Source organism: Aquibium sp. A9E412, assembly GCF_030398335.1.
Lineage (GTDB): Bacteria > Pseudomonadota > Alphaproteobacteria > Rhizobiales > Rhizobiaceae > A9E412.
Map to the genome: position 1 here is coordinate 1 of NZ_JAOAOP010000022.1, position 53688 is coordinate 53688.

Below are 53688 nucleotides of genomic sequence, written 5' to 3' on the forward strand. Positions count from 1 at the left end.
GGCGGCTGCGCGGCCGGCTCGGCGGCGGGCGGCGGCGCGGCGACGGAGCCGAGCGCGGCGCTGCCGAAATCGGGCAGCAGGTCGATCAGCCGCGCCGCGCCCATCAGACCGCCTCCGCCTCGGCATGCGCCCATTTGCGCAGGATGCTCGCGGTGCGCTCCTCATTGAGGTCGACCATGCGGGCGAGCCGCTCCTGCGGGCCGGGCCGCACCTTGAGGCGCAGGTCGCCGGCCTCGTCCGCCTCGTCCAGCCCGGGGCCGCCGGCCGCGCCCTCCTCGGCGGGCGGAAGCTGGCCCTGCGCGGCGCCCGGATTGGGGTTGGGCAGCGAGCGCGGCGCGGCCGCCTCCTCGTCCTCCGGCCGGCCGGCGAGCGCCTGGGTGAGCGGCCTGAGGCCGAACCAGGTGACGAGGAAGACGACGAGGACGAAGGCGCCGGCATTGATCATCGTGCCGGCGTGGCGCTGCAGCGCGTCGAGCGGGCCGGACCCGGCCGCCTCGGTGCCGTCGAGCCCGGCGACGAACTCGACCGCCGAGACGTTGATGACGTCGCCGCGGTCCGCGGTGAAGCCGGCGGCCGAGGCGACCAGGCGCTCGATCTCGGCAAGCCGCGCGTCGAACTGGTCGGGCGCGGCGCTGGCGCCGAGGATCTCGGCCAGCCGCTGGCGGTTGAGCACGACGGCGATCGACAGCTTGGAAACGCTGTAGCCGTTGCTCACGGTAGCGATGCGCTTGGAGCTGAGCTCGTAGTTGGTGGTCTCCTCGCGGCGCTCGCTCTCCTCCGACGAGCTCGGTCCCTCGCCGGCGGCGAGCGCCTCCTCGGGCAGGTTCTGCGTCACCGTGGCGGGGGCGGCGGCCGACTGCTCGCTGGCGTTGTCGGAGGAGCGCACGATCTGCACCGAGCGCTCGACGCGGCTGTCGGGGTCGTAGACCACCTCCTCGATCTGGCGCTGGTCGGTGTTGACCTCCGCGCGCACGCTGGCGCGGAAGTTCTCCGGCCCGAGATAGGGGGCGAGCGCGCGGCGGATGTTCTCCTCGATCTGGCCCTCGACCGTGCGTTCGACGCTGATCGAGCGGTTGGCGCTGTTGTTGGCCGGATCGTCGCCGGCGGCCAGCAGCGTGCCGCTGGAATCGAGCACCGTCACCTTGTCCGGGTTGAGGCCGGGCACCGCGGCGGCGACCAGGTAGCGGATCGACACGGCCTGGCGCTGGCCGTCGATGCCCGAGGCGCGGATGACGACGGAGGCCGACGGCTCCTGCTCCTCGCGGCGGAAGGTGGCGCGTTCCGACAGAACGATGTGCACGCGCGCCGCCTTGATGCCGCTGATCGACTGGATGGTGCGGGCGATCTCGCCCTCCAGCGCGCGCACCCGGGTGACCTCCTGCATGAAGGTGGTCAGGCCGAGCGAGCCGACATTGTCGAACAGCTCGTAGCCGGCGTTGGTGCTGGTCGGCAGGCCCTTCTCGGCAAGCAGCATGCGCGCCTGCGCCGTCCGGCCGGCCGGCACCAGCACGGCCGTGCCGTCGGAGACGACGTCGAAGCTGATGCCCGCCTCGCCGAGCACCAGGCCGATCTGGTTCACGTCGGAGCGCTCGAGCCCGACATAGAGCGTCTCGTAGGCCGGCCGGTTGAGATAGACCGCCGCCGTGGCGATCAGCGCCAGCACGAGCGCGGCCGCACCGGCCAGCATGGCGAGCCGGCGCGGACCGAGGCCGCGCAGATTCTCGGCGATGGTCTGTAGCTGGTCGGGCAAGGCCTGGTCGCTCCCACGCGTGAGGGTGGGACGAGCCTATGCCGCGAAGCTTGTGCGAAAATGAAACGGGGCCGCACCGGTCAGGGCGCGGCCCGCGTGGCCTTTGCGTCGAGGGGCTGGCGCTACTGGAAGAGCGACAGGATCGACTGGGCGTTCTGGTTGGCGATCGACAGCGACTGGATGCCGAGCTGCTGCTGCACCTGCAGCGCCTGGAGGCGGGTCGATTCCTCGTTCATGTCGGCGTCGACAAGCTGGCCGACGCCGCGGTCGATGGCGTCCATCAGGTTGGACACGAAATCGGCCTGCAGGTCGACGCGCTTCTTGTAGGCGCCGAGGTTGCTGGCCGAGGTGGTCAGGTCGCGCAGGGCGACGTCGACGTTGGCGATCATGTCGGAGATGTCGGTGTCGTCGACATTGGCCGCGGTGATGTCGAGCGTCGACACCGACTCGGTCACGGCGCCGGCGCCGGTCGTCGTGAAGGTCGAATCGAGGATGCCCGACTGGTCGGCGGCGTCGAACAGCTCCATCGTGGTGATGTCGATGTCGATGGTCGTCACCGAGACCGTGCCGTCGGACGCGCGGGTGAAGGAGGCGACGATCGACTTGGTGGCGGAGTAGCCGGCCGCGCCCGAATCCACCGACAGCCAGTTCTCGCCGGAGAAGGAGGCGGCGCCGGCGTTGCTGACGAGCTGCTCCTGCAGGGCGTCGATCTCGGACTGGATCTTGGTGCGGTCGACGCCCGGCTCGGAGGCGGCGACCAGCTTGGCCTTGATCTCGTCGACGACCTCGATCGCCTTGTTCATGGCGGTGTAGGCGACGTCGAGCTTGGCGGCGCCGAGGCCGAGCGCGTCCTGCACCGTCGACAGCGCCTTGTTGTCGGAGCGCATGGTGGTGGCGATCGACCAGTAGGCGGCGTTGTCGCTCGCCTCGGCGACGCGCAGACCGGTCGAGATGCGCGCCTGGGTGGTTTCGAGAGCCTTGTTCGTGGCGGCGAGCGACTTCAGCGCCGTCATCGCCGACGGATTTGTCATGATGCTTGCCACGGAACCGACCCCTCTTCCAAGCTGCCCACGGTACCCGGGTCCGCGCCGCGAACCCCTTGTTCTGCCGGCCGTTAGCCGACGGTTAACCATGAATAGCCCGACGTGGTTAATGCGAGGTTAAGGGCGCTGGGGCGGGACGGGGATGGGGCGGGACGGGGAGCGGGCGGCAAAGAAAACGGGCCGTCCCGAGGGACGGCCCGTGCGAAGGTCGGGTCCGGGGCGCGGCCCCGGGCGGTCCGCTTAGCGGAACAGCGACAGGATCGACTGCGCGTTCGAGTTGGCGATCGACATCGCCTGGATGCCGAGCTGCTGCTGCACCTGCAGCGCCTGCAGGCGGGTCGATTCCTTGTTCATGTCGGCATCGACGAGCTGGCCGACGCCGCGGTCGATGGCGTCCATCAGGCTCGACACGAAGTCCTTCTGCAGGTCGACGCGCTTCTTGGCCGAGCCGAGGTCGGCGGCCGCGGTGGCCATCGACTGCAGCGCCGCGTCGACGCCGTCGATCATCTCGCCTATGTCGGCGTCGACGACGCCGGCGCCGGTGATGTCGAGCGCATAGACCGAGGCGGTGGCCTGGTTGGTCGTGCCGAAGGCGGTGTCGAGCAGGCCGGCCGCGCCGTTCGCGTCGAACAGGTGGATGCCGGAGGTGTCGATGTCGACCGTGCCGACCGAGACCGAGTTGTCGGCGGCGCGGGTGAAGGAGGAGACGATCGACTTGGTGGCGGCGTAGTCCGTCGCCGAGGAGTCGACCGACAGCCAGTTCTCGCCGGAGAAGGCGGCCGCGGCGGCGTTGCTCGACAGCTGCTCCTGCAGGGCGTCGATCTCGGACTGGATCTTGGCGCGGTCGACGCCCGGCTCGGTCGCGGCGACCAGCTTGGACTTGATCTCGTCGACGACCTCGATCGCCTTGTTGATGCCGGTGTAGGCGACATCGATCTTGGCCGCACCGAGGCCGAGCGCGTCCTGCACGGTCGACAGCGCCTTGTTGTCGGAGCGCATGGTGGTGGCGATCGACCAGTAGGCGGCGTTGTCGCTCGCCTCGGCGACGCGAAGGCCGGTGGAGATGCGGGCCTGGGTGGTTTCGAGGGCACTGTTCGTCGAAGCCAGCGACTTGAGCGCCGTCATCGCCGAAACGTTCGTCATGATACTCGCCATAGGGACCTACCTTCGTAGATACGCGAACTCAACAGGCATACCGGGCTGTCCGGTATGGCGGAGCGGCATCATGCCCGTGACATCGCTTGCGAGGTCAGTCCGCCATGCATTCGATGCCGTTATGGCGGCAAAACACTACCAAATGGATAATCGCGGCGATGTCATTGAAGCGATTGCCGGGAAGCGATTGCCGGGAAGCGCGTGCCGCGCCCGGCGCGGCCGCCGGTAGCAAGTGCCGCGCCAGGCGCGGCCGGGCGGGGCTCAGGCGAAGGAGCGCACCAGGCTGCCCACCAGAAGGTTCCAGCCGTCGATCAGCACGAAGAACAGGATCTTGAAGGGCAGCGAGACCACGGTCGGCGGCAGCATCATCATGCCCATCGACATGGTGATGGTGGCGACGATCAGGTCGATCACCAGGAAGGGCAGCACGATCAGGAAGCCGATCTCGAAGCCGCGGCGGATCTCCGAGATCATGAAGGCGGGCACCAGCACCCTGAGGTCGGCGCTCTCGGCGCCGACGTCGACCGCGCCGCGCTCGCCGGCCAGGTCGGCGAACAGCGCGTAGTCCTTCTCGCGCACATTGTTGGCCATGAAGGCGCGGAACGGCTCGGCGATGCGCTCGAGCGCCACCGCCTCGCTGATCTCCTCGTTCATCAGCGGCTGCACGCCCTCGTTCCAGGCGCGGTCGAAGGCCGGCGCCATGACGTAGAAGGTCATGAACAGCGCCAGGCTGACGAGGATCAGGTTGGCCGGCGTCGTCGGCAGGCCCATGCCGGCGCGCAGGATGGAAAACGCGATGACGAAGCGCGTGAAGCTCGTCACCATGATGAGGATGCCGGGCGCCAGCGACAGCACCGTCAGCAGGCCGAAGAGCTGGATGATGTAGCCGATGGTGGTGCCGTCGGCCTCGCCGGCCAGCGCGCCGAGATCGAGCTGCTGGGCGCCGGCCCCGGTCGTGCCGGCGAGCAGGACGCCAACGGCGGCAAGGGCGGCGGGCGCGAACCTCATTCGAACAGCAGGGTCTTGATCAGCACGTTGGTGACGCGGCCGTCGCTGCGCACGCGGGCGCGCTCCTCGAGGTCCCATTTGAGGTGCTGGAAGCCCGACGCGCTCTCGATCTGGTGCAGCTTGACGGTGCGCAGATAGGCGAGCAGGTCCTGGTGCACCGTGTCGGCCAGCGCCAGATCCGGGTCGCCCTGGAAGACCAGCGCCAGCTCGAGCCGCGCCCACATCTCGCGCGGCAGCGCCAGATTGGTGGTGATCGGGGCGATCGACAGCACGTTGGGCCGCGCCGGCGGCGCCGTCTCCTCGATCTCCTCGGCGCTCAGCTTGAGCGCCTCCGGCACCTCGCCGGGCGCCTCCTCGACGTTGTGGCCGCCGAGCCGGCCGCCGGCGAGCCAGCCCATGCCGACGGCCAGCACGGTGAGACCGGCAAACAGGCCGAGCTGGACGACCAGCGACGGGCCCTTGCCCTCCTTGTCCGCCTCCTGGGTCTTTGCCACGGCGCGCTCCCCGCTCGTCAGAAGGGCAGGACGATGTCGAGGATCTGCTGGCCGTAGGGCGGCTGCTGCACCTCGGTCAGCCGGCCGCGGCCGCCATAGGACACGCGCGCCTCGGCGATGCGCTCGTAGGACACCGTGTTGTCGGGGCCGATGTCGGTCGGCCGCACGATGCCGGCGATCATCAGCACGCGCAGCTCGGCGTTGACGCGCACCTCCTGCGAGCCGCTGATGCGCAGATTGCCGTTGGGCAGCACGTCGGTGACCACGGCGGCGACCTGCAGCATGATCGATTCGGAGCGCTCGGTCGCGCCGCTGCCGGTGGTCGAGGTGCCCGAACCGATGTCGCCGTTGGCGCTCGCCGACGAGCCGGTCGCATCGAGGGTGAAGTCGCCGGCCAGGTTGAGGCGGCGGTTGGCGATGCGCGAGCGCTCCGACTCGTTCTTGAAGCGGGCGCGGTCGTTGATCTCGATCTCGACGGTCAGGATGTCGCCGACGGCGAGCGCGCGCGCATCGGTGAACAGATGGCTCTGCCGGTCGTCCCACAGCGAGAAGCGGGTGACCGGCTGCGAGGGCCGGTTGGGGTAGTGGGCGGCCGACAGCGCCGGCTCCTCGACACCGCTGCCGACCGGCGACAGCTTCGGTGGCACGCCGATCTCGTCGACGCGCGTGGTGCAGCCGGCAAGCGTCAGCGCCGCGGCGGCGCAGATCAGGGCACGCATCATGTCGGGTCCTCGCGGCGCGCCGCACTCGCCATGATGCCGGTCAGCATGGCGGCGGCCTTGCGCTCCATCTCGTTCAGAATGACGCCGGCCTTGCGCGGCTCGAGCTTCATCAGGATCGCGGCGGCGAGCTCGACGCGCAGCTCGGCCAGCCGCTCGGCGGCGGCCTCGGGGCGCATCGTGCCGTAGATCTCGACGATGCCGCCCTCCGCCTTTTCCAGGAAGTCCTCGCGCAGCTTGAGCCAGGTCTCGTACTCGGCGCGCTTCTCCTCCAGCGCGGCGATGCGGGCGTCGACCTCGCGGCGCAGCTCGGCGAGCTCCGCGGCCTGCAGCGCGTAGCGCCGGTCGCGCGCGGCGTCGGCGATGTTGGCGCAGAAGCGCTCGATCTCGTCGGCGTTCATCGTCTCGGTCTCGGCGGCGGCGGCCGGACCGGCAGGACCGGCCGGCAGCGCCAGCCAGGCGAGCGCGGCGAGCCCGGCAAGGGCGCGGTGCCAGCTGCGGTTGCGGCGGGGCGGCGGAGCGGGAAGCGGGGAAACGGGCATGGCCTTGCCTATTGCAGCACGAGTTCGCCCTGCAGGGCGCCGGCCGACTTGATGCCCTGCAGGATGGCGATGATGCCGTCGGGCTTGACGCCCAGGCGGTTGAGCCCGGAGACCAGCGTCTGCAGGTCGGGCCCGTCGAGCACGGCGACCCGGGCGTCGGGCTGCTCGGCCTCGATGGCGGTGTAGGGTTCGACCTCCGTCTCGCCGCGCGAGAAGGGCTCGGGCTGGACGACGCGCGGCATCTCGGTGATGCGCACCGTCAGCGCGCCGTGGCTGATCGCCACGCGCGAGATGCGCACGTCGTGGCCGATGACCACCGTGCCGGTGCGCTCGTCGACGACGACGCGGGCCGGCGCGTCGGGCTGCACCGGCAGGTTCTCGATCTCGGCGTAGAAGCGGGCGGTGGAGATGTCGTGCGGCCGGCGCACCGTCACGGTGCGCGAATCCTGCTCGGCGGCCAGCCGCTTGCCGAAGCGCCGGCCGGTGTAGTCGTTGATCGCGTCGGCGACGCGCACGGCGGTCGAGAAATCCGGGTTGCGCAGTTGCAGCGTCAGCGTGTCGATGGCGCCGAAGGAAACCTGGAGCTGGCGCTCGATGATGGCGCCGTTGGGCACCCGGCCGGCGGTCGGCACGCCGCGCGTCAGCGTCTCGGCCTCGCCCTCGGCGGAGAAGCCGGACACCACGACCGGGCCCTGCGCGACCGCGTAGATCTCGCCGTCGGCGGCGCGCAGCGGCGTCATCACCAGCGTTCCGCCCGACAGCGAGGTGGCGTCGCCGAGCGACGACACGCTGACGTCGATGCGCGCGCCCGACTGCACGAAGGGCGGCAGGTTGGCGGTGACGATGACGGCCGCCACGTTCTTGGCGCGCGCCCGGCCGCCCTCGCTGGCGATGCCGAGGTTCTGCAGCATGGCGCGGATCGACTGCTCGGTGAAGGGCGCGTTGCGCAGGCTGTCGCCGCTGCCCTGCAGGCCGATCACCAGGCCGTAGCCGACGAGCTGGTTGTCGCGCGCGGCCTGCAGCATGGCGACGTCCTTGATGCGCGATGCGCCCGCCGCCGGCAGCGCCGAGACGAGCGCCATCGCCAGGCCGAGCAGAAGGCCGGGCAGGGCGCGCATCACAGGGCGCCGACCCGCACCGTGCCGTCGGCCAGCACGACGCCCGAGAAGACGACGCCGCTGTCGGCGTTGCGCAGCTTGATGAAGTCGCCGGCCGCGCCCGGCTGCAGCGGCACGGCGGTCAGCGCGATGGTCAGCGCGCCCTCCACCAGGGTGACGGTGACCGGCGCGCCGGTCTCCACCAGATAGGGATCGCGCACCGAGCCCTGCGGGATCAGCCGGCCGGGCAGCAGCGTGCGCCGCGCCACCTTGCCGGTGATCTCTTCCGGCACCACGACGATGGCCGACACGCCGCGCGGCGGCCGGCGCAGGGTGACCACCTGCAGGGCGTCGGGCGTGACGGTCTGGCCGGGATAGATGACGCGGGTCGGCGTCACCGCCTGCTCCTGCGCGCGCGCCGCCGGCGACGCCGCTGCGAGGAGGGCGAGCGCGACCACGAGGCGCAGCGCCGCGGCGACGGGAAGCCGTGTCATCGCCTCACCGCATCGCCTGGGTGACGGTGGCGGCCATCTCGTCGGCCGCGCGGATCACCTTGGAGTTCATCTCGTAGGCGCGCTGCGCCGAGATCAGCTCGGTGATCTCCTTCACCGGGTCGACGTTGGAATCCTCCAGGTAGCTCTGCTGCACGGTGGCGAAGCCGGGATCGCCCGGCACGCCGACATTGGCCGGGCCGGAGGCGTCGGTCTCGCGGAACAGGTTGTCGCCGAGCGGCGCCAGGCCGGCCTCGTTGGCGAAGTTGGCCAGGGTGAGCTGGCCGAGCTCCTGCAGCTCGACCTGGTCGTCGAGGCGGGCGAAGACCTGGCCCGACTTGTTGACGATGATCTCCACCGCGTCCTGCGGCACGACGATGGCCGGCGTCACCGAGTAGCCGTCGACGGTGACGAGCTGGCCGGTGGCGTTGGTGTTGAAGGCGCCGGCGCGGGTGTAGAGCGGCTCGCCCTCCGCGCCCTCGACCTGGAACCAGCCCTTGCCGACCAGCGCCATGTCGAGCTCGTTGCCGGTGCTGGTGAGCGAGCCCTGCAGGTGCACGTTGCGCACGGCGGCCGTCTTGACGCCGAGGCCGACATTGGCGCCTTCCGGCACGATCGCCTGGTTGGCCCGGTTGGGCACGCCCTGCAGCCGCTCGGCCTGGTAGAGCAGGTCGGAGAACTCGGCGCGCGCGCGCTTGAAGCCGGTCGTGTTGATGTTGGCGATGTTGTTGGCGATGACCTCGAGATTGAGCTGCTGGGCGTTCATGCCCGTGGCGGCGATGGCCAGTGCTTTCATGTCTGGCGGTCTCCTCAGATGGCCATTCGGCTGATTTCGAGATAGGCGGTCACGATCTTGTCGCGCACGGCGATCGCCGCCTGCAGCGACTGCTCGGCGCTCATCACCGCGTCGACCACCTCGCGGGTGTCGGCCTCGCCCTGAAGGGCGCGCATCGACAGCGTCTCGGCCCGCTCGAGCCCGGAGACGGTGCCCTCGACGGCCTGCGCCAGCAGCGTCTCGAAGGAGGCGTCGGGGCCGGACGCAGCGCCGGTCGCGCCGGCGGTCGGCCGCGTCGTCTGGCTGGCGACGCCGGCCAGCGGGTCGAGAGCGTTGAGGCCGGGAATCATGACTGGTTCCTCATCAGCTGGATGGTCATGCTGATGAGCTCGCGGGCCTGCTTCATGACCTGGAGGTTGGCCTCGTAGCCGCGGTTGGCCTCGCGCATGTCGGCCATCTCGACCAGCATGTTGACGTTGGGCATCTTGACGTAGCCGCCTTCGTCGGCGGCCTCGTGGCCGGGCATGTACTCGATCTGGAACGGGCTTTCGTCGCGGCCGATCGCGGTGACCTCCACCAGGCTGCCGCCGGAGGCGCGGTCGAGCTCGGCGAGGAAGGAGACCGTCTTGCGCTGGTACGGGTCGCCGCCCGGCACGGTGCTGGTCGACTGGGCGTTGGCCATGTTCTCCGACACCACGCGCATGCGCGTCGACTGCGCGTCGAGACCGGAGGCGGCGACCTTGAGGGCGGTGAAGAGCGGGTCCATGGTCAGCCTCTCGAGGCCATCATCTTCATGCGGTGAAAGGCGGCCACGATCGCCGTGTTGAGCTCGAAGGCGCGGCGCACCTCGCCGGCCTTGACCAGCTCGTCCTCAAGCTTGACCGTGTTGTCCGACGGCATGGCGTCGGGCCGCTCCTGCTCGGAGACGGTGAAGCCGTCGCGCGTGGCGGCGACCGGCAGGTGATCGGGATGCGTGGTGCGCATCGCCACGCGGGTGTTGTCGAGCACCTGCTCGAAGGGCTCCACCTCGAGCGCGCGATAGCCCGGCGTGTTGATGTTGGCGACGTTGCTCGCCACCGTCGACTGGCGCACGGACAGCCACTGCGCCTGCTGCGTGGCGAGGGAGAAGAGACTGACGGGCTGCATCGGCGATTCCCCTGGGGCGATTCCCTTGGCATTCGCCGGCAGTCTAGGAAGCCAGTCTTGCGCGGGCCTTGCGGCGGGCCGGCGGCGGCCCCGCCGTCAGGGCGACAGCGTGACCACCTGGTTGCGCGAGGTGACGAGCGCCCAGGTGCCCTCGCGCTTCTCGATCGCGGCCACCCGGCTGCCGTCCGGCAGGCGTGCGCCGCGCTGCACGATCCAGAAGCCGTCGGCATCCTCGATCATCGCCCGGCCGGCGGTCACGTGGATCAGCCGGAACTCCGACGGCGGGCCGGGGAAGGGCTGCTCGTCGAGCGGCACTGCGCGGCTGCGGTCCTGCTCGACCGTGCCGACCGCCATCTGGTCGAGCTCGCCGACGCCCATCTCCTGGCGCAGGCTGCGCGGGCCGATCAGCGAGGGCTGGTAGGCCAGGCGCTCGGGCGGCAGCAGGCGGGCGCGCTGGCCCTCGAAGCGCAGCGGGCGGACGCCGAACTGCTCCTGGTTGAAGAAGATGTACCAGGGAAACAGCGCGCAGATCACGCCGAGCGCGATGCCCGAGGCGGCGATCAGCCAGTCGCCGCGCTCGCCGCGCGGCCGGTGCAGCCGCCAGCGGCGCCGGCCGCCGGCCGCCGGCGCTTCCGGCTTGCCGGTGGTGGCGGCGGGCGAACCGGCGAGCGGGCGCGGCTTTTCCACCGGCGTGCGGTCGGGCAGCACGAGGCCGGCCAGCCTATCGGCCATGCTGGGCCTCCCGCTGCGCCTCGCGCGCCTTGAGATGGCGCGCCAGGTCGGCGAAGGGGTCGGCCGACGCCGCGTCGCCGGGCGACTGGCGCAGCGCCTCGTAGATCGCCGGCACCTGACGCACCGCCTGGTCGAGCTCGGCGTCGGCGCCCGGCTGGTAGGCGCCGAGCAGGCGGATGTCGCGGGTGTCCTCGAAGCGCGCCATCATCGCCCGCAGCCGGCTGACGAGCAGGCGCTGCTCCTTCGACCAGGCGCGGTCGGCCAGCCGCGAGATCGAGGCGAGCGGGTTGACCGGCGGATAGCGACCCTGCTCGGCGATCGCGCGCTCGAGCACGACGTGGCCGTCGAGGATGCCGCGCACGGCATCGGCGACCGGATCGTTGTGGTCGTCGCCGTCGACCAGCACCGACAGGATCGCGGTGATCGAGCCGGCCCCGCCGGCGCCCGGCCCGGCGCGCTCGAGCAGCTTCGGCAGGTCGGTGAAGACCGAGGCCGGATAGCCGCGCGCCACCGGCGGCTCGCCGGTGCCGATCGCCACCTCGCGCAGGGCGTGCGCGTAGCGGGTGATGGAATCGAGGATCAGCAGCACCCGGTCGCCGCGGTCGCGGAAATGCTCGGCCACCCGCATCGCGGTGTCGCAGGCGCGCCGGCGCATCATCGGGCTCTCGTCGCTGGTCGCCACCACGGAGACGGTCTTGGCCATGCTCTCGGGGCCGAGCGTGTCCTCGAGGAACTCGCGCACCTCGCGACCGCGCTCGCCGATCAGCGCGACGACGACGGTGTCGAAGGCGTCGGCGCCGGCCAGCATGGCGAGCAGCGTCGACTTGCCGACGCCGGAGCCGGCGAACACGCCGAGGCGCTGGCCGTAGCACAGCGGCGTGAAGATATCGATCACCCGCACCCCGGTGTGAAACGGCGTGGCGACGCGCTGGCGGGCGAGCGCGCCGGGCGTCGCCGGGGCGGCGGCGGCCTCGCCGGCGCGGCGCGGCAGGGCGCCGGCGCCGTCGAGCGGCCGGGCGAGGGCGTCGATCACGCGGCCGCGCCAGCCGTCGTCGGCGACGATGGCGACCGGGCCGCGGTCGTAGACGGCCGCGTCGAGGCCGACATCCGCGCCGGTGTCGAACGGCGCCACCAGAACGTCGTTCGGCGCGATGCGCACGATCTCGCCGCGCCGCACCCCGCCGCGGCCGCGATACTCCACGACGTCGCCGAGGCGGGCGCTGCCCGACAGGCCGCGCACGCGGTAATGGGTGGCGGTGACCTCCGACACCCGGCCGCCGCGCCGCACCAGCCGCTCGTCGTCGGCGAAGCCGGCGAAGGCGCGCTCGAGCGCGGCCAGCGCGTTCGGCCGCCCCGGCGCCGGCGCGCCGCCGGTGGCGGCCGGCGGTGTCTGCGTGCCGGCCTCGGCCATCACGTGCTAAGCATCTTGAGCGCGTCCTTGAGCGCGGTGTCGCTGTCGCGCATCAGGGTGGTGACGTTCTCGAAGGCGCGCTGCACCTGGATCAGCCGCGTCATCTCGAGCATCGGATTGACGTTCGACTGCTCCAGGAAGCCCTGGACGACGCCGACGCCGGGCCGGTCGACGACGGGCAGCGGCGGCACCTCGGGCAGGAAGCCCGAATTGCCGTAGCGGGTGTGGTTCTCGCCGGGCTGATACTCGTAGAGGCCGATGGCGCCGACCAGGTTGCCGTTCTGGCGCAGCAGGCCGTCGGCGCCGGCCTCGGGCGGCCCGGCCAGCGGGTCGAGCAGCAGCGGCGCGCCGCCGGCGTCGAGCACCGGATGGCCTTCGAGCGTCACCAACTCGCCGGTGTCGAGCATGGTGAAGCGGCCGTCGCGCGTCATCACCTGGCCGGCCGGCGTGTCGATGGCGAACCACGCCTCGCCCTCGATGGCGAAGTCGAACGGGTTGCCGGTCTCGCGCAGCGAGCCCGACGCGGTCTCGATGTAGCTCTCGCCGGCCGAGGCGAAGGACACCGCGTCCGAGCCCAGCCCGTCGACCAGGTCCTCGAAGCGCACGCCGGTGGCGCGAAAGCCGACGGTGCCGGAATTGGCCACGTTGTCGGCGATGGTCGTCAGGCGCTTCTGCAGGGCGATCTGCGAGGAAAGCGCGACGTAGAGACCGTCCTGCACGGTTCAGGCCCTCATCGTGTTCGTCATCTCTTCATCTGCGCGATCGTCAGCAGCACGTCGGTCGACACGCCGAACTCGGCCGGCTGGCCGAACAGCGCCAGGATCGGCGACTGCGTGCCGGCGCTCGGGTTCGAGATCTCCCACAGGCTGGTGAAGCGGTTGAGAAGCTCGTCGACGGCCTCGGGGTCCTGGAAATCGGCGACGTCGAAGCGGTCCTGCATCAGCGCGACCTGCTTGTCGATGTCGGTCTGCGCGAAGGCGGGCGGGAAGCCGAGCGCGGTGCGCATGACCTGCGAGAGCGCCGGGTCGCCGAGCACCTCGTAGTAGCTGGTGATGTCGGCCGCCTTGCGGTCGAAGTAGAGCGCCAGCCGCACGCCCTCGTTCGTCTTGCCGGCATCCTCCTCCAGCGTCTGGCGCAGATACCTGTCGACGGTGCCCTGCTGCGTCTTCTCGAAGATGGTGGTGGCCTCGCCGTGGCGCGCGAAGTTGAAGGTGGCGACGAAGTCGCGGTAGCGCTTGTCGGTCAGCGAGTTGGCGAAGCTCTCGCGGTCGTCGATGCCGCCCTCCAGCGCCTTGACCATGAAGGCCTTGGCGTAGGCCATGTCGGCGAGCCCGTGCGCCTTCATCGCGTAGCGGAACAGCCGGTCGTCGCCGACCAGGTCGTCGATCGACTTCACGTTGCCGATGTTTTCCAGGTAGTAGGCGGTTTCGCGTTGGACCAGCGGCTGCGCCTCGATGCGGTCGATCGAGCGCGGCAGATCGCTGGCGATCAGCCGATAGCCGGTAAAGGTGTTGATCACGCGCCGCCTCCAGCCCTGGCATGGTCGCGGCGAGCCTAGCCGGGCTGCCTTGCGCGAGGCTGTCGCGCACGGCGCGGCGCGGACAAGCCTCGCACAAGCCACACGCGCTAGGTCGGATCAGGGACAAACTCGGCGAGGATTCCGGCCTTGGGCATTGTCATCGGACTGGTCGTCACGTTCGGCTGCGTGCTGGGCGGCTTCATGGCCATGGGCGGCCACCTCGACGTGCTGGTCCAGCCCTGGGAGCTGGTCATCATCGGCGGCTCGGCGCTCGGCACCTTCCTGGTCGCCAATCCGATGGCCACGGTGAAGGACACCGGAAAGGCCTGCATGGAGGCCTTCAAGCACGCGGTGCCCAAGGAGACCGAGTATCTCGAGACGCTCGGCGTGCTGCACAGCCTGATGCGCGAGCTGCGCACCAAGTCGCGCAGCGAGGTCGAGGCGCATATCGACAATCCGGAGGAATCGGCGATCTTCCAGGCCTATCCGACGGTGCTGTCGAACAACGACCTGACGCACTTCATCTGCGACTACTGCCGCATCATCATCATCGGCAACGCGCGGCCGTTCGAGATCGAGGCGCTGATGGACGAGGAGATCCAGACCATCAAGCGCGACAAGCTGAAGTCCTACCACGCGCTGGTCGCCATGTCGGAGGGCCTGCCGGCGCTCGGCATCGTCGCCGCCGTGCTCGGCGTCATCAAGGCGATGGGCGCGCTCGACCAGTCGCCCGAGGTGCTCGGCGCGCTGATCGGCGCGGCGCTGGTCGGCACCTTCCTCGGCATCTTCCTGTCCTATGCCGTGGTCGGGCCGATCGCCACCAAGATCAAGATCGTGCGCGAGAAGAAGAACCGGCTCTACGTCATCGTCAAGCAGACGCTGCTGGCCTACATGAACGGCTCGCTGCCGCAGGTGGCGCTCGAGTTCGGCCGCAAGACGATCTCCTCCTACGACCGGCCGACCATCGACGCCGTCGAGCAGAGCACGCTCAATCCCGGCGGCGCCGGCGGCGACGCCGAGAAGAAGGCGGCCTGAGCCATGCCGGCCCCGCACGCCAACGAAGCCGCCTGAGCGATGGCCGACGCCGCACGCCAGGACGCCAGCCGCCGCATCGTCGAGAGCCTGGTCGGCGCGACCGGCCATCCCGACCATGTGGTCGCGGCCGCGCGTGCCTGCGCGCTGCGCGCGCTCGAGGCGGTGGCCGACAGCCTCAACGACAAGCTCGCCTTTCCCGTGGCGCTCGAGGTCGAGACGGTCGAGGTGCGGCGGCTGGCGGAGGCCAAGCCCGCCGACGCCACCGGCGCGGCGATGATGGTGGCCGGCGCGGCCAACGCCAAGGACGCGCTCATCCTGGTGCTCGACGGCGCGACGCTGTCGCTGCTCGTCAACGCCTTCTTCGGCGGCGATGCGGACCAGGCGGCGCAGCCGATCGCGCGCGAGCCCTCGCCGATCGAGGCCGACGTGGCGGCGCTGGCGTTCGACAGCCTCGCCCGCGTCATCAACGGCGAGGGGCCGCGCGCCTTCGGGCTGCGCTTCCCGCTGCCGGCGCCGCTGACCGGCAAGGCGCTCGACAAGCAGGTGCTGCGCGACGGCCCGGGCGTGCGCGTGGTGTTCTCGCTCGCCACGCCGGGCGCGCGCGGCCAGCTCGAGATGTGGATGCCGCAGCGCGTGCTTCTGGAAAGCCGCGGCGACAACGCGCAGCCGGCGCCCGGGGACGAGAAGGCCGGGCGGCGCTGGCGCGAGCGCTTCAACGAGGAGGTGATGCGCTCGAAGGTGGGGCTCGAGGCGCGCGTGCCGCTCGATACCATGACGCTCGGCCAGGTCGCCGAGCTGGCCGTCGGCCAGGTGATCCCGCTGCCGGAGGGCGCGCAGGGCGAGACGCGGCTGGTGGCGCGCGGCAACACCGTCTTCGTGTGCGAGTTCGGCAAGCTCGGGCAGAACTACACCGTGCGCATCCGGCATCCCTTCGATGCCGGCAAGGAATTCATCGAGGGGCTGATGTCGGCCTGAGGGCCGGCGTCGGCACGCAAGGAGAGCATGATGGGCGAGCCTGAGGAAAAGCCCGGCGGGGCCGAGGAAGAGCAGCTCAACAAGGCGATCGAGGAGCTGCGCGACGCGCTGCACGAGGAAGGCGAGAGCAGCGCCGGCGAGGCGGCGCCGGCGGCCGCGCGCAACCGCAACGTCATCATGAACATTCCCGTCGAGGTGCAGATCATCCTGGGCAGCACCGAGATGCCGGTGTCGCAGCTCATGGCGCTGCAGAGCGGCTCGGTCGTCTCGCTCGACCGGCGCGTCGGCGAGCCGGTCGACGTGGTCGTCAACGGCCGGCGCATCGCCCGCGGCGAGATCACCGTGATGGAGAACGACGCCTCGCGCTTCGGCATCCGGCTGACGGAGATCGCCGGCGCCACGCCGCAGGGCGGCTGAGACCGGGCGCGGCGGCGAGAGGGGTGCAATGGCCGAGAAACTGACGCTGACCAGGCCGCAGAAGGCGGCGGCCATCCTGGTGGCGATGGGCAAGCCGGCCGCCGGGCGGCTTCTGAAGTTCTTCAAGCAGGACGAGCTCAAGGCGCTGATCGAGGCCGCCCGCGCGCTGCGCACGATCCCGCAGGCCGAGCTCGAGCGCATCGTCGGCGAGTTCGAGTCGGAGTTCGCCGAGGGCGCCGGCCTGCTCGATTCGGCCGACACCATGAACACGCTGCTCAACGAGGCGCTGCCGCCCGAGGAGGTCAACCTGCTGATGGGCCGCGGCGACGCCACGCTCGGCCAGGACAATGCCAAGCCGGTGTGGCCGGAGCTCGAGAAGCTCGACCCGGCGCGGCTCGCCGAGCTTCTGGCGCGCGAGCATCCGCAGACCATCGCGCTGATCCTCACCAAGCTCAGCTCGCAGCCCGCCGCCAACGTGCTGGTGGCGATGGGCAAGCCGCTGCGCGGCGAGGTGCTCAAGCGGATGATGACGGTCGGCCCGGTGGCGACCGCCGCGCGCCAGCTCATCGAGAGCCGCATGCGCGAGATCCTGCGCGCGGAGGCCGGCGGCAAGGACGTCTCGGCCGGCCAGACGCGCGTCGCCAACCTGCTCAACGAGCTGGAGAAGCAGCAGGTCGACGAGGTGATCCGCGATCTCGAGGAGGCCGGCTCGGACGACGTCGCGGCGATCCGGGCGCGGCTGTTCTCCTTCGAGGAGGTGCCGCTGCTCAGCCAGAAGGCGCGCGTGGCGCTGTTCGACGGCCAGGCGACCGACCAGGTGACGCTGGCGCTGCGCAACGCGCCGCCGGAGCTGGCCGAGGCGGTGCTCTCGGCGCTCGGCGCGCGCTCGCGGCGCATGATCGAGGCGGAGCTGGCCGGCGGCGCGGAGGGCGTGACGCCGGAAGACGTCAGCCGGGCGCGGCGCAGCATCGCGGCCGCCGCGGTGCGGCTCGCCCAGCAGGGCGTCTTCGAGCTGCCGGGCGCCCAGGCCGCCGCCTGAGCGCGGCGCGACGCGAAAGACCGTCATGTCCGAGGCACCCGACAAGGAAAGCAAGACAGAAGAGGCCACGGAGAAGAAGATCCGGGACACCATCGAGAAGGGCAAGCTGCCCTTCTCGAAGGAGCTGCCGGCCTTCGCCTCCTTCCTCGCGGCGCTCGCCTTCGCGCTGTTCTTCGCGCGCGAGAGCGTGATGCATCTGAGCGGCTTCCTGGCCATCTTCCTCGACCGGCCGGAGGCCTGGCCGCTGGAGACGCAGCACGACGCGATCGCGCTTTACCGCGTCGTCTTCATGGAGATCGCGCGCATCCTGCTCACGGTCATGGCGCTGCTCGTGCTGGCCGGCATCGTCGGCTCTTTGATGCAGAACACGCCGCGCTTCGTTCTCGACCGGGTGCAGCCGAAGCTGTCGCGCATCTCGCTCGGCCAGGGCTGGAAGCGGCTGTTCGGCGCGCAGGGCATGGTCGAGTTCGCCAAGTCGCTCGGCAAGCTGCTGGTCGTCGGCGGCTTCCTCGTCTTCGCGATGCGCGAGGCGCAGACGCGGCTGCTGGCCGGCATGGTCACGCCGCCGGCCGCCTTCACGCTGGTCATCCGCGACATCGCGGTCGAGATCCTGGTGGCGGTGACCTTCGTGATGGCGCTGATCGCGACGGCCGACTTCTTCTGGTCGCGCCATCACTGGCGCCAGGACCTGCGCATGACGCGCCAGGAGGTCAAGGACGAGCAGAAGCAGACCGACGGCGACCCGATCGTCAAGGCGAGGCTGCGCTCGCTGGCGCGCGACCGGGCGCGCAAGCGCATGATTTCGGCGGTGCCGCAGGCCACGCTGGTGATCGCCAACCCGACGCACTTCGCCATTGCGCTGCGCTACCGGCGCGACAAGGACGCCGCGCCCGTCGTCGTGGCCAAGGGGCAGGACCTGGTGGCGCTGCGCATCCGCGAGATCGCGCGGGCGCACAACGTGCCGGTGTTCGAGGAGCCGGTGCTCGCCCGCTCCATGTACAAACAAGTTTCGGTCGATAGCATGATCCCGCCTCAGTTCTACAAGGCGGTCGCCGAGCTCGTCCGCCTCGTCTACCGCGCGGGGGCGCAACCGTCAGGAGTCAGGGCCAGTTCATGATCCGGCAGCCGTATTCCGCCGCCCGCGAGGCGATCGTCGCCAACGCCATCCGCGAGGTGGCGAACGAGCTCAGGCTCGTCGACGTGGCCGACTATGTCGCCTTCATCAAGCTGGAGAGCATGGCCAGCATCGCCGACATCGTGGAATCGGCGGCCGAGCTCTACTTCATGCCCGGCACGCTGCGGCTCGGCCATGGCGGCGAGGCCGAGGTGCACTGGTCGGGCAGCCCGCGCATCGTGCTCGACCTCGAGCTGCGGCCGTCCGGCGCCACGGTCTACTTCACGCTCGCCCTGCAGGACCGGCACGCCTCCGTCGAGGTCAACTACGTCGCCTTCGACGAGCCGTCCGACGATCCGGAGGCGAACTCCGCGCTGCTCGAGCGGGCGCTGTTCGACGCGCGCATCCGCAAGTCGCTGCCGGCGGCGGCCGAATAGCGCGTCCGTTCCGGCCGGCTCAGTCGATCAGGCCGGCGCGCAGCGCCTTGGCCACGGCATGCACGCGGTTGACCGCGTTGAGCTTCTGCGTCGTGTTGGCGAGATACTGGTTGGCGGTGTGGACCGACAGGCCGAGGCGCTGGGCGATCTCCTCGCTGGTGTGGCCGTTGGCCGTCATCTTCAGGCATTCGCGCTCGCGCTTCGACATGTCGGGCGCGGCGCCGTCCTCGGCCGGGCGCAGCCCGGCGACGACGGCGAACAGCCCGTGGCAGGCGGCATGCAGGTCGAACAGCGCGTCGGGCGCAAGCCGCAGCGCCGCACCGCAGAACACGACGACGCCGGGCCGGCCGCGTTCTGTCGACAGCGGCAGCGCGAAGCCGGGCGTGGCGGCCGCCGTCTCGACCGTCTCGCTCCATCCCGCGAGCGCCGGCACGGCCGCCCGCGGCGCGGCGCCGGCCCAGGCGAGCGGCGTGCCGGCGAGGATCGCCTGCTGGCCGAAGCGCCGCGGCAGCCGCGCGGGCAGGGTGCGGCTCAGCTCGCTGAGGCCGGGATAGTCGGAATCCATCGCCGGCAGCAGCCGGCCGCCTTCGGCCAGCGGTCCGAGCAGGAACAGCGCGAACGCGTCCGCGCCGATGCCGGCGGCGAGCCGGCGGAACCGGCGGGCGATGTCGGGCAGCGTGTGGAAGCTCGGCGCCGCCGCATCGGCGGGCGCCGCGCCGGGCGGCTCGGAACGCTGCGTCACCGTCACACGATTCCGCGGCGGATGGCGCCGGCGATCGCCATCGCCCGGTTGCGCGCGGCGAGCTTGTGGATGGCGTGCGCCACGTAGCTGTTCACGGTGTTCGCCGAGACGGCGAGGATGACGGCGACCTCGGCCGTCGTCTTGCCCTCGGCCACCCAGAACAGGCATTCGCGCTCGCGCTCCGACAAAGGGTCGTCGTCGGGACCGGGCCGCGCGGCGGCGAGCCGGGCCAGCGCATAGCCGCAGGCGATCTGGCCGCGCGCCACCGCATCGACGTCGATCGCGCCGGCGCAGGGGGCCGACAGCAGCGCCAGGTGGCGCTGGCGCCCGGCGCGCACCTTGAGCGCGAAGACCTCGCCATGGCCGTGCTCGGCGAGCCGGCGCAGCGGCGCGTGGCCGGTCATCGCCGCCAGCGCCTGCGGCTGCCAGCCGCGCGGCCGGCTGCCGGGAAAGGTCGCCACCGGGCTGTCGGCGAGCCGCGCCAGCGCCTCGGTGCCGACGTCCTGGATGGTGTCGAAGGGCCAGTTGGAGACCACGATGCGCGGCGCCTCGCCGCCCTGGGCGGGCACGATGTCGAGCACCATGTGCCAGGCGGCGGCGGCGCGCGCGCAGACCGCGCGCATCAGCGCGGCGAAGTCGCGCCGGCTGGCGACCTGCGGCACGAGCGCGGCGTCGTCGCGGTCGATCGTGGTGGCGATCGTCATGGCTGTCGGTCCGCCGGTTGCGATGCGCGCTCCGCCGGCCGGCGGGCGCACACGCCCACCGTCCTGCCGCCGGCCGGGCCGGCGCGGGATCGCGCTTTCCGTTGTCTCGTCTACGCAAACACGCCGCCGCGCCCGGCCCGCCGAAGGGCTCGTCGCGGCGCATACCCGCGGCGGGAAAAGGCCCTCGAAACGATGCCGTCGGGCGGCACTGCCGCCCCTGTCTCCCCGTCCGCGATTCCATTGCTACGTAACCGATTGATTCGCGTCAAGAATCCTTGCGGGCTTCCAGCCCCGTCCGAGCGGCAGGAGCGCCGCCGGCGGCAGGCGGCCTGCCGGCCCGGGCGTGCGAAAGCGCCGGAAATCAGCGGCTTGCCGGATCTCGAGCGGTTCGGCTCCGCCGGAGGCGGCAGCGACGGGCGGGCGGAGCCGTGCGCCCGTTCCGCGGAATTGACGGTCCGCGGCCGGGCGACTATTCCGGCCTTCTTGTCGGAGGATTGACCGGGCCGGGCCGGAGCGACCCGGCCGTCCGGCGCAGGAAAGGTCCCGATTTGGCATCAGCGGTCCGCCGAGCGGCCATGCCCTATGTGCTTGCCGTCGACGGCGGCGGCACGGGCTGTCGTGCGCTGGTCGCCGCGGCGGCGGGCGGGCCGGCGCTCGGCCGCGGCGAGGGCGGGGCGGCGAACATCGTCACCGATCCCGACGGCGCGCTGGCGAGCATCGAGGCCGCGGCCCGCGCGGCGCTCGCGGCGGCCGGCCTGCCGCCGGCCACCCTTGCCGAGGCGGGCGCGGTGCTCGGCCTCGCCGGCGCCAACATCGCCGACCACGGCGCGCGGCTGGCGCGCCGGCTGCCCTTCGCCGCCGCGCAGGTGGAGACCGACGCCGCCGTGGCGCTTGCCGGCGCGCTCGGCGCGCATGACGGCGGCATCGCCATTCTCGGCACCGGCTCGGCCTTTCTGGCGCGCCGGCAGGGCCGGCTGCACGCCGTCGGCGGCTGGGGCTTCGTGGTCGGCGACCAGGGCAGCGGCGCGCGGCTCGGCCGCGCGCTCTTCGAGGAGACGCTGCTCGCCCATGACCGCGTGCGCGCCGGCTCGCCGCTGACCGAAGCGGTGCTGTCGGAATTCGGCGGCGATCCGCACGCGCTGGTCGACTTCGCGCAGGCCGCACGGCCGGGCGACTTCGCCCGCTATGCGCCGCGGCTGTTCGCGGCCGAAGCGGCGGGCGACCGGGTGGCGGCCGACCTTCTGGGCGAGGCGGTCGGGCGCATCGAGGCCGCGCTCGCCGCGCTGATGCCGGACGACGAGGGACGGCTTTGCCTGCTCGGCGGCCTGGCGCCACTCTATGCGCCGCGCCTGGGGGACACCTGGCGGGCCCGGCTGGCCGCACCGGCCGGCGACGCGCTCGACGGCGCCTTGGCGCTCGCCCGGCGGCGCTACGGGGGCGGCGGTGGCTGAGGCGGCCGTCGCGGGTGCCCGCGACGGCCCGGCGGGCTTGCGGCCGGGCGCGGGGCAAACCTTGCGGGAGGGGGAATGAGCGACCACGACGACAGCTTCATGCGGCGCGAGATCGACGCCATTCCGGGCGCCGTGGCGCGGCTGCTCGAGGAGGGGGCGGACGAGCTCGCCGCGGCCGGCCGTGCGCTGGCGGCGCGCGATCCCTCGGTGCTCGTCACCGTGGCGCGCGGCTCGTCCGACCACGCCGCCGCCTTCCTGAAATACGCCGTCGAGCTCGTCGCCGGCATCCCGGTCGCCTCGGTCGGGCCGTCGGTCGCCTCCGTCTACGGCGCGCGCATGCGGCTCGACGACGCCGCCTGTCTGGCGATCTCGCAGTCGGGCCGCAGCCCCGACATCGTCGACATGGCGCGGCTGGCGCGCGCCTCGGGCGCGCTGTCGCTGGCGCTGACCAACACGCCGGGCTCGCCGCTCGCGGCGGCCTGCGACCGCGCCATCGACATCCGCGCCGGCGCGGAGCGCAGCGTCGCGGCGACCAAGACCTTCGTCAATTCCGCGGTGGCCGGGCTGGCGCTGCTCGCCGCCTGGCGCAACGACGCGCGGCTGGCCGAGGCGCTCGACGCCCTGCCGGGACATCTGGAGCGCGCGCTCGATGCCGACTGGACGGCGCTCGCCGACGCGCTGGCCGGCGACGGCTCGGTGTTCATCCTCGGCCGCGGCCCCGCCTTCGCCATCGCCGAGGAGGCGGCGCTCAAGTTCAAGGAGACCTGCCAGCTGCACGCCGAGGCCTACAGCGCGGCCGAGGTGATGCACGGACCGGTCTCGCTGGTCGGCGCCGGCTTCCCGGTGCTGGTGCTGGCCGCGCGCGACGCGGCCGAGGCGGCGACCGTGGCGACCGCCGAGGCGCTGGCGGACAAGGGGGCGCGGGTCTTCGTCACCGCGGCTGGCGGCGGGCGGGCGAGGCGGCTCGGCTTCGCCGCCACCGGCCACCCGCTGACCGATCCGCTGGCGCTGATCGTCGCCTTCTACGGCTTCGTCGAGCGCTTCGCGCGGTCGACCGGCCACGACCCGGACCGGCCGGTGCATCTGAGAAAGGTGACCGAGACGCGATGACGGCCGATCTCGCCCTGACCGGCGCGCGCATCTTCGACGGCGCCGACTGGCACGTCGGGCACACGTTGCTCGTCGCCGGCGGCCGGATCGCGGCGCTGGTGCCCGACGGCGCGGTCGACGCGGCGACGCCGCGCAGCCGGCTCGACGGCGGCCTGCTGGTGCCGGGCTTCGTCGATCTGCAGGTCAATGGCGGCGGCGGCGTGCAGTTCAACCAGGAGCCGACCGGCGAGACGCTCGCCACGATCTGCCGCGCCCATGCCCGCCTCGGCACCACGGCGCTGCTGGCGACGCTGATCACCGACACGCCGGCCGTCGGGCAGGCCGCGCTCGCCGCCGGCCGGGCGGCCGCCGCGGCCGGCCTGCCGGGCTTCCTCGGGCTGCATCTGGAAGGCCCGCATCTGGCGGTGGCGCGCAAGGGCGCGCACGACGCCGCCCTCATCCGGCCGCTCGCCGCCGCCGACGCCGAGGCGCTGGCGGCCGCGCGCCGGGGGCTGCCGGCGCTGCTCGTCACCGTGGCACCGGAGGCCGCGCCGGCCGCCCTGATCGCACGGCTGGCAAAGGCCGGCGTGACCGTCAGCCTCGGCCATTCCGACGCCGACTACGCGGCGGCGGAAGCGGCCATCGCGGCCGGCGCGACGATGGTCACGCATCTCTTCAACGCGATGAGCCCGCTCGGCCACCGCGCGCCCGGCATGGTCGGCGCGGCGCTGGAGAGCGGCGCCGTCTCGGCCGGGCTGATCGCCGACGGCATCCATGTCGACCGCCACGCCATCGCCATCGCCGTGCGCGCAAAGCGCGGTCCGGGCCGGCTGTTCCTGGTCAGCGACGCGATGGCGACGCTCGGCACCGACCTTGCCGGCTTCACGCTCAACGGCCGCGCCGTGCGGCGCGCCGGCGGCCGGCTGACGCTGGCCGACGGCACGCTGGCCGGCGCCGACCTCGACCTGCTGTCGGCGGTGCGCTTCATGCATCGCGAGGTCGGGCTGGCGCTCGACGAGGCGCTGCGCATGGCCGCGCTCTATCCCGCTCAGGCGATCGGCCTGGCGCCGCGCCTCGGCCGGCTGGCACCCGGCTCGGCCGCCTCGATGGTGCATCTGTCGGACGACCTGGCGCTGCGCGCGGCGTGGGTGGCGGGCCGGCCGGTCGACTGAGCCGACGGCGCGCGGCCGCAATGCATGTCACCGATCTGGCGAGCGCGTCCGCCTTGCCGGCAGCGCTCAGCCGGCGTCGGCCTGCGCCTCGGGCGCGGCCTCGCGGAAGGCGGGCAGGTCGCGCGCCGCCGCGTCGATGCGCGTCAGCGTCGGATAGGCGTCGAGCGGGCAGTCGAAGCGGCGCGCATTGTAGAGCTGCGGCACCAGGAAGGCGTCGGCCAGCGTCGGCCGGTCGCCGCAGACATAGCGCCCGGCAAGGCCGGAGCGCGCGACATAACCTTCCAGCGCGGTCAGACCCTCGGCGATCCAGTGGCGGTACCAGGCGGTCCTGTCGGCCTCGCCATGGCCGAGCGGCCCGGTCAGATAGGCGAGCACGCGCAGATTGTTGAGCGGATGGATCTCGCAGGCGATGGTGGCCATCACCGCGCGCACATAGGCGCGCGCCAGCGGCGCGCCGGGCAGCAGCGGCGGCTCGCGATGGGCCTCCTCGAGATACTCGCAGATCGCCGTCGACTGGATCAGCACCGCGCCGTCGGTCTCCAGCGCCGGCACCAGGCCGTGCGGATTGACGGCGCGGTAGGCGGGCGCGTTCTGCTCGCCGCCGCCGCGCACCAGGTGCACCGGCACGGCCTGCCAGGCCAGGCCCTTCAGCGCCAGCACGATGCGCACGCGATAGGCGGCGGAGGAGCGGAAATAGGTGTGCAGCTTCATCGGCGGGCGTCCTCCGGTGTCGGCATCGCGGCGGTTCAGGCCGGGACGCGGTCGCCGGTCACCAGCATCTGGCGCGACAGCTCGCCGATCTCGGGGTCCTTGCCGGTGCTGCCGCGACGCGTCAGGCCGACCTGCCAGGCGCCGGGCTCGCCGACGATCTCGAACAGGTTGTAGTGCGCGGCCGGCTTCTTGCTGCCATGCGACTGGCCGGCCGCGGCGACGCCGACCACCGGCACGCTGGCGTCCTTGCCGTCGATCCAGTGCACGGTGGCACGGTGCGTGTGGCCGTGCAGCACGAGCTCGGCGCCGTGCGCGCGCAGCACGCGCTGGAAGCGGCCGATGCCGTAGAGCCGCTTGTGCGTGGCGGTGGCGCTGCGCACCGGCGGATGGTGGATCATCACGACGCGGAACAGGCCGCGCCGGCCGGCCTCGTCGAGCATGGCGGCGAGGCGGCGCGCCTGGCGCTCCTCGAAGAAGCCGCTCGCCATGAAGGGGCCGGTCGCGCGCGCCGACGACACGCCGATCAGCGCCAGCGGGCCGCGCTCGCGCAGGAAGGGAAAGCCGCGCCGGTCGACCGGGCCGTGCGCCCCGTCGCCGCGCATCCACGCGCCCCAGGCGCGGCACACCCGGTCGAGCGCGCCCGGTACATAGGCGTCGTGGTTGCCGGGCACCACCGAGACCGTGTCCGGCGTGCCGAGCCCTTCGAGCCACAGCCGCGCCATCTCGATCTCCGCCTTGAGCGCCAGGTTCACCAGGTCGCCGGTCAGCGCGATGTGGTCCGGATCGACCGCCAGCATGTCCTCGGTGATGCGGTCGATGATGCCGTGGTCGAGATGGACGCGGCGCGAGCGGTGCCAGTTGATGTAGCCGGTGATGCGCTTGGAGGCGAGATCGCGATAGGTTACATCGGGCAGCGGGCCGAGATGGATGTCTGAGAAATGGGCAAGCCGGAACATGGCTTTTTTGTAGGACACGCGCGCGCCCCTTTCCAGCCCCGGCGCATGCCATGAGCGGTGCGCAGGGCGGCGGGCCGCGGCTTCGCGTGCGGCTGTTCCACGCCTGGTTCCTGCTGCGCCGGCCGATGACGCTCGGCGCCCGCGCCGTCGTGCACGACACGCGCGCGAACGCCGTCTTCCTGGTGCGCCACACCTATGTGCCGGGCTGGCAGTTTCCCGGCGGCGGCGTCGAGCCCGGCGAGACGATGGCCGAGGCGCTCGAGCGCGAGCTGATGGAGGAGGGCAACATCGCCCTCACCGCGCCGCCGCGCCTCGTGTCGATGCATCTCAACCGCAATGCCAGCCGGCGCGATCACGTGGCGCTCTACCTCGCCACCGCCTTCCGCCAAAAGGCGCCGCGCGCGCCCGATGCCGAGATCGCCGAATGCGGCTTCTTCGCCCTCGACCGCCTGCCCGAGGGCACGACGCCGGCCACGCACCGGCGTCTCGCGGAGCTGTTTCACGGGGCGTCCGTCTCGCCCCACTGGTAGCCGCCGCTCAGGCCGCCTTGCGGAAACGGTCGCGGTCGTGCGGCGCGTCGTAGTCGAGCGCGGGGCCGAGCGGCACGATGCGCGTCGGGTTCACCGTCTCGTGGCTGCCGTAATAGTGCGCCTTGATGTGGTGCATGTTCACCGTCTCGGCGACGCCCGGCACCTGGTAGAGCTCGCGCAGATAGTTCGACAGGTTGGGGAAGTCGGCGATGCGCTGGCGGTTGCACTTGAAGTGGCCGTAATAGACCGGATCGAAGCGCACCAGCGTGGTGAACAGCCGCCAGTCGGCCTCCGTCAGCCGCTCGCCGACCAGATAGCGCTGCGCGTCGAGCCGCGCCTCGACTGTGTCGAGCGCGTCGAACAGCTCGCGGTAGGCCTCCTCGTAGGCCTCCTGGGTGGTGGCGAAGCCGGTGCGGTAGACACCGTTGTTGATCGCCGGATAGACCAGCGCGTTGATCGCGTCGATCTCCCCGCGCAGCGCTTGCGGGTAGAGGTCGAGGCCGGCGTCGCCCCAGGCGTCGAAGGCCTCGTTGAGCATGCGGACGATCTCGGCCGACTCGTTGGAGACGATCGTCTCGGTCTTGCGGTCCCACAGCACCGGCACCGTCACGCGGCCGGAATAGGACGGGTCGGCCCGGGTGTAGAGCTGGTGCAGGTACTGCAGGCCGTAGAGCTCGTCGCCGGTGGCGCCGTCCTCGGCCAGGAAGGTCCAGCCGTTCTCGCCCATGAAGTGGTGCACGACGGAGACCGAGATGACGTCCTCGAGCTTCTTGAGCTTGCGCAGGATCAGCGTGCGGTGCGCCCAGGGGCAGGCGAGCGAGACGTAGAGGTGGTAGCGTCCGGGCTCGGCCGGAAAGCCGGTCTGGCCGTCGGGTCCCGGCGCGCCGTCGCGGGTGATCCAGTTGCGGAACTGCGAGGCGGAGCGCTCGAAGCGTCCGCCGGATTTGTTCGTGTCGTACCACTTGTCGTGCCACACGCCGTCGACTAGCAGGCCCATCGTGCGCTCTCCTTGGTTGCGAGACTCCATGTAGGTCGGGCGCCGCGCAGGCCAAACGCCGCGGCCGGTGAACGGTGCGTCACGCCGACGGGCGGCGGCGCCACAAGCGGATGGACGGCAGCCGCGAATGGTGCTAGCGGAGACGGCAAGGAGACCGACTGCCATGCTCAAGAGGCTTTTCGCGCGACGACGACAGGGCTGACGGCGCCACAGGCGCCGCCGCGATGCGCCCGGGCCGCGCGCCCGTGCAGACCCCTTCGTCCCGCTGCGAGCGAGCCCACGACATGAGCCTGAACGAGATCGCCTTCCGGCCGGAAGACCCGGCGCACGACCCCGCCATCGAGATCATCAACGAAGAAGCCTTCGGGCCGGGCCGCTTCGCGCGCGCCGCCTACCGCATCCGCGAGGGCGGGCCGCACGAGCGGGCGCTGTCCTTCGTCGCGCTGGACGGCGCGGCGGTGATCGGCTCGGTGCGGCTGACGCGGGTGGCGGCCGGCGGCGGGCGGGCGCTCTTGCTCGGGCCGCTGGCGGTGCGGCCGGCCTACAAGAACCGCGGCATCGGCAAGAAGCTGGTGGCGATCGCCGTCGAGGCGGCCCGCCGGGCCGGCGCCGGCGTGGTGCTGCTCGTCGGCGATGCGCCGTATTATGGTCCGCTCGGCTTCCGCCAGGTGCCGCCCGGCCGGCTCGCCATGCCGCGGCCGGTCGATCCCGACCGTCTGCTGGCGGCCGAGCTGCGGGCCGGCGCGCTGGCGGCGCTGTCGGGCGCGGTCATGCATGCCGACCTCGCAGCAGCGGCCGCGCCGGCGAGCGCGCGAGAGGGCGAGGCTGAGGCGGCCGAGCCGCGCGTCGCGGCCGCACGCCGCTAGCGCCGTTCTGCGTTTCACGGAATCGCAGATCGGCTCTAACGCATTGTTTTCACGCGTTTGCGAACGGCGAACCGCCTCCCACTTCGCCTGGAAACGCTATGGAGCCGCCGCCGAAGCCGGTTGCCGCTTCGCCCGGAGCCGCTTCAGCGGCCCTCGCGGAACCAGGTGGAGCCGAGCGCCAGCAGCAGCAGGCCGAGGCCGAGGAAGCCGGCGAACAGCGGCACGCGGCGCACCGATTTCAGCACGCTGTCGTCGGTGCTCTTCAGGCCGATCCAGTCGCGCCCGGCCGCATCGCCGCCGCGCACCGGCACGATGCCGGGCAGGTCGAGGCCGCCGCCCTCGGCGACCCGCCGCACGCTGCCGCCGGACGCTTCGGCGACGCCGCGCAGCCGCTCGGTCGTCGAGACGGTGTCGGCGAACTCCGGCGCGTTGACCGGCCCGACATGGGCGAGCACCGACAGCTCGCCGTTGGCGACCTGGTAGAGGCCGATCTCGTCGGTCTCCACCGCGCCTTCGAAGATGCCCGGTTCGCTCTCGGCGAGCGGCACCTCGAAGCGCTCGCCCGACGGCGCGATGACGGTCGCCGGATCGGTCTCGTCGGCCATCGTCTGGCGGCGCACGGTGAGCGTCATGCCGCTGCCTTCCGCCGTCAGCCGCTCCTCCTCGAGGTCCGGCTCCTTCATCAGCCAGTGGGCGATGCGGCGGTAGAGCTGGACGTGCGGGCCGCCGCCCTCGTAGCCGCGCGCCCACAGCCAGCCCTGGTCGGACAGGAACATGCCGACGCGGCCCTCGCCCTGGCGCTTGAGCAGCAGCAGCGGCCGCTCGTCGGGCCCCTGCATGACGACCTGGCCGTCGGGCCGCTCGACGCCGATCAGCCGGAACCAGCGGCTCCAGCGCGGCGGCTCGCTGGCCGAGCCGTCGAGCCCGCGGGTCACCGGATGCCGCTCGCCGCGCTCGGTCAGGCGCGGGAAGAAGCCCTGCTCGAGCACGTCGCCGGTGGGCAGCGCCGGCAGCGCGCCGATCAGCGGCGTGTGGGCGATCGACTGGTTGCCGGCATATTCCGGCCCGGCGGCGACCAGAAGCGCGCCGCCGTTTTCCACATACTCGGCGATGTAGTCGTAATAGAGGATCGGCAGCACGTCGCGGTGCTGGTAGCGGTCGAAGATGATGAGGTCGAAATCGTCGATCTTCTCGACGAACAGCTCGCGCGTCGGGAAGGCGATCAGCGACAGCTCGTTGATCGGCGTGCCGTCCTGCTTTTCCGGCGGCCGCAGGATGGTGAAGTGGACGAGGTCGACGGAGGCGTCGGACTTCAGGAGGTTGCGCCAGGTGCGCTCGCCGGCATGCGGCTCGCCCGAGACGAGCAGCACGCGCAGGTTCTCGCGGATGCCGTCGACCAGCGCGATGGTGCGGTTGTTGGCGGTGGTCAGCTCGCCGTCCTCGGGCTCGATGGCGAGCTCGACGATGTTGCGTCCGGCATTGGGGATGACCACGTCGATCGGCATCTCGCGGCCGACCGGGACATCCTCCACCGAGACCGGCTCGCCGTTGACCGACAGGCGCACGGTGGCGCTGCCGCGCCGGTCGTCCTCGGCGAGCACGCGGTAGGTCATCTCCAGCGGCTTGCCGACGATGCCGAAGCGCGGCGCGCGCTCGAAGCGGATGCGCCGGTCGCGCTCGTCCTCCGCGCCGGTGACCAGCGCGTGCAGCGGCGCCGACAGGCCGGCGGCCGACTGCGGCACGTCGTGCACCTGGCCGTCGGTGACCATCACCGCGCCGCCGACGCGCGAGGGCGGCACGTCGCGGAAGGCGTTGTCGAGCGCGTCGAACAGCCGCGTCTCGGTGCGCTCGTCGGCGGCGTCGGCGGTGCCCGCCTCGATCACCCGTACGTCGAACTGCGGAAAGCGCTCGAGCCGCTGCTTCAGCGCCTCGAGCGCCCGGTCGGTCTCGGCCCGGCGCTCGCCGATCTCCTGGCTCTGGCTGCGGTCGGCGATCAGCGCCACGACGCTCTTCAGCGGCTCGCGCTCCTCGTCGAGCAGCACCGGGTTGGCGAGCGCGACGGCGAGGGCCGCCAGCGCCGCGATGCGCAGCAGCGCGCCGCGCCGGCGCAGCCACAGGCCGGCCAGCGCCAGCAGGAGCACCGGCACCAGCAACAGGCCGAGCAGCGGCCAGGCGATCAGCGGCTCGAAGCTCAGCGACCAGTTCATCTCACTGCCCCAGCCGCTCGAGCAGGACCGGCACGTGCACCTGGTCCGATTTGTAGTTGCCGGTCAGCATGTACATCATGATGTTGACGCCGGCGCGGAAGGCGTAGACGCGCTGCAGCGGATCGGCCGGCACCGTCGGCAGCAGCGCACCGCCGTCGCTGTCGATCGCCCAGGCGCCGGCCAGGTCGTTGCCGGTGATCATGATCGGCGACACGCCGTCGCCGGTGCGCACCGGCCGGTCGGCGCGGCTTTCGGCGTCGAGCGCGGCCTCGACCCACAGCGGGCTGCCGCGGTAGCGGCCGGGAAACTCCGACAGGATGTAGAACGCCTTGGTCAGCACGTGGTCGTCGGGCACCGGCTCCAGGGCGGGCACGTTGAGGCCGGACAGGATGTCGCGCAGGCGCTGCGTGCCGGGGCTGACGGCGCCGCCGTCGCGGAAGCCGCCGGAGAACTGGTCGCGCGTGTCGAACAGCACCGTGCCGCCCTGGCGCATGTAGGCGTCGACGCGGGCGATCGCCGCCTCCGACGGCATCGCCGCGTCCGGCGCCATCGGCCAGTAGATCAGCGGGTAGAAGGCGAGCTCGTCGCTGTCGATGTCGACGCCGGCCGGCTCGCCCGGCTCGAAGGCGGTCTTCTGCGCCAGGAAGCGCGACAGGCCGGCGATGCCGGCGCGGCTCACCGAATCGATCGCCGAATCGCCGGTCAGCACATAGCCGATGCGCGTCTCGCTGATCGCCTCGATCACCGCCTGGTCGTCGGGCTGCTGGTCCGGCCGGGCGTCCTGCGCGGCGGCCGGATCGGCCGGCCACAGGCCAGCGGCGAGCACGAGAGCGAGCGCCGGCGCGGCGGCGGTGCGCGCCGCGCCGGGGCGGCGCCGCAGGCCGGCAAACAGGCCGCCGAGCCACAGGACGGCGAGCGCGTCGAGCGCCAGCAGGCCGAGGGAAGCGGCGAGCAGCGGCCCCTTGAGGTCGCGCGACTGGTCGAAGGCGTAGGAGGCGTCGGTCACCGGCAGCGCGGTGTCGGGCCGGGCGAGGGGGGCGAGCGTCGCCTTGGCGCCGAACAGGTTGTGCGCCACCACGCCGGCCTCGCTGCCGTAGAGGCCGGGCGGGTTGGCCAGCGTGACGGCACGCGGACCAGCGGCCGGCAGCGGCTCGGCCTGCGGCGGCGGCGGCACCAGCGTGCCGTCGGCGCCGATCATGCGGTAGGGGGCGAGCGTGCCGGTGCCGCCGTCGGCGGCCGCATCGATGCGGCCCTGGTTGCGCGAGAGCTGCACCACGCGGCGCAGCATCTCGACGAAGCTGCCGGAGATCGGCAGGTTCGACCAGGTCGCCTCCGGCGTGACGTGGAACAGCACCACCATGCCGTCGCCGCGCTGCGCGCCGGTGACGAGCGGCGTGCCGTCGGCGAGGTTGGCCCAGGTGCGCTCGACGATCTCGGCCGACGGCTCGGCCAGCACCTGCCGGCGCACCGTCACGTCGCGCGGCGGGGCGAGGTCGGCGAACGGCCCGGCCGGCGGAAACTCCGTCACCGGCTGCGGCTCGGTCCACGACAGCGTGCCGCCGAGCGAGCGCTCGCCGAGCCGCAGACGCACCGGCAGCAGCTCGGGATCGTTCTCGGCGACGGCGAGCCGCGGTCCGGCGAAGCGCACCAGCGTGCCGCCGCCGCGCACCCACTCGACGAGCCTTTCGCGCGCCGCCTCGGGCAGCGTGCCGACATCGGCCATGACGATGATCGCCGGGCCGCGCTCGATCAGCTCGGGGATCGCCTCGGTCGCTTCCAGCCGGCTCGGCTCGACGAGGTCGGCGTAGGGCGCCAGGGCGCGGCGGATGTAGTAGAGCGGCGACAGCAGCGGCTGCGCCTGGTCGGCCTCGACGGGCGACAGCAGCCCGACGCGGCGGCGCCGCGCGTTCTCGTCGAGCACGTGCAGGCCGCCGGCATGGCGCTCGCCCTCCAGGGCGACGGCGGCGAAGTCGTTGCGCAGCTCGAAGGGCACGGCCATGTCGGCGAAGGCGCTGGTCTCGCCGGGGCCGAAGGCGAGCGCGGCCTCGGCGATGCGCCGGCCCTTGTCGTCGGAGGCGAAGACGGCGAGCCGGCGCGGCGCGGCGTCGCCCGGCGCCCGGACGGCCGAGACGCGGAAGGCCTCCGGCCGGTTTTCGGCGGCCGTCACCACGGCCGTCGACAGGCCGTCGGGCGAAAACCACAGGACGCGCGCCGCGCCGGCGGCGAACAGCGTCTCGAAGGCCGCCTCGTCGCCCTCGGCCGCCAGCCCGTCGGCGAGCACGGCGATGGCGGCGCCCGGCAGGTCGGCGAGGGCGTCGGCGACGCGGGCATAGGTGCCGGGCCGGTCGGTCGGCACGGGCTGCGGCGCGGCCGCGTTGAGCCGCTCGAGCGCGGCGTCGGCGCCGAACGGGCCGATCTCGGCATTGGCCGGCTCGGCGGTCATCGCCAGCACCACCGGCACGCCGCCGTCGCGCGCGTCGGCGATCAGCCGTTCGGCGGTGGCGGCGCGGCGGTCCCAGTCCGGCGCGCTCGCCCAGCCGTTGTCGACGACGAGCGCCAGCGCCCGGCCCTCGGCGGCCAGCCGCTCGCGCGGGTTGAGCACCGGATCGGCGAGCGCCAGGATGACGAGCGCGGCGATCGCCAGGCGCAGCAGCGTCAGCCACCACGGGCTTTGATGCGGCGTCTCCTCCGTCTTCAGCACCCGGGCGAGGATGCGCAGCGGCGGGAAGACCTCCGTCTGCGGCCGCGGCGGCGTGAGCCGGAGCAGCCACCAGATGACCGGCAGCGCCACCAGGCCCCACAGCACGAGCGGCTGCGCGAAGGACAGCGCCAGCGCGTTCATGCGCGCGTTCCCGCGCGGTAGCCGGCGTCCTCCGACATCGCCTGGTGCACCTTGACCAGCGCCTCCGAGGCGAGCCGGTCGGTGTGGTTGACCGTCAGGCTCCAGCCGAGCCGCTTGCACCAGGCGGAAAGCTCGGCGCGGCGCGCGAGATAGAGCCGGCGGTACTCCTCGCCGAGCGCCTCGGCGCGGCCGGCCGTCAGCCGGGCGCCGGTCTCGGGATCGCGGAACTCGGTGCGGCCGGAATAGGGAAACACCTCCTCGGCCGGGTCGGCGACCTCGATCAGATGGGCGCGCGCGCCGCGCTGGGCGAGCGGCTCGAGCCAGGCGACGGTGTCCTCGACCGGGTCGAGGAAGTCGCTGACGAGCACGACGTCGCTGAAGCGGCGCACGGCGCCGAGGTCCGGCCGCGCCGGCGGCGCCTTGGCCTGGGCGAGCTGCGCGGCCAGCCGCTCGGCGCCGTGGCGCGAGACGAAGGGGTCGGTCAGTCCCGGCCAGGCGATGCGCTCGCCGCTGCGCGACAGAAGCTCGGCCAGCGCCAGCGCCAGCACCAGGGCGCGCGAATCCTTCGCCACAGCGGCGCTGGCCGACTTGTAGAGCATGGAGGGCGAGGCGTCGGCCCACAGCCAGATGGTGTGCGAGGCCTCCCACTCGCGGTCGCGCACGTAGAGCTGGTCGTCGCGCGCCGAGCGGCGCCAGTCGATGCGGGCGATCGCCTCGCCCTCGACATAGGGGCGGAACTGCCAGAAATTCTCGCCGATGCCGCGCTTGCGCCGGCCGTGCCAGCCGGCGATCACGTTGTTGGCGACGCGGCGGGCCTCGACCAGCAGGTCGGGCACCATCGAGGCGCGCATGCGCGCCCGCGCCAGCGCATCGGGCAGCCCGACGGAGGAGGTGGCTTCGCCGACGCGCGCCATCAGCCGCCCATGCGCCGGCGGCCGGTCATCGGCGTGCGGCCTCGACGAGACGCGCGATCACGTCGCGCACGCTGGTGCCCTCGGCGCGGGCGGCGAAGGTGAGCGCCATGCGGTGCTGCAGCACCGGCTCGGCGAGCGCGTAGACGTCGTCGACCGACGGCGCCAGGCGGCCGTCATAGAGCGCGCGGGCGCGCGCGCACAGGGTCAGCGCCTGGCTGGCGCGCGGGCCGGGTCCCCAGGCGACGTGCGCGTCGGTCTCGGCATTGCCGAGGCCGGGCCGGGCCGAACGCACCAGCCTGAGAATCGCCTCGACGACGCTCTCGGGCACCGGCATGCGGCGAATCAGCATCTGGATTTCCTTCAGCCGGACGTCGGCCAGCACGTTCTCGGCCTTCGCCTCCTCCATGCCGGTCGTCTCCAGCAGGATGCGCCGCTCCGCCTCGATCTCGGGATAGAGGATGTCGATCTGCATCAGGAAGCGGTCGAGCTGCGCCTCGGGCAGGGGATAGGTGCCCTCCTGCTCGAGCGGGTTCTGCGTCGCCAGCACGTGGAACGGCGCCGGCAGGTCGTGGCGGTGGCCGGCGACCGTGACGTGGTACTCCTGCATCGACTGCAGCAGCGCCGACTGGGTGCGCGGGCTGGCGCGGTTGATCTCGTCGGCCATCAGGAGCTGGGCGAAGATCGGCCCCGGCAGGAAGCGGAAGGAACGGCGGCCGCCTTCGCCCTCTTCCATAACCTCGGAGCCGAGAATGTCGGAGGGCATCAGGTCGGGCGTGAACTGGATGCGCCGCGAATCGAGGCCGAGCACGGTGCCGAGCGTGTCGACCAGCTTGGTCTTGGCGAGCCCCGGCACGCCGACCAGCAGCGCGTGGCCGCCGGCGAGGATCGCCACCAGGGCGCGCTCGACCACCGCCTCCTGGCCGTAGATCACGCGGCCGACGGCCTCGCGCACGCGGCCGATGTCGCCGAGCGCGCGCTCGGCCTCGGCGATCATTTGCTTTTCGGACGGCTTGTCGTCCTTGACGGCGATGCTCATGCGGCCGGCTCCCTGACCCACGCGCCGGATGGCGCGAACCCGCCGCGGCGGCGACGTTCGGCGGGCGAGTCGGACCGGCGCCACGGCATGGGGTGAACTTAAAACACTGTCCAAGGCTGACAAGCGGAAGAAGAGTGACTATTTCGTGACCATGAGCGAATCCGACGACATGCCGCAGGGCATCGCGAAGGCCGGCGATGCGGGCGCGCTGGAGGCGCTGGTCGGGCGCGCGGCGCGCGCCGGCAAGGGACCGCCGCCGGTCGAGCGCTGGGACCCGCCGTTCTGCGGCGATCTCGACATGGAAATCCGCGCCGACGGCACCTGGTTCTATCTCGGCACGCCGATCGGCCGCCTGCCGCTGGTGCAGCTCTTCTCCTCGGTGCTGCGCAAGGACGCGGACGGCCGCACCTATCTGGTGACGCCGGTGGAAAAGGTCGGCATCCGCGTCGAGGACGCGCCCTTCGTCGCCGTCGAGATGGCGGTGGCGGGCGCCGGCGCGGAGCAGGTGCTCACCTTCCGCACCAATGTCGGCGACGTGGTCGAGGCCGGGCCGGAGCATCCGCTGCGCTTCGTCGACGAGCCCGAGACGGGCGGGCTGAAGCCCTATGTCCACGTGCGCGGACGGCTCGAGGCGCTGGTCGCGCGGCCGGTGCTCTACGAGCTCGCCGAGATCGGCGAGGAGGTCGAGATCGACGGCCGGGCGATGTTCGCCGTGCGCTCGCACGGCGCGCTGTTCCCGGTCATGCCGGTCGAGCGCCTGAGGGCGCTGTCGGCGTGAGCGCGCAGCCGGACATCGCCGGGTCGCTGTCGGCGGCGGATTTCCGTGCGCGCGCGGCGCGCCAGACGGGTCCGTGGGCGCGCGACGCCTATGGCGACCACAGCCTCAACCCGGACCTGGCGCCGCTGATCCTGAGGCCCGACCTGCGCGACGCGGCCGTGCTGGTGCCGGTCGTCGACCGGCCGGACGGCGCCACCGTCATCCTGACCAAGCGCACCGCCGCGCTGCGCAGCCATTCCGGCCAGATCGCGCTGCCCGGCGGGCGCATCGACGACACCGACGCCTCGCCCGAGCATGCCGCGCTGCGCGAGGCGGAGGAGGAGATCGGCCTGAAGCCGGCCGAGATCGAGCTCGTCGGCCGCATGCCCGACTACGTGACGGGCAGCGGCTACCGCATCGCGCCGGTGCTCTCGGTCGTGCGGCCGGGCTTCACGCTGGCGATCAACCCGCACGAGGTGGACGACGCCTTCGAGGTGCCGCTCGGCTTCCTGATGGACCCGGCCAACCACCGGCGCGAAAGCCGCGTGTGGCAGGAGCGCGAGCGCTATTACTACACGATGCCGTTCGGCGGCCGTTTCATCTGGGGCGTGACGGCGGGCATCCTGCGCACGCTCTACGAGAGGCTCTACGCATCGTGAGCCCGTCGATCGCAGAGCGCGCGCCGTGGCTCGCCGAGCCGGCGCTGCAGCGCCTGCTCGCGGCGCTGTCGGACGGCGGCGAGGAGGCGCGCATCGCCGGCGGCGCGGTGCGCAACACGCTGCTCGGCGAGCCGGTCACCGACATCGACATCGCCACCACGACGCCGCCCGACGAGACGATGGCGCGCGTCGCGGCGGCCGGCTTCCGCGCCGTGCCGACCGGCTACGAGCACGGCACGGTGACGGCCGTCGTCGAGGGGCGCGGCTACGAGGTGACGACGCTGCGCGCCGACGTCGAGACGCATGGCCGCCATGCCACCGTGCGCTTCGGCCGCGACTGGAAGCAGGACGCCGAGCGGCGCGACTTCACCATCAACGCGCTCTACGCGGCGGCCGACGGCACGGTGATCGACCTGGTCGGCGGGCTCGCCGACCTGGAGCGCCGCACGCTGCGCTTCATCGGCAGCGCCGAGGCGCGCATCCGCGAGGACTATCTGCGCATCCTGCGCTTCTTCCGCTTCTTCGCCTGGTACGGCGACGGCCGGCCGGACGCCGAAGGGCTGAAGGCATGCGCGCGGCTGAAGGACGGTCTTGCCGGGCTGTCGGCCGAACGCGTGTGGAGCGAGCTGCGCCGGCTGCTCGGCGCGCCCGATCCGTCGCGCGCGCTGCTGTGGATGCGCCAGACCGGGGTGCTGACGGCGGTGCTGCCGGAAAGCGAGAAATGGGGCATCGACGCGATCCACCCGCTGGTCGAGGCCGAGCGGGCGCTCGGCTGGGCGGTCGATCCGATGCTGCGCCTCGAAGCGGTGGTGCCGCCCGACGCGGCCCGCATGGAGGCGCTGGCGCGGCGCCTGAAGATGGCGCGCGCGGAGGCCGACCGGCTGACGCGCTGGGCGATGGCCGACACGCCGACCCCGGCGCTGTCGACCGCCGCGCTGCGCCGGCTCGCCTATCGCGGCGACCGCCAGGCGCTCGCCGACCGGCTGCGGCTGGCCGCCGCCGCCGCGCGCGGCCGCGCGGCCGACGACGGTGCCGCGCTCGAGGCGGCGGCCGGCCATCTGCGCCAGCTCGACGCGCTCGCCGGCTGGCAGCCGCCGCGCTTTCCCGTCACCGGCAAGGATCTCGCCGGCCTCGGCGTGCCGCCGGGTCCCGGCATGGGCGCGCTCCTGGCGGAGCTGGAAGGCGCGTGGCTCGACTCCGACTTCACGCTCGACCGCGCAGCGCTGCTTGCCCGCGCGGCCGAGACGGCCGGCGGGAGCGACTGAGGCCGCCGTCCCGCGCGCCGTTCCGCCTGTCGCGGACCGGCAGACCGGCTCCAGGCTATAGCGTTTCGAGGCGAAGTGGACGCCGGTTCGCCGTCCGGAAACGCGTCACGACAACGGGTTAGAGCCGGTTTCCGGTCTGCCGGGAAACGCTCTTCGCCGCGCGGCCGGCGTCAGGCTGCGTCCTTGGAATCGGTGATGCGCGAGCGGATCGCCTCGATCATCGTCTCGCGGATGACGGTCTCGCCATGCGTCTCGCGCATGTGCGCGACGGCGCGGCGCATCACCTCGGCCTCTTCCTCGTGCCTCGTGTGCCAGTCGCAGCCGGGCACCAGTTCGCCGCAATGGAACGTCTTCATGGCCGTTTCCTCCTCTGCGTCGTCCGCTTCGGGTCAACGCGTCCAGCATAGCACGAAATGCGGCACGAGATTGAACGCCGCGCAGCGCCGCGCCGCGGCGTCGACCGCGCGCTACTCGGCGGCCAGCCGGTCGCCGAGAAAGCCGCCCGACTGGCGCTTCCAGAGCTGCGCGTAGAGCCCGCCGGCGGCGATCAGCTCGTCATGCGTGCCCTGCTCGACGATGCGGCCCGCGTCGATGACGATCAGCCGGTCGAGCGCGGCGATGGTCGACAGCCGGTGCGCTACGGCGATCACCGTCTTGTTCTCCATCAGCCGGTAGAGATTGTCCTGGATCGCCGCCTCGATGTCGGAATCGAGCGCCGAGGTGGCCTCGTCGAGGATCAGGATCGGCGCGTCCTTGAGCATCATGCGGGCGATCGCGATGCGCTGGCGCTGGCCGCCCGACAGCTTGACGCCGCGCTCGCCGACATGCGCCTCGTAGCCCTTGCGGCCGCGCTGGTCCTCGATGCCCTGGATGAAGTCGTGCGCGGCGGCGCGCCGGGCGGCGGCGACGATCTCGTCCTGCGAGGCGCCGGGCCGACCGTAGGCGATGTTGTCGCGGATCGAGCGGTGCATCAGCATCGGCTCCTGGCTGACGACGCCGAACTGGTCGCGCAGCGAGGCCTGGGTGACGGCGCGGATGTCGCGCCCGTCGACCAGGATGCGGCCGGATTCCACGTCGAACAGCCGCAGCATCAGGTTGACGACCGTCGTCTTGCCGGCGCCCGACGGGCCGACCAGCGCGACGCGCTCGCCCGGCCGGATGTGCAGGTCGAGCCCCTCGATGATGCCGCCCGACTTGCCGTAGTGGAAGGAGACGGCCTCGAAGCGGATGTCGCCGCGCGCGCGCGGCATGACCTCGGCATCGGCCGCGTCGCGGATGGCCGGCTCGACCGAGATCACCGTGGTGGCGTCCTGCACCGTGGCGTAGGCGCGGATCAGGCCGTTCATGTTCATCATCATGTAGCCGGACATCTGGTTGAGCCGGAACACCAGGCCCATGGCCGCGGCGATGGCGCCGGTGGTGGCGCTGCCGGCCATCCACGCGTTGAGGGCGATCAGGAAGACCGCCGTCATCATGATGCCGTTGAGGATGGCGATCGAGCCGCGCACGCTGGTGATCGCCCGCGTCAGCCCCTTCACCGCCTCGACATACCGCGCCATGCCGTCGTGCACGAAGGCGTGCTCGCGGCGGCCGCTGTCGAACAGCTTGACGGCCATGATGTTGGTGAAGGCGTCGACCAGCCGGCCGTTGAGCACCGAGCGCTCGTCGGCGGTGCGCCGGCCGGCGCGGCGCAGCGGCGGCAGCAGCAGCCAGGCGAGCGTCAGATAGGCGGCGAGCCACAGGCCGAGCACAAGGCCCATCGCCGGATCGAGCACGGTGAGGATGGTGCCGGCCAGCACCAGGAAGGTGAGAAAGCTCCACAGCGTCTGCAGCGAGGAGACGATGAAGTCGCCGGTCGATTCGCCGCCCTGCAGGATCTTGGTGGCGATGCGGCCGGCGAAGTCGTTCTGGTAGAACTCGTAGGGCTGCTCGATGACGCGCCGGAACGACTGCCAGCGCACGAGCTGGTAGAAGTTGGGCACGATCATCTGCTGCTCGACCAGCGCGTTGGCGATCATCACCGCCGCGCGCACCACCAAGACGAGCGCGACGAAGCCGGCCAGCGCCGGCCAGTGGTCCTGCAGCAGGGTGGCCGGCGAGGCGGCGTCGAGCAGGTCGATCAGCCAGCCGAGCGACCAGTAGAGCGCGGCGTCGACCGCACCGTTCAGCCCGCCGACGACGAGCAGCAGCACGAAGGGCCACTTCGCCTGGGCGGCGAAGAAGCGGATGAAGGCGAAGGCGCCGCGCGGCAGCACCTCGCGGTCGGTGTCGGCGAAGGGGTCGACGACCCCTTCGGGAATGCGCCACAGGCGCTCGCGCAGCGACGGACGGTCCACTATTCGGCGGCCTCCGCCCGGTCGTCGTCGTCCGCCGGCGCCTCGCCGACGTCGAGGAAACCGCCCGACTGGTGCTGCCAGAGCTGGGCGTAGAGCCCGCCGGCGGCGACCAGCTCGTCATGCGTGCCCTGCTCGACGACGCGCCCCTTGTCGAGCACGATCAGCCGGTCGAGCGCGGCGATGGTCGACAGGCGGTGCGCGATGGCGATCACGGTCTTGCCCTCCATCAGGCGGTAGAGGTTCTTCTGGATCGCCGCCTCGACCTCCGAATCGAGCGCCGAGGTCGCCTCGTCGAGCACCAGGATCGGCGCGTCCTTGAGCATCAGCCGGGCGATGGCGATGCGCTGGCGCTGGCCGCCCGACAGCTTGACGCCGCGCTCGCCGACATGCGCGTCGAGCCCCGTGCGGCCCTCCGAATCGACGAGCTCGGCGATGAAGTCGTCGGCCTCGGCGCGTGCGGCGGCCGCCCACACCGCCGCGTCGTCGGCGCCGGGATGGCCGTAGGCGATGTTGTCGCGCACCGAGCGGTGCAGCAGCGCGGTGTCCTGGCTGACGACGCCGATGTGGCTGCGCAAGCTGTCCTGCGTCACGCCGGCGATGTCCTGGCCGTCGATCAGGATGCGCCCGCCCTCCAAATCGTAGAGGCGCAGCAGCACGTTGATGAGCGTCGACTTGCCGGCGCCGGAGCGCCCGACGACGCCGACCTTCTCGCCCGGCTCGACGGTCAGCGTCAGGTCCTCGATCACGCCGCGCTCCTTGCCGTAGTGGAATCGGATGCTGCTGAAGTCGATGCGGCCCTCCGGCACGGCGAGGTCGCGCGCCTTCGGCCGGTCCAGGACCGCGCGCGGGCGCGCGATGGTGTTCATGCCGTCCTGCGCCATCCCGACATTCTCGAAGACGGCGGCCAGTTCCCACATAATCCAGTGGCTCATGCCTTCAAGACGCATCACCAGGCCGATGGCCACGGCGATGGCGCCGACGCTCGCCGTGCCGGTCGTCCACGACCAGATGCCGACGCCGGCGACGGCGAACAGAAGCAGCGCGTTCGACAGCGTCAGCCCGAAGTTGAGCTTGGTCACGTAGCGCATCTGCGGATGCACCGTGTCGAGGAACTGCGCCATCGCCTGGCGGGCATAGCCTTCCTCGCGGCCGGCATGGGCGAACAGCTTGACCGTCATGATGTTGGTGTAGCTGTCGACGACGCGTCCCGTCATCGCCGCGCGCGCGTCGGCCTGGCGGCTGGAGACGTCGCGCAGCCGCGGCAGGTAGTGGCGCAGCAGCACCGAGTAGAAGGCCAGCCAGGCGAGGAAGGGCACCATCATCCACAGGTCGAAGCTCGCCACCAGCACCAGCGCGGCGCCGAAATAGACCGCGACGTAGACGAAGACGTCGAGCGCCTTGGTGACCATCTCGCGCACGCCGAGCGCGCCCTGCATCACCTTGGTGGCGATGCGGCCGGCGAACTCGTCCTGGTAGAAGCCGAGGCTCTGGCCGAGCAGGTAGCGGTGCGCCTGCCAGCGGATGATCATCGGATAGTTGCCGAAGATCGTCTGGTGCATCAGCAGGCTGTGCATGAGCGCCAGCACCGGCAGCACGACGAGCACCAGCACGCCCATCAGGGCGAGGCTCAGCGCCTCGTCGCGCAGGAACGTGCCGCGGTCGGCGCCCGACAGCCAGTCGACGATGTCGCCGACGAAGCTGAACACGACGACCTGCAGCATGGCATAGACGGCGGTCAGCACGGCGACGGCGGCCAGCCACGGCCAGATGTCGCGCGAATAATGCCAGGCGAAGGCGAACAGGCCGCGCGGCGGTTGCTCCGGCGTCTGCGGCGGGAAGGGGTTCACTCGGGTCTCGAACCAGCGGAACATGGCGTGTGCTTTCATCGTATCGGGCGTCGGGCGCGGCGCTGTCGGTCGCTGTCGACCGGCGCTGCGGAGAGGATCGGCATCGAGGCGGCGGGTGGCCGTGCGCCGGCGCCAGGGTGCCGGGCCGCCGCACGGACGGCGCGCAGCGCGCGGGGCGCCGGGCATGGCGCGTTCGCGGCGACGGCGTGTCGGGGCTTGCGGCCCCCGGGCGTGTCGTCAGGCATGCGGCGAATCCCTGTTGTCCGGATCGGGGTCCGGCGGGATTCGCTCGTGCGGTGCGTCAGCTTGCGGGTGGGCGCGGGGGAACGAAAACCGCCGTCAGGCGCGGGCCTCTCGGCGCGGCGTGCGCGGGAGGGCCGGGAATGCGACGATCGTGATGTCCATGTCGGCCTCCGACGGTTTGCGTTGACAAGCGCAGGCTTATAGCCGGATTGGGCGGGGCTGGCCATAGCCGGCCGGCCGCCACCGCGCCGCGGCGCGGGAGGTGTTGCCGAACTGCAACGAGAAGGCTTCGCCGCATGCAACCGCAACCAGGCCTTGCGCTGGCGCTCTACCAGCCCGACATCGCCGGCAACACGGGGGCCGTGCTGCGTCTGGGCGCCTGCCTCGGGCTCGCCGTCGAGATCGTCGAGCCGGCCGGCTTCGACCTGTCGGATCGGGCGCTGCGCCGGGCCGGCATGGACTATGCGGCGCGGGCGCGGCTGACGCGGCATGTCGCCTGGGAGGCCTTCGAGGGCTGGCGTCGCGGCGCCGGCCGCCGCCTCGTCGCCTTCACCACGGCGGCCGAAACGGCCTACACCGGTTTCGCCTTCCGCGCCGACGACGTGCTGCTGTTCGGCCGCGAGTCGGCCGGCCTGCCGGCGCATGTGCACGCGGCGGCCGAGGCCAGGCTGCTGATCCCCATGCAGCCGGGCGCGCGCAGCCTGAACGTCGCGATGGCCGCGGCGATGGCCGCCGGCGAGGCGTTGCGCCAGCTCGCATGAGGGGCTGCGGTCGTGCGCTGCAGGCATGGGGCGGTCGGTCCTTTGCCGGGCGCGCCGGCCGCTGTCGGCTGCGCGCGTCGGCACGGAGATAGGTCCTCAACCATGGTTGAGGTCAAGGGTCGGCCGCGGCGCGGCCGCGCGAAGCGCCGCCGCGCCCTGCCAAACCGCGTCGTTCCGCGCGAGCAGCAGGCGGCGCAGAAGCCGTTCGAGGCGGCCGGAGATCCTGGCGAAGGAGCCGCAGGCCATGCAACTGCGCTATCTGAGCTCGCTCAACTTCATCGCCGGCTAGAAGAACTCGACCATCATCTTCCCGTTCCCGACGGAGCTGGCGAGCCTGCTGCCGGTCTCGCAACGCAGGTCGGCGGGCGCGTGAGGCGAGGGCGCGTCAGTCGGCGGTGGGCAGGCGGCGCATGGTGAACTCGATGACGTCGCCGGGCCGCACCGACCAGCTCTCGATCTCGGTCCAGTAGGCCTGCTTGGGCCAGCGGTCGAACCACTCGCGCGCCTTGGCGCGCGCGTCGGAGCGCGGCAGCAGGAAGGTCTCGCGCACGAAGCCGTCGCGCGGCAGGCGCTTGCCATCGGCGCGCGTCTTGTCGAGACTGCGCTTCAGGCTGTCGAGGGGCGGCTTGGCCGGGACGCGCACCAACTGGTCTCCTTGACCCTCCCGCCCAGAAGATTAGGCAAGTGGCGGGCCGATGGCGAGTCCTTTGTCCCCGCGCCGGGCGGGGCGGGGCGGCATCGGCCGCAGCGGCGGCGAGGGAGCACGCAATGGAAAGACCGCAGATGCCGACCGGCCTGCCGGAGGGGATCGAGGACAAGAAGGCGGCGGCCAGGGCCTGGTTCGAGACGCTGCGCGACCGCATCTGCGCCGCCTTCGAGCGGCTCGAGGACGAGCTGTCGGGGCCGCTGTCGGACCGTCCGGCCGGCCGCTTCGAGCGCACGCCGTGGCAGCGCGAGGGGGGCGCGGGCGGCGGCGGCGTGATGTCGCTGATGCACGGCCGCGTGTTCGAGAAGGTCGGCGTGCACACCTCCACCGTGCACGGCGAGTTCTCGCCGGAGTTCCGCAAGCAGATCCCCGGCGCGGAGGACGATCCGCGGTTCTGGGCGTCCGGCATCTCGCTGATCGCGCATCCGCAGAACCCGCGCGTGCCGGCCGTGCACATGAACACGCGCATGGTCGTGACGACGCGACAGTGGTTCGGCGGCGGCGCCGACCTGACGCCGGTGCTGGAGCGCCGGCGCAGCCAGGACGACCCCGACGCGGTCGCCTTCCACGAGGCGATGAAGCTCGTCTGCGACAAGCACGCGGTGGCCGACCATGCGCGCTTCAAGGCGTGGTGCGACGAGTACTTCTTCCTGCCGCATCGCGGCGAGCCGCGCGGCATCGGCGGCATCTTCTACGACTGGCTGAAATCGCCGGACGAGCTCGGCGGCTGGGACGCCGACTTCGCCTTCACCCAGGACGTCGGGCGCGCCTTCGTGATCGTCTACGACCATCTCGTGCGGCGTCACTTCAACGACGCCTGGAGCGAGGAGGAGCGCGAGGAGCAGCTCGTGCGGCGCGGCCGCTACGTCGAGTTCAACCTGCTCTACGACCGCGGCACCATCTTCGGGCTGAAGACCGGCGGTCACGTGCCGGCGATCCTGTCGAGCATGCCGCCGCTCGTGCGCTGGCCGTAGCCGTGCCGCCGGCCGCCGGCTGTTGACGCGGGGCGGCCGCGCCGCCAGATTCGGCGGCACGGGCGTCCGCGGGCGGCGCTGCAAGCGATGACGAGGTGCCATGTCCGGTGCAAGCGACAACCAGCGCCACGCCGCGCTCGCCGCGGCGATCAGCGACCGCGGCCCGCTCGACCACGAGATCCTCGGCGAGAAGGCGGCGGCGCTCGGCCGCGCCGGCGAGCAGGCGGAAAAGACCCTGCGCCGGCTGCGCGAGGCCGAGGCGCAAGGCACCGCCGACGGCGAGGAGCGCGCGCGCCTGCAGAAGGCGGCGGCGCGCGCCGTCTATGCCTATTTCGTGCAGCGCGAGCTGTGCGGCCTGCGCCGGCACGACGAGATCGTGCGGCGGCTGGCCATCCCGCGTGCCGTGCTGGTGCGGCTCGGCGCCGTGTGAGCCGGGCGCGGCTGCCGCTCAGCCGGCGCGCGGCCGGTCGTCGAGGGCGGCGACGACGCGCTCGAGGTCGGCGAGGAAGCGCGCCCGCTCGGCCGGCTGCAGCCCGGACAGCGCCAGCGCATTGACCTCGGCGGCCGCCGCCATCACCGTGGCGGCCTTGGCTTCGGCGGCCGGCGTCAGCCGGATCAGGCTCTTGCGGCGGTCGTCCGGGTCGGGCTCGCGGGCGATCAGGCCGTCGCGCTCCATGCGCGTCAGCGTGGCGGCCATGGTCGGCTGTTCGATCGCCGCGCTCAACGCCAGCTCCTTCTGGGTCATCGTCGTTCCGCCGGCGAGCGCGAAGAAAACCGGCATGTGGCCGGAGGACAGGCCGTGCGGCGCCAGCCGCCGGTCGATGGCGCGCGCGAACAGCCGCGCCGCCCAGTTGGTCATGTAGCCGGCCGAGGCGCGGCGCGGGTCGTTCGGGAATGACACCATCGTCCACCTGTATCGCATGCTATGGATGCTGCACAGCCCCTTGCCGGCGCGGCCTGCAGGCCCCTGTGCAAGGCTTGCGACAAACTGCCGTCGACGCCACGCGACGTCTGGACAAGCGCAAGCGCGGCGCATAGAACCCTTCGCCAAATGCGGGGGGCCGAAGCCGGGTCGAGCCGGACCGTCGTCGTGGGGGACGATGGACGCGCCGGAGGCAGCGCTCCGGCATCGCTGGCTTTCCGGCAGTTTCGACGAAAGAGGATCACCGTCCCGTGAGCGCTACCGATTCGACCGAACACACCCGCCGCGACTTCCTCTACGTGGCCACCGGCATGGCCGGCGTCGTCGGCGCCGCCGCGGTCGCCTGGCCGTTCATCGACCAGATGCGGCCGGACGCCTCGACGCGGGCGCTGGCCTCGATCCAGGTCGACATCTCGGCCGTCGAGCCGGGCATGTCGCTGACCGTCAAGTGGCGCGGCAAGCCGGTGTTCATCCGCAACCGCACCGAGGAGGAAGTCCTGGCGGCGCGGGATGTTCCCCTCGACGATCTCAAGGATCCGCTGGCCCGCAACGCCAACCTGACCGGCCAGGAGCCGGCGACCGACGCGGCCCGTTCGGCCGGGGAGGGCCGCGAGAACTGGCTCGTGATGATCGGCGTGTGCACGCATCTGGGCTGCGTGCCGCTCGGCCAGGCCGGCGATTTCGGCGGCTGGTTCTGCCCGTGCCACGGCTCGCACTACGACACGGCCGGGCGCATCCGCAGGGGGCCGGCGCCGGAGAACCTGTACATTCCGACCTTCGAATTCGTTTCCGACTCGGTCGTTCAGATCGGCTAAGGCGCAAGGGGAATCACGATCATGAGCGGTGCACAGTCGACCTACACGCCGAAGACGGGAATTGGACGCTGGGTGGATGCCCGCATGCCGCTGCCGCGGCTGATGCACGATTCCTTCGTCGCCTATCCGGTCCCGCGCAACCTCAACTACGCCTACACCTTCGGCGGCATCCTCTCGATCATGCTGGTCGTGCAGATCCTGACCGGCGTCGTCCTGGCCATGCACTATGCGGCCAACACCGAGATCGCCTTCGGCTCGGTCGAGAAGATCATGCGCGACGTGAACTCGGGCTGGCTGCTGCGCTACCTGCACGCCAACGGCGCGTCCTTCTTCTTCGTCGCCGTCTATGTGCACATCTTCCGCGGCCTCTACTACGGCTCCTACAAGGCGCCGCGCGAGCTCCTGTGGATCCTCGGCTGCATCATCTATCTCTTGATGATGGCGACCGCCTTCATGGGCTACGTGCTGCCGTGGGGCCAGATGAGCTTCTGGGGCGCGACGGTCATCACCGGCTTCTTCACCGCCATCCCGCTGGTCGGCGAGTGGATCCAGCAGCTCCTGCTCGGCGGCTTCGCGGTCGACAACCCGACGCTCAACCGCTTCTACTCGCTGCACTACCTGCTGCCGTTCATGATCGCCGGCGTGGTGGTGCTGCACGTGTGGGCGCTGCACGTGACGGGGCAGACCAACCCGACCGGCATCGAGGTCAAGTCGAAGACCGACACGCTGCCGTTCACGCCGTATGCGACCGTCAAGGACGGCTTCGCGATGGTGCTGTTCCTCATCGTGTTCGCCTATTTCGTCTTCTACATCCCGAACTTCCTCGGCCATCCCGACAACTACATCGAGGCCGACCCGCTGAAGACGCCGGCGCACATCGTGCCCGAATGGTACTTCCTGCCGTTCTACGCCATCCTGCGCGCCGTCACCTTCGACATCGGCCCGATCAACTCCAAGCTGGGCGGCGTGCTCGCCATGTTCGGCTCGATCGCGGTGCTGTTCGTCGTGCCGTGGCTCGACACCTCGAAGGTGCGCTCAGCCGTCTACCGGCCCTGGTTCAAGCTGTTCTTCTGGCTGTTCTTGGTCAACGCCGTCTTCCTCGGCTGGCTCGGCTCGCGCCCGGCGGAAGGCATCTACGTGACGCTGATGCAGCTCGGCACGCTCTACTACTTCGCCTTCTTCCTCATCATCATGCCGCTGCTCGGGCTGATCGAGACGCCGCGCCGGCTGCCCAACTCCATCACCGAGGCGGTGCTGGACAAGAACAAGGGCGGCTCGGGCTCGCCGGCCGGTGCGACCGCGGCGCCGGAAGGCCGCGGCTGAGCGACGGCACGCTGAAAAGGGACTTTGCCATGAAGACGATTTTCCGCGGAGCCATCACGCTCGGCCTCGTTCTCGCCACCGCGCTGGCCGCCGGGGCGGCCGAAGAGGAGGGCGGCACGCCGCACTACCCGATCAAGAAGCCGACGGAGGAGAACTGGTCCTTCGAGGGGCCGTTCGGCACCTACGACAAGGGCCAGCTGCAGCGCGGCTTCAAGGTCTATCGCGAGGTCTGCGCGGTCTGCCATTCGCTCGACTACGTCGCCTTCCGCAACCTGGAGGACCTCGGCTACTCCGAGGCGCAGGTGCGCGCGATCGCCAGCGAGTACGAGGTCGAGGACGGCCCCGACAGCTTCGGCGACATGTTCATGCGCCCGGCCAAGCCGTCGGACACCTTCCCGCCGCCGTTCGCCAATCCCGAGCAGGCCGCCGCCGCCAACAACGGCGCGGTGCCGCCGGACTTCTCGCTGATCGCCAAGGCGCGCGCGGTCGAGCGCGGCTTCCCGACCTTCGTGTTCGACGTCTTCACGCAGTATGCCGAAAGCGGCGTCGACTACATCCACGCGCTGCTGACCGGCTACCAGGACCCGCCGGAGGGCGTGGAGGTTCCCGAGGGCACCTACTACAACCCGTACTTCCTGTCGGGCTCCTCGCTCGCCATGGCGCAGCCGCTGTTCGACGGTCTCGTCACCTATGACGACGGCGCGCCGGAGACCGTCGACCAGTATGCCCGCGACGTCTCGGCCTTCCTGATGTGGGCCGCCGAGCCGCATCTGGAGGAGCGCAAGCGCACCGGCTTCAACGTCATGGTGTTCCTGGTGCTGTTCGGCGCGCTGGTCTACCTGACGAAGCGCAAGGTCTGGTCGACCACCGAGCACTGAGCGCCGGCAAGGCGCGCGACGAGGGGCGCCCCGGCCGGGCGCCCTTTTCTTTGGCCGCGCGAGGCGGCATGAATGGTGGCGAACGGGGTCCTGCCATGCAAACCAGCCTGCAAGACACGCTGCTCGCGGCCATCCGCACGATCCCCGACTATCCCAAGCCGGGCATCCGGTTCCGCGACATCACCACGCTGCTCGGCGACGCGCGCGCCTTCCGCCGCGCCGTCGACGAGCTCGTGCATCCCTATGCCGGCTCCAAGATCGACAAGATCGCCGGCATCGAGGCGCGCGGCTTCATCCTGGGCGGCGCCATCGCGCACCAGCTGTCCTCCGGCTTCGTGCCGATCCGCAAGAAGGGCAAGCTGCCGCACGAGACCGTGCGGGTGGCCTACAGCCTGGAATACGGCATCGACGAGATGGAGATGCACAAGGACGCGGTGGCCGCCGGCCACAAGGTGATCCTGGTCGACGACCTGATCGCCACCGGCGGCACCGCCGAGGGCGCGGTCAGGCTGCTGCGCCAGATGGGGGCGGAGATCGTCGCGGCCTGCTTCGTCATCGACCTGCCCGACCTCGGCGGCCGCGCCAGGCTGGAGGCGCTCGACGTGCCGGTGCGCACGCTGGTCTCCTTCGCCGGCGATTGAGGTCTCAGCCCGCCTTCACCAGCACCGCGTTCTCGAAGAACAGCACCGGCGCGCCGTCCTGGTTGACGCCGCCGGCCTCCACGGTGGCGATGTGCCAGCCCGGACGCGAGGCGAGCGGCCGGTGGCCGGTCACCGTGCGCGTGTAGGTGATGGTGTCGCCGGCATAGACGGGCTTCAGCCAGCGCAGATTGGAGAAGCCGGGCGAGGGGCCGAAGGTCGGTCCGTCCGTCTCGCCGCCCGTCTCGCCGCCGTCCTCGCGGGTGGCGAGGTTGTAGCGCATCCACATGGCGCAGGTGTGCCAGCCCGAGGCGCACAGCCGGCCGAAGACGCTGTGGCGCGCGGCCTCCTCGTCGACATGGAAGCGCTGCGGGTCGTACTGCGCCGCGAAGCGCTTGATCTCGTCGGCGCCGAAGGTGTGGCTGCCGAGCGTCACGGTCTCGCCGACGCGCAGGAAGCTGTCGAGCGTCACTGGCCGTCTCCGGGGTTGCGCAGCAGGAACATGCCGACATTCTCCAGTTCGAGCACGGTCTCGCCGCGCTGGTTGACGAGCGTGTGGCGGCAGGTGACGTAGCCGAGGTTCGGCCGGCGCGCGCGCCGCCGGCCGGTGACGACGCTGGTGCCGCTCAGCGTGTCGCCGGCCAGCACCGGCTTGCGCCAGCGCGCCTGCTCGACGCCGGGGGCGCCCTGCGAGGTGGAATCGAGCAGGAAGGCGTCGCACAGCATGCGCATGAACATCGCGCAGGTGTGCCAGCCGGATGCCGACAGCCCGCCGAGCACGCTCGCCTTGCCCGCCGCCTCGTCGAGATGCATCGGCTGGGCGTCGAACTGCGAGGCGAACGCGATGATCTCCTCCGCGCTCACCGTCTTCGTGCCGAGGTCGAAGGTGCGGCCCTCGACGAGATCTTCATAGGCCCAGGTCGGGTCGGTCATCGGCGATTCCGTTCAAGCTTCAACGGTCGGGACAATGTCTTCAACCGGGCGGCGGTGCAAGCCGTCGCTCACATCTGGTGGCCGGGGATGGACAGCACGAAGTAGAGCGGCACGGCGGCATACATGGCGATCGCCAGCCCGGCCAGGCCGCGCACCAGGAGGTGGCGGAAGCGACGCCAGACGACGACGGCGCAGGCGATGCCGAGCAGCGCCTCGGCGGCGCTCCACCAGGTGCCGAAATGCGCCGGGTCCCAGTAGGAGACGGGCGAGGCGAAGGTCCAGCGCGACAGCGGCCAGAACTGCATGTGCGCGTCGTCGCGGTGCAGCAGGAAGTCGCTGGCGGCGTGCAGCAGCGCGGCGAGGGCGAAGACCGTCAGCGCCGCGCCGGGCGTGTCGGCGTTCGCGCGGCCGCCGCTCGCGGCGGCCCGGCGACGCCACAGCAGACCGCCGGCCAGCAGCAGGCCGAGGAGCACGAAGGAGTGGCTGGCGCCGAGCAGCGTCGGCATCGGCTCGCGCCAGTAGAGCACGTCGAACACGGCGGCGTTGTCGTAGCCGGCGGTGCGGGCGCCGACGAAGAAGGCATAGAGCGGCAGATCGGGCGCCAGGCCGCCGGCGACGGCGGCCAGGCTCTGCGCCGGCAGGCCGGCCCGGGCGAACAGGGCGGCGCCGAGGAGGACGTGGGTCTGCGTGTTCATGCGTGCGGTCTGGCCTGTGCCGGGATCGGCGCCGCGCCGGGCGGCGCCTGCCGCATGGCGCGGCCGGGCGGTCCCGCCCGACGGCGCAGGCATGCGGCGCCGTCAACCATAGCGGGCATCCAGCCGGCGGCAAGCCGCGGCCCGCATTCGGGCGTCACGGGGCGGCATGCGCCCGCCGTCGCCGGCCGCCTCACACGTTGAACTTGAACAGCATCACGTCGCCGTCCTGCACGACGTACTCCTTGCCCTCGTCGCGCGCCTTGCCGGCCTCGCGCGCCGCGACCTCGCCGCCGAGCCCGACGAAATCGTCATAGGCGATGGTCTGGGCGCGGATGAAGCCGCGCTCGAAATCGGTGTGGATGACGCCGGCCGCCTGCGGCGCGCGGGCGCCGCGGCTGACGGTCCAGGCGCGCGCCTCCTTCGGCCCGGCGGTGAAGAAGGTGATCAGGTCGAGCAGCGCGTAGCCCTCGCGGATCAGCCGGTCGAGGCCGGGCTCCTCGAGGCCCATGGCGTCGAGATACTCGCGCGCCTCGTCGTCGGCGAGCTGCGCCACCTCGGCCTCGATGGCGGCCGAGATGACGACGGTGCGCGCGCCCTGGCGGGCGGCCATCTCCTCGACGGCGCGGCTGTGCGCATTGCCGGTCGCGGCGTCGGCCTCGGCGACGTTGCAGACGTAGAGCACCGGCTTGGCCGTCAACAGGTTGAGGCCGCGCAGGATGCGCAGGTCCTCCGCCGCCAGCTCGGGCAGCAGCAGGCGCGCCGGCTTGCCGTCCTGCAGCAGCGCCAGCGCGCGCTCCATCATCGGCAGGAGGGCGATCGCCTCCTTGTCCTTGCCGGTGGCGCGCTTGCGCGTCTGCAGGCTGCGCCGCTCCAGGCTCTCCAGGTCGGCGAGCATCAGCTCGGTCTCCACCGTGTCGGCATCGGCCACCGGGTCGATGCGTCCCTCGACATGGGTGACGTCGTCATCCTCGAAGCAGCGCAGCACGTGCACCACCGCATCGACCTCGCGGATGTTGGCGAGGAACTGGTTGCCGAGGCCCTCGCCCTTGGAGGCGCCGCGCACCAGGCCGGCGATGTCGACGAAGGAGATGCGGGTGGGCACCACCTCCTTCGACCTGGCGATCGAGGCGATCCTCGCCAGCCGCGGGTCGGGCACCGCCACCTCGCCGGTGTTCGGCTCGATGGTGCAGAAGGGGTAGTTGGCGGCCTGGGCGGCCGCGGTGCGGGTGAGCGCGTTGAAGAGCGTCGACTTGCCAACGTTGGGCAACCCAACGATGCCGCATTTGAAACCCATGGGAGAAAATTCCTGTCGCTGTCGCCGGCCGGCGGTCGGTGCGGGTTTGGGCAATGCCGGCGCGGCCGTCAACCCCCGGCGGCGATGCCGGGCCTCAGGTCGCCAGCAGCCAGCCGAGCGTGGCCGCGCCGGAGACCACGGCGAGCCCGATCAGAACCAGCAGGCCGTCGCGCGTCACCAGCGCCAGGGCGAAGAAGGCGACCGCCGTGGCGATGATCGACGAGGACATCGGCACCAGCTCGAAGAACGGGATGACGAGCCCGCCGGCCAGGCACAGCAGCGCCGGCACGATGCTGAACGGCTTCTCGGTCAGGAAGGCCAGCCGGCGCCGCGTCCAGCGGTCGACGAAGGCGGCGGGCCGGCGCAGGAAGCGGTTGGCCCGGTCGAGCTGGTCGCGGCCGACGGTGCGCCGGCGCAGCATGCCGGGCAGCCACAGCGTGCGCCGGCCGATGACGATCTGCACCGCCACCAGCGCGATCAGCATGCCGCCGATCGACGACAGGCCCGGCACGCCGCTCGCCGGCGAGATGAGGATGAGCGCCGGCACCAGCAGGAGCGGGCTGAAGGCGCGCGCGCCGATCGTGTCGACGATCTCGGCGACCGCCACGCGCGGCCCCCGGCCGGCGCGCTCGAGCCGCTCGAGCAGCGCGGTCAGGCTGTTCGGACCATGGTCGTCGTGCCCGGCCGGGCTCCCGGCGTCGGCCGGACCGTCGTCCCGCGGCGCGTCGGCCGGCGCCGCTGCGTCGTCCGTCCGTTTCGGCTCGTCGCCGTCCTGCGGCCCGGCGCCGCGCATCGGTCAGTCGCCCTTGCCGAGCAGGCGGCGCAGCATGGCGGCCATCGGCCCGCTCTGCGGCGGCTCGACCTGCGGCGTCTTCGGCCGCGCCTGGGGAATGTGGCTGCGGCCGCGGGCCGCAGTGCCGTCGCCGCGCCTTGCCGGGCTGGCGGCGGGAGCGGCGAGGCTGATCCGGTTCATGAAGCCCGGCTCGTCGCCCTTGACCAGCAGGTCGGCATGGTCGGCCAGCGCGTCGAGCAGCGGCTCGAGCCAGGTCTGGTCGGCCTTGGCGAAATCGCCGAGCACGTGGCCGGTGACTTTGTCCTTGTGGCCGGGATGGCCGATGCCGATGCGCACGCGCCGGTAGTCGCGGCCGCAGTGCTGGTCGATCGAGCGGATGCCGTTGTGGCCGCCGGCGCCGCCGCCGGTCTTCACCCGCACCTTGCCCGGCGCCAGGTCGAGCTCGTCGTACAGGACGACCAGATCGGCGGGCGTGAGCTTGTAGAAGCGCATCGCCTCGCCGACCGACTGGCCGGACCGGTTCATGTAGGTCTGCGGCTTGACGAGCAGCACCTTCTCGCCGGCGAGACGGCCCTCGGCGACGAGCGCGCCGAACTTCTTCGTCCAGGGCGAAAAGGAATGGCGGCGGGCGATCGCGTCCGCCGCCATGAAGCCGACATTGTGCCGGTGGCCGGCATATTGCTGGCCGGGATTGCCGAGCCCTGCGATGAGCAGCATGCCGAACCCCTTGCGG

General features: G+C 72.0%; 58 protein-coding genes and 1 pseudogene. 22 read left to right on the plus strand and 37 right to left on the minus strand.

What is annotated here, in order from left to right; all coding sequences use genetic code 11:
- Nucleotides 1-103 precede the first annotated feature (103 nt).
- From fliF to N1F89_RS10270, 17 genes are all read right to left on the minus strand, one after another.
- On the minus strand, nt 104-1750 hold the full coding sequence (fliF, locus tag N1F89_RS10190) for a flagellar basal-body MS-ring/collar protein FliF (protein ID WP_290083822.1): 1647 nt from the start codon (nt 1748-1750) through the stop codon (nt 104-106).
- A gap of 122 nt (nt 1751-1872) precedes the next feature.
- The gene (locus N1F89_RS10195) at nt 1873-2793 is read right to left on the minus strand and encodes a flagellin (protein WP_290083823.1); all 921 of its coding nucleotides are present in this window, start codon (nt 2791-2793) and stop codon (nt 1873-1875) included.
- Between the two features lie 240 nt (nt 2794-3033).
- Nucleotides 3034-3948, minus strand: a complete 915-nt coding sequence (locus N1F89_RS10200; protein ID WP_290083824.1) for a flagellin — start codon at nt 3946-3948, stop codon at nt 3034-3036.
- 261 nt (nt 3949-4209) lie between these two features.
- Nucleotides 4210-4956 carry a flagellar type III secretion system pore protein FliP gene (fliP, locus tag N1F89_RS10205; protein ID WP_290083825.1) on the minus strand — a complete coding sequence of 249 codons (747 nt, stop codon included), beginning with the start codon at nt 4954-4956 and terminating at the stop codon, nt 4210-4212.
- Nucleotides 4953-5450, minus strand: a complete 498-nt coding sequence (locus N1F89_RS10210) for a flagellar basal body-associated FliL family protein (protein ID WP_290083826.1) — start codon at nt 5448-5450, stop codon at nt 4953-4955. Before N1F89_RS10210 ends, fliP begins: the two co-directional genes overlap by 4 nt.
- A gap of 17 nt (nt 5451-5467) precedes the next feature.
- Nucleotides 5468-6172 (minus strand): flagellar basal body L-ring protein FlgH, encoded by a 705-nt coding sequence (gene flgH, locus N1F89_RS10215; RefSeq protein ID WP_290083827.1) that lies wholly within the window; start codon nt 6170-6172, stop codon nt 5468-5470.
- Complete coding sequence (locus tag N1F89_RS10220; protein ID WP_290083828.1) at nt 6169-6711, minus strand: MotE family protein; 543 nt, start codon at nt 6709-6711, stop codon at nt 6169-6171. Before N1F89_RS10220 ends, flgH begins: the two co-directional genes overlap by 4 nt.
- Nucleotides 6712-6719: 8 nt before the next feature.
- A complete protein-coding gene (locus N1F89_RS10225) occupies nt 6720-7793 on the minus strand; it encodes a flagellar basal body P-ring protein FlgI (RefSeq protein WP_290083885.1) in 1074 nt (357 codons plus the stop codon).
- Nucleotides 7794-7828: 35 nt separating this feature from the next.
- On the minus strand, nt 7829-8302 hold the full coding sequence (gene flgA / locus N1F89_RS10230) for a flagellar basal body P-ring formation chaperone FlgA (RefSeq protein WP_290083829.1): 474 nt from the start codon (nt 8300-8302) through the stop codon (nt 7829-7831).
- A 4-nt stretch (nt 8303-8306) separates the two neighbouring features.
- On the minus strand, nt 8307-9095 hold the full coding sequence (gene flgG, locus N1F89_RS10235; RefSeq protein ID WP_290083830.1) for a flagellar basal-body rod protein FlgG: 789 nt from the start codon (nt 9093-9095) through the stop codon (nt 8307-8309).
- A 14-nt stretch (nt 9096-9109) separates the two neighbouring features.
- Nucleotides 9110-9424 (minus strand): flagellar hook-basal body complex protein FliE, encoded by a 315-nt coding sequence (locus N1F89_RS10240; protein ID WP_290083831.1) that lies wholly within the window; start codon nt 9422-9424, stop codon nt 9110-9112.
- Nucleotides 9421-9840, minus strand: a complete 420-nt coding sequence (gene flgC, locus N1F89_RS10245) for a flagellar basal body rod protein FlgC (RefSeq protein ID WP_290083832.1) — start codon at nt 9838-9840, stop codon at nt 9421-9423. Before flgC ends, N1F89_RS10240 begins: the two co-directional genes overlap by 4 nt.
- A gap of 2 nt (nt 9841-9842) precedes the next feature.
- Entirely contained in the window at nt 9843-10220 is a 378-nt protein-coding gene (flgB, locus tag N1F89_RS10250) for a flagellar basal body rod protein FlgB (protein WP_290083833.1), read from the minus strand.
- 96 nt (nt 10221-10316) lie between these two features.
- Nucleotides 10317-10952: a hypothetical protein gene (locus N1F89_RS10255; protein ID WP_290083834.1), complete on the minus strand. Its 636-nt coding sequence runs from the start codon at nt 10950-10952 to the stop codon at nt 10317-10319.
- On the minus strand, nt 10942-12363 hold the full coding sequence (fliI, locus tag N1F89_RS10260; protein WP_290083835.1) for a flagellar protein export ATPase FliI: 1422 nt from the start codon (nt 12361-12363) through the stop codon (nt 10942-10944). The genes N1F89_RS10255 and fliI overlap by 11 nt, the downstream gene beginning before the upstream one ends.
- Nucleotides 12363-13082, minus strand: a complete 720-nt coding sequence (gene flgF, locus N1F89_RS10265) for a flagellar basal-body rod protein FlgF (RefSeq protein ID WP_290083836.1) — start codon at nt 13080-13082, stop codon at nt 12363-12365. Before flgF ends, fliI begins: the two co-directional genes overlap by 1 nt.
- A 23-nt stretch (nt 13083-13105) precedes the next feature.
- On the minus strand, nt 13106-13882 hold the full coding sequence (locus N1F89_RS10270; protein WP_290083837.1) for a DUF1217 domain-containing protein: 777 nt from the start codon (nt 13880-13882) through the stop codon (nt 13106-13108).
- Between the two features lie 147 nt (nt 13883-14029).
- On the opposite strand from N1F89_RS10270, the gene motA reads away from it, so the two are divergent.
- The 6 genes from motA to N1F89_RS10300 are packed head-to-tail and all read left to right on the plus strand — an operon-like array spanning nt 14030 to nt 18899.
- Nucleotides 14030-14917: a flagellar motor stator protein MotA gene (gene motA / locus N1F89_RS10275; protein WP_290083838.1), complete on the plus strand. Its 888-nt coding sequence runs from the start codon at nt 14030-14032 to the stop codon at nt 14915-14917.
- A gap of 39 nt (nt 14918-14956) precedes the next feature.
- Nucleotides 14957-15892: a FliM/FliN family flagellar motor switch protein gene (locus tag N1F89_RS10280; protein ID WP_290083839.1), complete on the plus strand. Its 936-nt coding sequence runs from the start codon at nt 14957-14959 to the stop codon at nt 15890-15892.
- Nucleotides 15893-15922: 30 nt separating this feature from the next.
- Entirely contained in the window at nt 15923-16309 is a 387-nt protein-coding gene (gene fliN, locus N1F89_RS10285; RefSeq protein WP_290083840.1) for a flagellar motor switch protein FliN, read from the plus strand.
- A 28-nt stretch (nt 16310-16337) separates the two neighbouring features.
- Nucleotides 16338-17348 carry a flagellar motor switch protein FliG gene (locus N1F89_RS10290; RefSeq protein WP_290083841.1) on the plus strand — a complete coding sequence of 337 codons (1011 nt, stop codon included), beginning with the start codon at nt 16338-16340 and terminating at the stop codon, nt 17346-17348.
- A gap of 25 nt (nt 17349-17373) precedes the next feature.
- Nucleotides 17374-18465, plus strand: a complete 1092-nt coding sequence (flhB, locus tag N1F89_RS10295; RefSeq protein ID WP_290083842.1) for a flagellar biosynthesis protein FlhB — start codon at nt 17374-17376, stop codon at nt 18463-18465.
- Nucleotides 18462-18899 (plus strand): hypothetical protein, encoded by a 438-nt coding sequence (locus N1F89_RS10300; RefSeq protein ID WP_290083843.1) that lies wholly within the window; start codon nt 18462-18464, stop codon nt 18897-18899. The genes flhB and N1F89_RS10300 overlap by 4 nt, the downstream gene beginning before the upstream one ends.
- A gap of 19 nt (nt 18900-18918) precedes the next feature.
- On the opposite strand, the gene N1F89_RS10305 is transcribed toward N1F89_RS10300, so the two are convergent.
- Both N1F89_RS10305 and N1F89_RS10310 read right to left on the minus strand, forming a co-directional pair.
- Nucleotides 18919-19641 (minus strand): helix-turn-helix transcriptional regulator, encoded by a 723-nt coding sequence (locus N1F89_RS10305; RefSeq protein WP_290083844.1) that lies wholly within the window; start codon nt 19639-19641, stop codon nt 18919-18921.
- Nucleotides 19642-19643: 2 nt separating this feature from the next.
- A complete protein-coding gene (locus N1F89_RS10310) occupies nt 19644-20345 on the minus strand; it encodes a LuxR family transcriptional regulator (RefSeq protein WP_290083845.1) in 702 nt (233 codons plus the stop codon).
- Between the two features lie 575 nt (nt 20346-20920).
- On the opposite strand from N1F89_RS10310, the gene N1F89_RS10315 reads away from it, so the two are divergent.
- The 3 genes from N1F89_RS10315 to nagA all read left to right on the plus strand — a co-directional run bounded on the left by N1F89_RS10315 (nt 20921) and on the right by nagA (nt 24057).
- A complete protein-coding gene (locus tag N1F89_RS10315) occupies nt 20921-21796 on the plus strand; it encodes a BadF/BadG/BcrA/BcrD ATPase family protein (protein WP_290083846.1) in 876 nt (291 codons plus the stop codon).
- Between the two features lie 75 nt (nt 21797-21871).
- Complete coding sequence (locus tag N1F89_RS10320) at nt 21872-22906, plus strand: SIS domain-containing protein (protein WP_290083847.1); 1035 nt, start codon at nt 21872-21874, stop codon at nt 22904-22906.
- Nucleotides 22903-24057: an N-acetylglucosamine-6-phosphate deacetylase gene (nagA, locus tag N1F89_RS10325; protein ID WP_290083848.1), complete on the plus strand. Its 1155-nt coding sequence runs from the start codon at nt 22903-22905 to the stop codon at nt 24055-24057. Before N1F89_RS10320 ends, nagA begins: the two co-directional genes overlap by 4 nt.
- 66 nt (nt 24058-24123) lie before the next feature.
- Here the strand turns inward: nagA and maiA are convergent, their stop codons facing one another.
- The gene (maiA, locus tag N1F89_RS10330) at nt 24124-24768 is read right to left on the minus strand and encodes a maleylacetoacetate isomerase (protein ID WP_290083849.1); all 645 of its coding nucleotides are present in this window, start codon (nt 24766-24768) and stop codon (nt 24124-24126) included.
- A 35-nt stretch (nt 24769-24803) separates the two neighbouring features.
- Nucleotides 24804-25724 (minus strand): metallophosphoesterase, encoded by a 921-nt coding sequence (locus tag N1F89_RS10335; RefSeq protein ID WP_290083887.1) that lies wholly within the window; start codon nt 25722-25724, stop codon nt 24804-24806.
- 50 nt (nt 25725-25774) lie between these two features.
- Between N1F89_RS10335 and N1F89_RS10340 the strand changes: the two genes are divergently transcribed.
- A complete protein-coding gene (locus N1F89_RS10340) occupies nt 25775-26254 on the plus strand; it encodes an NUDIX domain-containing protein (protein WP_290083850.1) in 480 nt (159 codons plus the stop codon).
- Nucleotides 26255-26261: 7 nt separating this feature from the next.
- Here N1F89_RS10340 and N1F89_RS10345 read toward each other — a convergent pair whose 3' ends face one another.
- Nucleotides 26262-27251, minus strand: a complete 990-nt coding sequence (locus N1F89_RS10345) for a glutathione S-transferase family protein (protein WP_290083851.1) — start codon at nt 27249-27251, stop codon at nt 26262-26264.
- Between the two features lie 284 nt (nt 27252-27535).
- On the opposite strand from N1F89_RS10345, the gene N1F89_RS10350 reads away from it, so the two are divergent.
- On the plus strand, nt 27536-28117 hold the full coding sequence (locus N1F89_RS10350) for an N-acetyltransferase (protein ID WP_290083852.1): 582 nt from the start codon (nt 27536-27538) through the stop codon (nt 28115-28117).
- A 143-nt stretch (nt 28118-28260) separates the two neighbouring features.
- On the opposite strand, the gene N1F89_RS10355 is transcribed toward N1F89_RS10350, so the two are convergent.
- Genes N1F89_RS10355 through N1F89_RS10370 form a run of 4 tightly spaced genes read right to left on the minus strand, consistent with a single transcriptional unit; the run spans nt 28261 to nt 35116 of the window.
- The gene (locus N1F89_RS10355; RefSeq protein WP_290083853.1) at nt 28261-30324 is read right to left on the minus strand and encodes a hypothetical protein; all 2064 of its coding nucleotides are present in this window, start codon (nt 30322-30324) and stop codon (nt 28261-28263) included.
- A 1-nt stretch (nt 30325) separates the two neighbouring features.
- Nucleotides 30326-33166, minus strand: coding sequence for a DUF4159 domain-containing protein (locus tag N1F89_RS10360; protein ID WP_290083854.1), 2841 nt, complete (start codon nt 33164-33166; stop codon nt 30326-30328).
- The gene (locus tag N1F89_RS10365) at nt 33163-34080 is read right to left on the minus strand and encodes a DUF58 domain-containing protein (RefSeq protein WP_290083855.1); all 918 of its coding nucleotides are present in this window, start codon (nt 34078-34080) and stop codon (nt 33163-33165) included. Before N1F89_RS10365 ends, N1F89_RS10360 begins: the two co-directional genes overlap by 4 nt.
- A gap of 25 nt (nt 34081-34105) precedes the next feature.
- Nucleotides 34106-35116 (minus strand): MoxR family ATPase, encoded by a 1011-nt coding sequence (locus N1F89_RS10370; protein ID WP_290083856.1) that lies wholly within the window; start codon nt 35114-35116, stop codon nt 34106-34108.
- A gap of 151 nt (nt 35117-35267) precedes the next feature.
- Between N1F89_RS10370 and N1F89_RS10375 the strand changes: the two genes are divergently transcribed.
- From N1F89_RS10375 to N1F89_RS10385, 3 genes are read left to right on the plus strand one after another with little or no spacing between them, the layout of a single operon-like run.
- Nucleotides 35268-35894, plus strand: a complete 627-nt coding sequence (locus tag N1F89_RS10375) for a DUF1285 domain-containing protein (protein ID WP_290083889.1) — start codon at nt 35268-35270, stop codon at nt 35892-35894.
- Nucleotides 35891-36532: a CoA pyrophosphatase gene (locus tag N1F89_RS10380; RefSeq protein WP_290083857.1), complete on the plus strand. Its 642-nt coding sequence runs from the start codon at nt 35891-35893 to the stop codon at nt 36530-36532. The genes N1F89_RS10375 and N1F89_RS10380 overlap by 4 nt, the downstream gene beginning before the upstream one ends.
- The gene (locus N1F89_RS10385; protein ID WP_290083858.1) at nt 36529-37797 is read left to right on the plus strand and encodes a CCA tRNA nucleotidyltransferase; all 1269 of its coding nucleotides are present in this window, start codon (nt 36529-36531) and stop codon (nt 37795-37797) included. Before N1F89_RS10380 ends, N1F89_RS10385 begins: the two co-directional genes overlap by 4 nt.
- Before the next feature lie 170 nt (nt 37798-37967).
- Here N1F89_RS10385 and N1F89_RS10390 read toward each other — a convergent pair whose 3' ends face one another.
- From N1F89_RS10390 to N1F89_RS10400, 3 genes are all read right to left on the minus strand, one after another.
- A complete protein-coding gene (locus N1F89_RS10390; protein WP_290083859.1) occupies nt 37968-38153 on the minus strand; it encodes a DUF1059 domain-containing protein in 186 nt (61 codons plus the stop codon).
- A gap of 111 nt (nt 38154-38264) precedes the next feature.
- On the minus strand, nt 38265-40133 hold the full coding sequence (locus N1F89_RS10395; RefSeq protein WP_290083860.1) for an ABC transporter ATP-binding protein: 1869 nt from the start codon (nt 40131-40133) through the stop codon (nt 38265-38267).
- Nucleotides 40133-42019, minus strand: a complete 1887-nt coding sequence (locus N1F89_RS10400) for an ABC transporter ATP-binding protein (RefSeq protein WP_290083861.1) — start codon at nt 42017-42019, stop codon at nt 40133-40135. Before N1F89_RS10400 ends, N1F89_RS10395 begins: the two co-directional genes overlap by 1 nt.
- A gap of 500 nt (nt 42020-42519) precedes the next feature.
- On the opposite strand from N1F89_RS10400, the gene N1F89_RS10405 reads away from it, so the two are divergent.
- On the plus strand, nt 42520-42984 hold the full coding sequence (locus N1F89_RS10405) for a tRNA (cytidine(34)-2'-O)-methyltransferase (RefSeq protein ID WP_290083862.1): 465 nt from the start codon (nt 42520-42522) through the stop codon (nt 42982-42984).
- A gap of 180 nt (nt 42985-43164) precedes the next feature.
- Nucleotides 43165-43270 (plus strand): annotated as a pseudogene (locus tag N1F89_RS10410) (slipin family protein); the annotation flags it as partial.
- Between the two features lie 99 nt (nt 43271-43369).
- Here N1F89_RS10410 and N1F89_RS10415 read toward each other — a convergent pair.
- On the minus strand, nt 43370-43627 hold the full coding sequence (locus tag N1F89_RS10415) for a hypothetical protein (protein WP_290083890.1): 258 nt from the start codon (nt 43625-43627) through the stop codon (nt 43370-43372).
- Between the two features lie 125 nt (nt 43628-43752).
- Between N1F89_RS10415 and hemF the strand changes: the two genes are divergently transcribed.
- Nucleotides 43753-44664, plus strand: coding sequence for an oxygen-dependent coproporphyrinogen oxidase (gene hemF / locus N1F89_RS10420; RefSeq protein WP_290083863.1), 912 nt, complete (start codon nt 43753-43755; stop codon nt 44662-44664).
- A 100-nt stretch (nt 44665-44764) separates the two neighbouring features.
- Nucleotides 44765-45094 carry a DUF6665 family protein gene (locus N1F89_RS10425; protein WP_290083864.1) on the plus strand — a complete coding sequence of 110 codons (330 nt, stop codon included), beginning with the start codon at nt 44765-44767 and terminating at the stop codon, nt 45092-45094.
- Between the two features lie 18 nt (nt 45095-45112).
- On the opposite strand, the gene N1F89_RS10430 is transcribed toward N1F89_RS10425, so the two are convergent.
- Entirely contained in the window at nt 45113-45568 is a 456-nt protein-coding gene (locus N1F89_RS10430; RefSeq protein ID WP_290083865.1) for a MarR family winged helix-turn-helix transcriptional regulator, read from the minus strand.
- Nucleotides 45569-45837: 269 nt separating this feature from the next.
- Here N1F89_RS10430 and petA point away from each other — a divergent pair, with 269 nt between their 5' ends.
- The 4 genes from petA to N1F89_RS10450 all read left to right on the plus strand — a co-directional run bounded on the left by petA (nt 45838) and on the right by N1F89_RS10450 (nt 49243).
- Nucleotides 45838-46401: a ubiquinol-cytochrome c reductase iron-sulfur subunit gene (gene petA / locus N1F89_RS10435; RefSeq protein WP_290083866.1), complete on the plus strand. Its 564-nt coding sequence runs from the start codon at nt 45838-45840 to the stop codon at nt 46399-46401.
- A 21-nt stretch (nt 46402-46422) separates the two neighbouring features.
- Nucleotides 46423-47724 carry a cytochrome b/b6 gene (locus N1F89_RS10440; RefSeq protein ID WP_290083867.1) on the plus strand — a complete coding sequence of 434 codons (1302 nt, stop codon included), beginning with the start codon at nt 46423-46425 and terminating at the stop codon, nt 47722-47724.
- A gap of 29 nt (nt 47725-47753) precedes the next feature.
- Nucleotides 47754-48602 carry a cytochrome c1 gene (locus tag N1F89_RS10445; RefSeq protein WP_290083868.1) on the plus strand — a complete coding sequence of 283 codons (849 nt, stop codon included), beginning with the start codon at nt 47754-47756 and terminating at the stop codon, nt 48600-48602.
- 95 nt (nt 48603-48697) lie between these two features.
- Nucleotides 48698-49243, plus strand: coding sequence for an adenine phosphoribosyltransferase (locus N1F89_RS10450; protein WP_290083869.1), 546 nt, complete (start codon nt 48698-48700; stop codon nt 49241-49243).
- Between the two features lie 4 nt (nt 49244-49247).
- Here the strand turns inward: N1F89_RS10450 and N1F89_RS10455 are convergent, their stop codons facing one another.
- The 6 genes from N1F89_RS10455 to pth form a co-directional block, all read right to left on the minus strand.
- Nucleotides 49248-49712 (minus strand): MaoC family dehydratase, encoded by a 465-nt coding sequence (locus N1F89_RS10455; protein ID WP_290083870.1) that lies wholly within the window; start codon nt 49710-49712, stop codon nt 49248-49250.
- On the minus strand, nt 49709-50173 hold the full coding sequence (locus N1F89_RS10460) for a MaoC family dehydratase (protein ID WP_290083873.1): 465 nt from the start codon (nt 50171-50173) through the stop codon (nt 49709-49711). Before N1F89_RS10460 ends, N1F89_RS10455 begins: the two co-directional genes overlap by 4 nt.
- A gap of 68 nt (nt 50174-50241) precedes the next feature.
- On the minus strand, nt 50242-50868 hold the full coding sequence (locus tag N1F89_RS10465; protein ID WP_290083874.1) for a hypothetical protein: 627 nt from the start codon (nt 50866-50868) through the stop codon (nt 50242-50244).
- 190 nt (nt 50869-51058) lie between these two features.
- Nucleotides 51059-52162 carry a redox-regulated ATPase YchF gene (gene ychF / locus N1F89_RS10470; RefSeq protein ID WP_290083875.1) on the minus strand — a complete coding sequence of 368 codons (1104 nt, stop codon included), beginning with the start codon at nt 52160-52162 and terminating at the stop codon, nt 51059-51061.
- Between the two features lie 94 nt (nt 52163-52256).
- Complete coding sequence (locus N1F89_RS10475) at nt 52257-52955, minus strand: exopolysaccharide biosynthesis protein (RefSeq protein ID WP_290083877.1); 699 nt, start codon at nt 52953-52955, stop codon at nt 52257-52259.
- 3 nt (nt 52956-52958) lie between these two features.
- Entirely contained in the window at nt 52959-53672 is a 714-nt protein-coding gene (gene pth, locus N1F89_RS10480; RefSeq protein ID WP_290083878.1) for an aminoacyl-tRNA hydrolase, read from the minus strand.
- Between the last annotated feature and the right edge of the window lie 16 nt (nt 53673-53688).

What these genes read in the sequence shown, in the direction of transcription:
- fliP (WP_290083825.1), bottom strand. Translation starts at nt 4,956, where the DNA reads ATGAGGTTCGCGCCCGCCGCCCTTGCCGCCGTTGGCGTCCTGCTCGCC.
- N1F89_RS10450 (WP_290083869.1), top strand. Translation starts at nt 48,698, where the DNA reads ATGCAAACCAGCCTGCAAGACACGCTGCTCGCGGCCATCCGCACGATC.
- N1F89_RS10300 (WP_290083843.1), top strand. Translation starts at nt 18,462, where the DNA reads ATGATCCGGCAGCCGTATTCCGCCGCCCGCGAGGCGATCGTCGCCAAC.
- N1F89_RS10375 (WP_290083889.1), top strand. Translation starts at nt 35,268, where the DNA reads ATGAGCGAATCCGACGACATGCCGCAGGGCATCGCGAAGGCCGGCGAT.
- N1F89_RS10465 (WP_290083874.1), bottom strand. Translation starts at nt 50,868, where the DNA reads ATGAACACGCAGACCCACGTCCTCCTCGGCGCCGCCCTGTTCGCCCGG.
- N1F89_RS10320 (WP_290083847.1), top strand. Translation starts at nt 21,872, where the DNA reads ATGAGCGACCACGACGACAGCTTCATGCGGCGCGAGATCGACGCCATT.
- N1F89_RS10365 (WP_290083855.1), bottom strand. Translation starts at nt 34,080, where the DNA reads ATGGCGCGCGTCGGCGAAGCCACCTCCTCCGTCGGGCTGCCCGATGCG.
- N1F89_RS10310 (WP_290083845.1), bottom strand. Translation starts at nt 20,345, where the DNA reads ATGACGATCGCCACCACGATCGACCGCGACGACGCCGCGCTCGTGCCG.
- fliN (WP_290083840.1), top strand. Translation starts at nt 15,923, where the DNA reads ATGGGCGAGCCTGAGGAAAAGCCCGGCGGGGCCGAGGAAGAGCAGCTC.
- N1F89_RS10445 (WP_290083868.1), top strand. Translation starts at nt 47,754, where the DNA reads ATGAAGACGATTTTCCGCGGAGCCATCACGCTCGGCCTCGTTCTCGCC.
- flgB (WP_290083833.1), bottom strand. Translation starts at nt 10,220, where the DNA reads ATGCAGCCCGTCAGTCTCTTCTCCCTCGCCACGCAGCAGGCGCAGTGG.
- N1F89_RS10460 (WP_290083873.1), bottom strand. Translation starts at nt 50,173, where the DNA reads ATGACCGACCCGACCTGGGCCTATGAAGATCTCGTCGAGGGCCGCACC.
- N1F89_RS10405 (WP_290083862.1), top strand. Translation starts at nt 42,520, where the DNA reads ATGCAACCGCAACCAGGCCTTGCGCTGGCGCTCTACCAGCCCGACATC.
- N1F89_RS10200 (WP_290083824.1), bottom strand. Translation starts at nt 3,948, where the DNA reads ATGGCGAGTATCATGACGAACGTTTCGGCGATGACGGCGCTCAAGTCG.
- N1F89_RS10335 (WP_290083887.1), bottom strand. Translation starts at nt 25,724, where the DNA reads ATGTTCCGGCTTGCCCATTTCTCAGACATCCATCTCGGCCCGCTGCCC.
- flgA (WP_290083829.1), bottom strand. Translation starts at nt 8,302, where the DNA reads ATGACACGGCTTCCCGTCGCCGCGGCGCTGCGCCTCGTGGTCGCGCTC.
- ychF (WP_290083875.1), bottom strand. Translation starts at nt 52,162, where the DNA reads ATGGGTTTCAAATGCGGCATCGTTGGGTTGCCCAACGTTGGCAAGTCG.
- N1F89_RS10220 (WP_290083828.1), bottom strand. Translation starts at nt 6,711, where the DNA reads ATGCCCGTTTCCCCGCTTCCCGCTCCGCCGCCCCGCCGCAACCGCAGC.
- pth (WP_290083878.1), bottom strand. Translation starts at nt 53,672, where the DNA reads ATGCTGCTCATCGCAGGGCTCGGCAATCCCGGCCAGCAATATGCCGGC.
- N1F89_RS10255 (WP_290083834.1), bottom strand. Translation starts at nt 10,952, where the DNA reads ATGGCCGATAGGCTGGCCGGCCTCGTGCTGCCCGACCGCACGCCGGTG.
- fliI (WP_290083835.1), bottom strand. Translation starts at nt 12,363, where the DNA reads ATGGCCGAGGCCGGCACGCAGACACCGCCGGCCGCCACCGGCGGCGCG.
- maiA (WP_290083849.1), bottom strand. Translation starts at nt 24,768, where the DNA reads ATGAAGCTGCACACCTATTTCCGCTCCTCCGCCGCCTATCGCGTGCGC.
- flgG (WP_290083830.1), bottom strand. Translation starts at nt 9,095, where the DNA reads ATGAAAGCACTGGCCATCGCCGCCACGGGCATGAACGCCCAGCAGCTC.
- flhB (WP_290083842.1), top strand. Translation starts at nt 17,374, where the DNA reads ATGTCCGAGGCACCCGACAAGGAAAGCAAGACAGAAGAGGCCACGGAG.
- nagA (WP_290083848.1), top strand. Translation starts at nt 22,903, where the DNA reads ATGACGGCCGATCTCGCCCTGACCGGCGCGCGCATCTTCGACGGCGCC.
- N1F89_RS10440 (WP_290083867.1), top strand. Translation starts at nt 46,423, where the DNA reads ATGAGCGGTGCACAGTCGACCTACACGCCGAAGACGGGAATTGGACGC.
- N1F89_RS10400 (WP_290083861.1), bottom strand. Translation starts at nt 42,019, where the DNA reads ATGAAAGCACACGCCATGTTCCGCTGGTTCGAGACCCGAGTGAACCCC.
- N1F89_RS10345 (WP_290083851.1), bottom strand. Translation starts at nt 27,251, where the DNA reads ATGGGCCTGCTAGTCGACGGCGTGTGGCACGACAAGTGGTACGACACG.
- N1F89_RS10340 (WP_290083850.1), top strand. Translation starts at nt 25,775, where the DNA reads ATGAGCGGTGCGCAGGGCGGCGGGCCGCGGCTTCGCGTGCGGCTGTTC.
- N1F89_RS10290 (WP_290083841.1), top strand. Translation starts at nt 16,338, where the DNA reads ATGGCCGAGAAACTGACGCTGACCAGGCCGCAGAAGGCGGCGGCCATC.
- N1F89_RS10475 (WP_290083877.1), bottom strand. Translation starts at nt 52,955, where the DNA reads ATGCGCGGCGCCGGGCCGCAGGACGGCGACGAGCCGAAACGGACGGAC.
- N1F89_RS10350 (WP_290083852.1), top strand. Translation starts at nt 27,536, where the DNA reads ATGAGCCTGAACGAGATCGCCTTCCGGCCGGAAGACCCGGCGCACGAC.
- N1F89_RS10360 (WP_290083854.1), bottom strand. Translation starts at nt 33,166, where the DNA reads ATGAACGCGCTGGCGCTGTCCTTCGCGCAGCCGCTCGTGCTGTGGGGC.
- N1F89_RS10355 (WP_290083853.1), bottom strand. Translation starts at nt 30,324, where the DNA reads ATGAACTGGTCGCTGAGCTTCGAGCCGCTGATCGCCTGGCCGCTGCTC.
- N1F89_RS10315 (WP_290083846.1), top strand. Translation starts at nt 20,921, where the DNA reads ATGCCCTATGTGCTTGCCGTCGACGGCGGCGGCACGGGCTGTCGTGCG.
- N1F89_RS10370 (WP_290083856.1), bottom strand. Translation starts at nt 35,116, where the DNA reads ATGAGCATCGCCGTCAAGGACGACAAGCCGTCCGAAAAGCAAATGATC.
- N1F89_RS10225 (WP_290083885.1), bottom strand. Translation starts at nt 7,793, where the DNA reads ATGGCGCTCGTCTCGGCGCTGCCGGCGGCGGGCGCATCGCGCATCAAG.
- N1F89_RS10280 (WP_290083839.1), top strand. Translation starts at nt 14,957, where the DNA reads ATGGCCGACGCCGCACGCCAGGACGCCAGCCGCCGCATCGTCGAGAGC.
- N1F89_RS10390 (WP_290083859.1), bottom strand. Translation starts at nt 38,153, where the DNA reads ATGAAGACGTTCCATTGCGGCGAACTGGTGCCCGGCTGCGACTGGCAC.
- N1F89_RS10425 (WP_290083864.1), top strand. Translation starts at nt 44,765, where the DNA reads ATGTCCGGTGCAAGCGACAACCAGCGCCACGCCGCGCTCGCCGCGGCG.
- N1F89_RS10240 (WP_290083831.1), bottom strand. Translation starts at nt 9,424, where the DNA reads ATGATTCCCGGCCTCAACGCTCTCGACCCGCTGGCCGGCGTCGCCAGC.
- N1F89_RS10430 (WP_290083865.1), bottom strand. Translation starts at nt 45,568, where the DNA reads ATGGTGTCATTCCCGAACGACCCGCGCCGCGCCTCGGCCGGCTACATG.
- hemF (WP_290083863.1), top strand. Translation starts at nt 43,753, where the DNA reads ATGGAAAGACCGCAGATGCCGACCGGCCTGCCGGAGGGGATCGAGGAC.
- flgH (WP_290083827.1), bottom strand. Translation starts at nt 6,172, where the DNA reads ATGATGCGTGCCCTGATCTGCGCCGCCGCGGCGCTGACGCTTGCCGGC.
- flgC (WP_290083832.1), bottom strand. Translation starts at nt 9,840, where the DNA reads ATGGACCCGCTCTTCACCGCCCTCAAGGTCGCCGCCTCCGGTCTCGAC.